Consider the following 57,671-nt stretch of genomic DNA (forward strand, 5'->3'; position numbering starts at 1 on the left):
ACAGACCCAGACCGAGATTGAAGCCGCCGTATTCCGCCGCCTGCTGGAACACCTAGATTCCCGCAAGGATGCCCAGAATATCGACCTGATGAACCTGGCCGGGTTCTGCCGCAACTGCCTGTCCAAATGGTATGTCGCTGCCGCCGAAGAACGTGGCGAGCAGGTCGAGTATGAAGCGGCGCGGGAACGGGTCTATGGCGAACCCTATGCCGACTGGAAAGAGAAACACCAGCAGAAGGCGAGCGCCGAGCAGCTGGCAAAGTTTGCCGAAAGCCAGAAGAAGTAACAGCTTTATACAGCCGAAAAGGGCGCTCCTGTGAGCGCCCTTTCCTAGCTGAATCCTTTCACAACCACCCTCAGTGCTGCGCCCCGGCCCAGGCCTGCTGTACCTGGTTCATATCCAGCTCAAGGATGGTGGCGTAGGTATCTTCCTGCACCGGGTAACTTTTAACTACCCGCGCGCCACGTACGATGCCCGATACAGCCGTCTTAAACTGATCGTTCTGCAGCACCATATCCCGCACCGTAGTAGTGCCAAAAACATACTGACCATGCACCATGCCCGCCAGCTCCTGATAGGCACGCAGCCTGGAGGCACGCATCGCCATCAGGATTTTGTGCTGCTGATTAGCCCCCGGCTGCAGACTGATCGGCGCGTAACCGGTTGCCCGCACCCAGTCAGGCTGAGGTTGTGCGGTTCCGGGCACCACCGTCACGTCCGGCAACGAATCGCCAACCTTAGCAGCCGAATCAGAAATCGTTTCACAACCGCCCAGCAGCAGCGTAGCTGCCAGCACCCAGAAGGCCGCCACACTTCGCGACCGCCATCCATCTAATCTAGCTATTTTCACTGTCCCACAGCCCCCTGAGCATTTTCAATGATCATCCCCTGCTGCAACACCTTCAACGGGTCATAACCCGGCAGCGCCCCTTCAAGCCGTGTGTTGGAGATATGTGACTGAGCGGTCGCCAGCACCTGACGGGTGGTCGTATCCAGCACCCGGGCATTCAGTACGATACCGTCCGGATAGCGGGCATAAGTACCGGTGAGGATAAAATAGATCCGGTAACGGCTGCGTAAGCCGGACAGATTCCCTTTCGACAACGGTGCCTTGGCAGTGGTGGTTAAGCTGACGGCCCGGTAATCCACCAGGTTGTAGCCATTCTGTTCCAGCTGGAACAGGAAACTTTCGCCAAAACGCTCACCGACCGGCCCTTTCACCCTCGGGTCACGCAGATCGACAAAGGGCAACACCGCCATCGGCAAGCGCTGCACCCGATTGGATTTGAGACCGGTATTAAGCTGCAGCACCATGTCAGCAACAGCATCACTGACCGGATCGGTTAACACCAGCCGCTCAGACACAGATTCCGGGGCCACATCCGGCAGCTCTTCTGCCTGCGCAACCTCTGCGGGATTCTCGCCACCTTCCGCAGCCATTGGATCAGCAACCGTTTGTGGCGCCGGGCTTCGCAATACACATCCCGATAACAATAGACAGAGAACAATCAGCCGCTTCTTCATAAAGCCAAGCCACCCCAGATAAAGATCCACACAATTTAACACAAGTTCCGGCCAGTTCTCACAGCAGAAGCAATACAGATCTGACGCCAAATCCCCTTTTAAAGCCAGACACCGGCACTATACAATGACCCACCTGCTTTCTAACTATGTCGGTCATCAGAGCAATATGTTTAGTCGCGCCAGATTTACCCTACTGTTTTTTATTCTGGGCCTGTTCAGCCCGCTGAGTCTGGCGGTTATGATCGAAGCCGAGGGAAGAGCACCACTGAACAACAACGACTATGTCTCTGCACGCGAGAATGCGGTCCGCGACGCGACGCGCCAGGCCTCGATGCAGGCCGCAGTCTACGTATCAGGTAATCAGCAGATCCGCGACGGCATTCTCGAAATCGACAACATGCAGATATCCACCCTGGGCAAGGTCAGCCAGGTGGAAATCATTGACCAGAGGGTTGAGGGACAGTACCTGCTCGTCAGAATCCGCGCCGACGTACAGTTTGATACCGGTTGTGAAAATGGCAGTACCAACAACTACATGAAGTCGGTCGCCATTACCGCCTTCCCGATCACCCAGTCCGCCCAGGCAATGCTCGGCGGCCTGGACAATGCCGTCTCTGCCCTGCCGGCCCAACTGGCTCAGCACCTAAGTAACAGCGGCCGGGTCAATATATTCAAAGCCACCCATCTGAACCTGTACGATTCACTGGACAGCGCCGCCAGCCGCCAGCTGGACGACGGCGCTTTAAGCACCGTCGCCGCCAACACCCGCCAGCTGGCAGTGCAATATATTATCTCCGGCGTCATTCGCGATATGAGCATGATCGATCAGGAAGCCCTGCAGGACCAGAACTACTTCCGTGACCTGTTGCGTCGTATCGACAGTCGCGGCCCCCACTACCGGCGCAACTTTATGCTCGACATCTACCTGCACGATGCCTACAGCGGCACCCTGCTATCCGAAAAACGCTATCAGGCCAGCGGCCTGTGGCAACTGGAACCGGAGCTGAGAGTCGGTTTTGGCAGCAGCGCCTTTGGTCAACAGGAATATGGCCGCAATATCAATCAGCTCCTGGCAACCCTCAGCGAGGAGATGGCACAGGACCTGCGATGCAGACCGTACAGCGCCCTGATCAGCCGCACAGAGGGCAAAGAGGTATGGCTGGATGCCGGTCAGAACAGCGGCCTGAAACGGGGTGACAAGCTTACCGTGTTTCACCGCTCGACCTTTTTTAATGGCGCCCTGCAGCCTAAAACCCACCTCACCAACACCCGCAAAACGCTAGTAATTGATGAGGTACAGGCCCAGACAACCCGCGCCTACCTGATGACCGACAGTCATCAGAGCAATATCCTGCCGGGTGACCTGGCCATCGCCCGCTGATTTTTTACTGTTGATAGATTGTACTGGCCGCTGTGATCCCTATAATCGAAGGCTTTTGCGCCTGACAGTAGAGTTACAGATATATGAATACTGAGTTATTTAATACGTTAGAAAATAAGATCGAGCAGATGCTGGAAGAGATGGAGCTGCTGCGCATGGAAGTCACAGAACTGCGTGAAGAGAAAGCCCAGCTGGACCAGGAAAAGGCCCAGCTGCTGGCAGAGCGTCAAAACTGGGATCAGAAGCTGCAAGGCCTGCTGTCCCGTTTCGATGCTGTAGAAGGCTAAGGCACCTGTTTCAGGCCCTTTGTCAGCTCTGCTGCTGGCCGCGGATATTGATCTCTACACGACGATTCTGCGACCGGCCAGCGGCAGTAGCGTTATCAGCCACCGGGTAGCGCTCACCGTAACCACGGGCATTGATTCGGTTCGAGTTAACCCCTACCTGCCCCAGATAGTCCGCCACCCGTGCCGCACGGTATTCAGACAGATTCTGGTTGTGTTCAAAAGAACCTGAACTGTCGGTAAAGCCATCGACATTGATCAGCGTCTTATCAAATTTCGCCAGCACCTTGCCAACTGAATCAAGTACCGGATAGAAACTGGTCGACACCTGATCAGAATTGACTGCAAAGGTAATATTGCCCGGCATAATCAGGCGGATCGCATCGCCTTCACGCTGCACGCCGACACCAGTACCTTCCAGCTCCTGGCGCAACAGCGCTTCCTGCTGATCCATATAGTAACCAATACCACCACCGACCGCCCCGCCGACCAGCGCTCCGGTCAGAATTCCGCGCTTACGATCCTTCTTGCTGGATACCGCCGCACCCAGCACCGCACCGGCTACAGCGCCGATACCCGCACCACTGGCCGCATTTCCGGTTTTCTGCTCACGGGTATAAGGGTCGATGGTCTGACAGCCGCTGATCACTGCCACAGCCAGACAAAGAGTCGCTAATTTCTGCATATTCAATTCCTTAATAGTGCGGTGGTCGCCCGCTTCACTTAACCCCGCCTTGAACCGGGGCCAGTCGTTCGCCTTTTTGTCACAGTATTTTGCCGCCAGATGATGAACAATGGCTTAAGACCCCGGTAACAGGCGAAGTTACTGAAAATGTCTGTATTTTCCGCTAGTCAGTCCCGGTTGCACACTATAAAATTACAGGTCGGTAATAACTATAGCGCCCCGCCGATTAAACACCTGTTTAATGTCAACCCGGCAACATAGTCAGCCACTTCAGACTAGATCCAGCCCGAGGAGTTTCCCGTTGTCTCAGCTACCTGTCATTGTTGGTTTTGGTGGTATCAATCCAGCAGGCCGTGCATCCTTCCATCATGCATACCGACGCCTGGTGCTGGATAAACTGGATTCACAGACCCGGGAAGAAACTCTGATCGGCCTGGCCACCCTGACCGGGCTGGCAAGCTATGACAATGGCCATTACCTGAATAACGCCGGCGAGCAGCTGTCGGCCAGCGCTTTGTGCGAAGCTATCGCAGACCAGGTGCTGGCAAACACGCTGATTCGCCGTATCGATCAGGAACGCTTTGATGTTGAGGCGGTCATGTTTAACGCCCCGGCAAAGATGGCCCTGAACGATGACGGTATCCGCTTCACGCTGCGTAAGCGACAGATGCCGAACCAGATTCCCGCCAACTGGCAGGTAACCGAGTCGACGCCGGGACAGTTTGATATCTGTGTTGCGGGCGAGATGGATGTCATCTTCCCTGACACCAAGGAAGCACAGGTTAAAGCAGCCGGGCAACTGCCGAGCGGCTTTCAGCCAGGCACGCTGTATCAGTCGCGCAACCACCCTCGTAACCTGCAGATGACCGTTTTTGGTGCCTCTGACGCCCTGCGCTCCAGCGGCATTCCGTTTGAGCAGATCGCCGCACGGGTCGCTCCGGACCAGATCGCCGTCTATGCCAGCAACTCTATCGGCCAGCTGGATGACCTTGGCTTCGGCGGCCTGACCAAGTATGCCGCCCTGGGCAAGCGAACCACCTCCAAACAGATGCCGCTGGGCTATGCCCAGATGCCGGCCGACTTTATCAACGCCTATGTCCTGGGCAGTGTCGGCACCACCGGCGGCGCTCTGGGCGCCTGCGCCACATTCCTCTATAACCTGCGCAGCGGCGTCAACGATATCCGCTCTGGCCGCCGCAAGGTGGTACTGGTCGGCGGCAGCGATGCGCCGGTGACGCCTGAGATAATCGAAGGCTTCCGCGCCATGGGCGCACTGGCTGAAGACAAAGATCTCAAGGCTCTGGACGGCGTTGCCAGCCTGAGCGACGAACACTATCGCCGCGCCTGCCGGCCATTCGGCGAAAACTGTGGATTCACCATGGGCGAGTCGAGCCAGTTCGTGCTGCTGATGAGCGACGACCTGGCACTGGAGATGGGCGCAGAGATCCACGGTGCCGTGCCGGAAGTGTTTGTTAACGCCGATGGCCACAAGAAATCAATCTCAGCACCGGGTATCGGTAACTACATTACCCTGGGCAAAGCGGCCTCACTGATACAGGGCATGCTGGGTGAAGAGTCCCTGCGCCAGCGCAGCTTTGTGCAGGCACATGGCACCAGCACGCCGCAGAATCGCGTCACAGAATCCCACGTCATCAACGAGACAGCCAAGGCCTTCGGTATCGGGAACTGGCCCGTGGCTGCAGTAAAATGCTATCTCGGCCACTCTCAGGGCACCGCCGGCGGCGACCAGCTGACGACCTCCCTGGGCACCTGGGCTTACGGCTACATCCCGGGCATCCTGACAACTCCGGCCTTTGCCTCCGATGTACACCAGAGCAACCTGCTGCTGAGCAACCAGCATCTGGAAGTCGGTCGTGAAGGCATGGATGCAGTCCTGCTGAATTCGAAAGGCTTTGGCGGCAACAACGCTTCTGCGCCGGTACTGGCCCCCCATATCACCCGACAGATGTTGCTGAAACGCCACGGCGCTGAGGCAATGCAGGCCTACGACCGCCGCCGCGAACTGGTTAACGCAGCCGCCCTGCAGTACGACCAGGAAGCGACTAAAGGCCTGGCCCGTCCGATCTACCTCTACGACCACAATGTGCTGGCCGGCGAGGACCTGAAGATCAGCGCCGACCAGATCAGCCTGCCCGGCTACGAAAACCCGGTTGAACTGAAGGTAAAAAACCCCTTCTCCGATATGTGCTAAGCTGAAAGTTAGCTTCAGCCACTCGGATACACACCATGAAACGTCTGCTGCTGCCGGTAGCCTTGCTACTGGCAGCGTGCAACCATCAGGGCGGCAGCTCCGCCAGCGACTATATTGTCGACCTTGATCGCACCCAGATCTGCTGGGGTAGCGGCGAATGCCTCAACCTTGAATTGATCATCCCTTCCTTCAATGAGATCCGCATTGAAGAGGCTTATGGCCTGCCCACCACTAACGCCGACTGGGATGTGGAAGACCTCGCCAGCCTGCTGATATCCCCGCCCAACAACCTCTATCAGAGTGAACAGATCGCTCCTAACCGTTATCAGGTACCCTACAACGAAGCGACCTATGCGGTCTGGCGCTACCTGCGTCAGGAACAGCGGGAGCTGTATGATTCCAACGACCGCGGCAATTCCAACTGGCCGGGCAATTCAAATATTCAGTAGCTGACGGGCATTGGCAGTGGTGACGGCGGCAATCCGCTGTAACGGGACTCCCCGCAACTGCGCCAGAATCCCTGCCACCTGAAAAACCCGGGATGGCCGGTTAATCTGCTGAGGGTATTCTGCCAGGGGCATATCCGGCGCGTCGGTTTCCAGTACAATCGCCTCCAGCGGTAACTGCGCTGCCAGCTGACGCAGTTTTGTCGCCCGCGAGTAACTGACGGCACCTCCAAAGCCGAGCTTAAAGCCAAGATCGATGTACTGCCGGGCCTGCTGCTCGCTGCCGGAAAAGGCATGCACTATGCCTGCTCGCGGCAACTTACGCTGCCTCAGGCGTTGCAGCACCTGGTCATGGGCTTTACGTACATGAAGTAACACCGGCAGATCAAACTGCGCCGCCAGTGCCAGCTGGGCATCAAAAAGCTGTAACTGGCGTTCGCTGTCGAGGGTTTTGATAAAGAAATCGAGCCCGATCTCCCCCACTGCCACAACCCTTTCCTGCGCCAGCAAACGGCTCAGCAGCTCAAGATCCTGATCACGGTGCTGAGCAATAAAACAGGGATGCAGCCCCAGCGCGACCGGCCTGCTGCCACTCTGCAACGCCAGCAGGCGTGGCCAGTCTGCCGCGGTAACACCCGGCATCACAATAGTGGATACACCCAGATCCGCGGCCTCTTCGATGACCTCGTCACGACAGGCATCAAAAGCCGGAAAGTCCAGATGGCAGTGGGTATCAATCAGTGGGAAGGTATCAGCCATAGGGCTAACGATAGAGAGGCGGGAAGCTGGAAGCAAGCGAGAAGCGGCGGATCCGGAACGATCCGCCGCAGTACCGTCAGGGTCGGTCCGCTTTAATGCTCGCGGGTAGCGCGGAAAGCGACATCCGGGAAACGCTCCTGAGCCAGGCTCAGGTTAACCCGAGTCGGCGCCAGGTAGGTCAGCAGACCACTGCCGTCGATTCCCAGGTTGTCGTGGTTCTTACGGCGGAATTCATCCAGCATTTTCTGGTCGTCACACTCGACCCAGCGCGCAGTCTGGCAGTTAACGGCTTCATAGACACAATCCACCTTGTACTCATCCTTCAGGCGGAACATAACCACGTCAAACTGCAGCTGACCCACGGCACCCAGTATCAGGTCATTGTTTTTCAGCGGCTGGAACAACTGTACCGCCCCTTCCTCTGACAACTGCTGCAGACCTTTCTGTAACTGTTTCATCTTCAACGGGTCGATCGGACGCACCCGGCGGAAGATCTCCGGCGCGAAGTGCGGGATACCGGTGAACTTAAGGCTTTCGCCTTCGGTAAAGGTATCGCCGATCTGGATCGAACCGTGGTTGTGCAGGCCGATAATATCGCCCGACCAGGCCTCTTCGACATTCTCACGGTCGCCCGCCAGGAAGGTGACCGCATCGGCAATCTTCACATCCTTATTGATACGGGTGTGCTTCATCTTCATACCTTTACGGTACTGGCCGGAGCAGACCCGCATAAAGGCGATACGGTCACGGTGTTTCGGATCCATATTTGCCTGGATCTTGAAGATAAAGCCGCTGAACTTCTCTTCCGCCGCCTCAACAGTACGGGTCTGAGTGCTGCGGGGGATCGGCTGAGGCGCCCATTCAACAAAGTTGTTCAGCATCTCACGTACGCCGAAGTTACCCAGCGCGGTACCGAAGAAGACCGGCGTCAGTTGCCCCGCCATAAAGGCTTCGCTGTCCCACTCATGGGTAGCACCGCGCACCAGTTCTATCTCTTCGACAAAATCATCGTACTCATCTTCCAGCAGGGCACGGGCTTCATCGCTGTCCAGGCCGACAATACGACGATCTTCCTGGATGGTATGTCCCATTCCTGCCTGGTACAGATGGATCTCATCGGTGTAGAGGTTATAGACACCTTTAAACAGCTGTCCCATGCCGATCGGCCAGTTGATCGGTGCTGCGGCAATCTTCAGTACCTCTTCGATCTCATCCAGCAACTCAATCGGATCACGGATATCGCGGTCCATCTTGTTGACGAAAGAGAAGATCGGCGTATCGCGCAGACGGCAAACATCCATCAGCTTGATGGTGCGGTCCTCGACACCTTTGGCGCCATCCACCACCATCAGGGCGCTGTCCACTGCCGTCAGGGTACGGTAGGTATCTTCGGAGAAGTCCTCATGCCCCGGGGTATCCAGCAGGTTAACCACCCGGTTGTTCCAGTGGAACTGCATCACGGAGGAAGTGATGGAGATACCACGTTCCTGCTCCATCGACATCCAGTCAGAAGTCGCATGACGGTCGCTCTTCTTACCTTTTACGGTACCGGCTGTCTGGATCAGGTTTCCGAACAACAACAGTTTTTCGGTAATAGTGGTTTTACCCGCATCCGGGTGGGAGATGATCGCAAAAGTTCTCCGCTTGGAGACTTCCTGCTGAATTGGGGAATTTGACATCAATAGAGATCTTCTGGGTTGCAGGTCGAAGGCTCAGCCGCATCAGGGAGATACCCCGGCAACAGTGAGACTCGATGTTAATCGAAACTGGCGGCTATTTTCCCTGATCCGGCGGCTATACACAAATCCTGATCAGAATCTCTGCAGTCAGCTGCGCCGCTCAGGGCGCATCATTCTCTGCCACCCTGGCGACCGCCTGCTCAGCCTGCAGCTGCTGCATCAGCTTGCTCTGCCGTGCCACCTGCTGCCTGAAGGCCCCCTTCTTCGATGAAGCGATGGTCTTCACCACCGGTATCTTTGCCGTCATCGGGTTAACCGGGCGGTTATTGATATGGAATTCGTAGTGCAGATGAGGCCCGGTGGAGCGGCCACTGTTGCCCGATAACGCAATCCGCTGACCACGGGAAACCTTTTGTCCCTTGCGCACTAGTGCCTTACTCAGATGCAGGTAGCGGGTACGGTATTTATAACCGTGTTTGATCTCGATATAGAGTCCGGCATAGCGGTGCCGGATCACCCGGCTGACCACGCCATCACCCGCAGAGAGCACCGGGGTACCGATGCGCAGCGGGAAATCGGTGCCATTATGGGGACGGATCTTTTTCGTGATCGGATGGCGGCGACGTGGATTAAAGCTGGAGGAGATACGGTATCTCTTCTTCAGCGGTATGCGCTGGAAGGCCTTTTCCAGACTGCGCCCTTTTTCATCGTAATAGCTTTCATTGAACAGGAAAGCCGACAAGGTGCGGGTTTTGCCCTGATAGCGGAAGCCTTCAACCTTACTGTTACCGGTTGGCTGATCTTTGACATACTGCCGGGACACTACCACCTGAAACTTGTCCCCGGCCCTGGCATCACGCCGGAACTTCACCCGCTCTTTCAGTAGGGTCGTAATACTGTAGGCCTCGGCCAGCGTCGTTCCGGCCTTCTTCGCAGACAGATGAAAACTGCCATGGACCTCGCCGGCAAACACCTCCCGCCGCCACTGTCCTTTAGCGATATGTTCCTTAACCTCGAAGCTTCCGACCTTCTCGCGCGAAAAGACCACTTTGTAGGTCAGCCCTGACTTGAAGGTAAAACGCGTCAGTAACTGCTTGTCGTTGAAGTCAAACTCCAGACGGTGCCCGGGCCTGATCGTATCCAGCGCCAGCACATCCAGATCCGCCTCCAGCAATTTGTACATGGTGGCCTGTGGAATCCGGAAGACCTCAAAGATCTTACTCAGGGTATCCCCTTTGCGCACGATATAGCTTTGCTCGTGTTCCGGCTCAGCATCCTGACCTGCGGCGACCAGTACTTCCGGCGCAGGCAGGGCTTGCGCCGCCTCGGCATCACTCAGGCTCAGCGGCAGTTCAATACTCTTGCGAATGCGTTCCGGCGCGGACGAAGAAGGCGAGACCAAAGCGCCTGACAGAATCAGGGCGGCCAGCAATAGCAGGATTTTATGCAGTCGGGGAAGCTGTACAACAAAGGATCGAAATCCATTTAATACCGAAGTGACTACTTTCAAGAGACGATCCACTCTGACTATTGTAACCGGGCAACGCTGATACCCGTAGAAACTTGTGCACAGTCTTATCTACCGGACTGTAATAATGGCTTCATTATCGGACAAATTTCTGACATTGAAAGCACTGATCGCCGCGCATTGTACCTCAAGCACCCACAGAGATCGCGGCAACGCCATAATAATAGTGCGACAAATTGCCCCAGCAGCAGCCGTGGCTAAATTGCTATAATCCGCCGCTATGGCGAATCATCAGAACAACCTGCTCCAGCTTAGCTACATCAGAACCCTGACCCTGTTCGGCCAGTGCATTGCCGTACTTTTCGTGCTCTATATATTACAGGCTGAGCTGGATATCTGGCTGGCGGGCGCCACACTCACCATGCTGGCGCTGCTCAATGCCGCCACCTATGCCCGCCTGCATTCGCCCTGGCCGGTGACCGAGCCTGAACTCTTCACTCAGCTGGTTGCCGATATCAGTCTGCAAGGCGCCCTGCTTTATCAGATCGGCGGCAGTACCAATCCCTTTATCTTCCTGCTGCTGGTGCCACTGATCATTGCCGCGACCACTCTTTCCCGCCTGTACGTCTGGATCATCTCAGCGTTAGTCGTCGCGACATACAGCTCTCTGCTGTTCTACTACCAGCCGATCATCGTTATCACCAGCCACCAGCACAGCATGCTCAGCCTGTTTGACCTGCACATTACCGGGATGTGGCTGAACTTTCTGTTAACTGTCCTTGTCGTGACCTACTTCGTGATGCGGATGCAGGGCTCGATGCAGCAGCAACGCCAGCAGCTGGCACAGGAGCGGGAAAAGCGCATCCATGACCAGCAGCTGATTTCACTGGCAACCATGGCCGCCGGTACCGCCCATGAACTGGGCACCCCTCTCAGTACCATGCGCGTCCTGCTGAAAGAGATGGAGCTGGACCATCAGGACGATACCCAGTTGCGTGAAGATATTTCAGAACTGCAGCAGCAGGTGGAAAACTGCGCCCGGCGCCTGCAGCAGATGACGCGTTCGGTGCGGGAGGAACAGCAAAACCGCCGCCTGCTGGCCGTTGATCAGTTGCTGCATGAAGTTCTGGAGCAATGGCAACTGATGAGACCGGAAGCACAGTGGCAGCTGGAGATTAACAATAGCAGCGAAATACCGAAGCTGGCGGCGACAACCTCCCTGCGACAGGCCCTGATCAACCTGCTCAATAATGCCGCCGATGCCAGCCCGGTGGATATTCGCATTAAGCTGGACTGGAGCTGCAGCCAGATCATTCTGCAGATTCACGATCAGGGGGCGGGGTTATCCCTCGAGACCCATGATAATCTGGGCAAGCCCTTCGTCACCACCAAGGGCCGGGGGTTGGGCATCGGCCTGTTCCTGACCTCCAGCACACTGGCAAGCTATGACGGCGAAGTCAGGCTGTATAATCATCAGGATGGCGGCACCCTGACTGAAGTCACACTGAACAGGCCTAACGCTGCGCCGCAGACAACCGCGAAAGGAGCAACGCTATAGTGAGCGATTCACTTCCCACACTGCTTATAGTCGATGACGACAGCAGCTTTACCCGGGTACTCAGCCGGGCGATGAAGCGCCGCGGCCTCGATGTCACAGTGGCCCACAGTGCCGAGGAAGCGCAGCAGGTTATCCCGTCCCTGAAGCCCGATATGGTCACGCTGGACCTGAAGATGGAGGGTGCTTCAGGCATCACCCTGATCAGCGATATCAGGGCCTGCAACCCGCAGGCCCGTATCCTGATACTGACCGGCTACGCCAGTATCGCCACCGCCGTCGAAGCGATAAAGCTGGGAGCGACCCAGTACCTGCCCAAGCCCGCTGACGCGGACCAGATCCTGGCCGCCCTGGACAATGAAAATGCCAACCCGGAAGTCGGGATTGAAGAGCAACCGATGTCAGTAAACCGGCTGCAGTGGGAACATATCCAGAAAGTACTGACTGAACATGACGGCAATATTTCGGCCACCGCCCGCGCCCTGGGGATGCACCGTCGCACCCTGCAGCGCAAACTCGCTAAACGGCCAGTACGTCACTGATAGCCGCAAGGCTGTCTCTACTGGTCGTCGATATATTCACGGGCATTAAAGGTACGTATCCAGTCGGGATAGAACACCATAATACCGGTCAGCAAAATACCGTTCAGCAGGCCTTCCGGAAACATGATCAGCGGCAGGTACATCACATACTCGCGGTGAATCCGCGCCCAGTCATAGACCCCTTCCAGCCACAACACCGCCACGGTAGAGCTACCGGCAACCGCAGCGGAGATACCCGCGCCGGCAAAGCCGCAGATAAACAGATAGATAAAGAAGTTCTTCGGCAGCCGCGCCTCTACCTGCTTCAGCAACAGGCTGGTCACCAGCACCGGCAGCAATACGCTGCAGACGCCATTCAGGGCCAGCCCGTCCCAGCTTTCGATACCGATCAGGGCCATTCCCAGCAAGGCCAGTGTTGCCGCCAGAATTGCCAGATCCCAACCGAACACCAGGGTCAGTGCCGTTACTCCCAGAAAGTGGATCGCCAGTCCCGGCGAAATACCGGCACGCATCGTCCACATCAGCATCAGTACGACCGTGGCACCGAAAAACAGGTGCTGCAGTGCCCGGTTGCTGAACAGCACACCCCAGGGCGCGCGCCATGCAGCCATTGCCAGAGCGGCCAGATATATGATCAGGCTCAGCCAGAGGCTCCAGCCACTTAGTAATCCGTCTGTAATGCTCATTAAATATTAGACTTCGTTTATATATGAGATGAATTGTACAACGAATTCGGACCACGGGGGCAGCAATTAGGCTAGTCTGAAACATACGTTCACTAACCTTAAATCTAGCCTGAGCCGCCCCGTGGCAGCTGACAATCTGTGTTCCGGAGATGGCTACAGGAATCACTGGTCTTAAGATGTAAAACTGATATATTGAAATGCACCGACCCAAGGCAGGACGCTAATAATGAGAATACTGATTGTCGACGACGACAAGCTAATTAGAAGCATACTCATTGCGGTAATAGAAGACTCAGGGCATGAAGTAGTGGCAGCCAGCCACGCCAGGGAAGCGCTGGCGATACTGAAAGACAAGCCTATGGATCTGGTGTTAACCGATGTGGAGATGCCGGATATTGATGGCTTTGAACTCACCCGGGAGATCCGCCGTCAGCATAGCAACTGGTTTCCGATTATCTTCCTCAGTGGACGGACAGATGAAGCCCACCTCAGCAAGGGGATCGACGCCGGTGGCGATGACTACCTGACCAAGCCGATCAGCCCGGTCGTGTTATCAGCCAAAATCCACGCCATGGAACGAATCGCTCAGATGAAGAGCGCACTGGACGAAGCCAATATTGAACTGCAGCGGCTAAACCGGATCGACAGCCTGACCCAGGTGACCAATCGTCACGGGCTGGAACAGGAGATGGAGCGGGCCTGGAGAGATCAGCAGCGCAGCCAGCAGGAACTGAGCATGATTATGCTCGATATCGATCACTTCAAACTTTACAACGATAATTACGGTCATCAGAAAGGTGATGAGTGCCTGAAAAGTGTGGCGCGCATACTGAATGGCTGCCTGCAGCGGCCACGGGACCTGTTTGCCCGCTTTGGCGGCGAAGAGTTTGCAGCAATACTGCCTGAAACTCCGCTGGAAGGTGCCCGTCACCTGGCAAGCCGGATGCTGACCCAGTTGGAAGATGCCAACCTGCCGCACGAATTTTCAGATAGCTCATCGCGGGTAAGTGTCAGCATCGGTGTCAGTTCGACAAAATTCAGTGCAACATCGGGCCCCAAGCTGTTGCAGCAGGCCGACGAAGCACTCTATGCGGCAAAGCACGGCGGGCGCAACAGGGTGATCTGCTACGGCGATAAGGAGTAACTAAAGGGACAGGCTCATCAGGACAGCATCCTCGCGCCCCTGTTCACCCTTATAGTAGCCCTTGCGAACGCCCTCCTCGCTGAAACCATAGGTTCGATAGCAATTGCGTGCCGCAAGGTTGCTGTCCCTGACCTCCAGCAAGATCCGCCCGACTCCCAGGGATTTAAGCTGCTCACCGGCCTGGCGCATCAGGCCGGATGCCAGCCCCAGCCCCCGCGCTTCGAAAGCCACCGCTATCTGCAGCAGCTCGGCTTCATCAAGGATATAGCTGTAGAGGGCAAATCCCTGCAGCTGCCTGCTTTCCGGCGCAAAGACACCCAGCGCCAGAGTGCGTTCGCGATTCAGCCACCCCGCCAGCTGTGTCTCGCTCCAGGGTTCTGCAAAGACCGCGCATTCCAGCGCAACCCAGGAATTAAGATCAGCCTCAGCCAGGGGCCGGATCAGTAGCTTATTCATTGCGCAGGAATTTCACGACCGGCTGCAGGTCCAGCCAGATATCCCGTTTCACACCCGGGACATGCATGGCCTCTGTCAGGCTGCGTGTCGCCAGGGCTTTAATCCCCGGACGGTAACTGAACATAGCGCCGCGCAGTTCGTCCAGCTCCTCATCACGCTCCAGCACCATCTGTGCCGCCGCCTCGCCAAATAGCAGCATTACCTTTACATCCGCCACCAGCGCACGTTTCAGTTTATGCCTGATGGCAATCTGTGCCTGCTCATAGCCCTGATCGATGGTCTTGCTGACAAACATCGGCCAGGGCAGCAGGGTGGCGGGCGGGAATGCTGGCAACCCGGATTGCAGCGCGCTGCAGATTGCCTGAGCAAGGTTCTGGTGATGCTCGGTAAAACCGTCTTGCCCCTGGGTCGGCAGGCTGTCGATCAGCAACAAAGGACCGGTCTGCACGAATGCCAGCTTAAAGCGCGGATCCGGCTTATTCGTCGCAGCCGGTGTAACCGGTTCAGTCAGTGGCTGCTGCGGGGATGCCACCGCTGCAGCCGCCGGTTTAGGTTTAGGCTTAGCATCCAGCTCAGCTCCCAGCGTCTGTGCCAGCATCGCCCGGGCAGCCTCCCGCGACTGGGGCGAGGGCTGCATCTTTTTCGGGCGCGGTCGCAGGCGCGGATCGGCATTACCGGGCTGCAGCATGGCATCGCTGCTATCGCCGGCATAGTCATCATAGTCGCCCTCACTAAAGGGGATCTCGGGGGCGGGATAACGAAAATCCCACACCCAGTCTTCCGAGGGCGCAGCTCCGGACAGGGGCTGCTGTGGCAGCCAGCTGGTGATCCCCAGGGCATCCAGATACTGGTGACGCTGCTGTTGCTCCATCATTTAGGCCGCGTGTCCTGCTTACACCTGAGGGTGTGCTTTCTGGATATTGGCATCCAGCATATTCAGGGCATGAATGTAGGCTTTGGCAGAGGCGATAATGATATCGGTATCTGCGCCCAGTCCATTGACGATACGGCCGCCGTTTTCCAGACGCACAGTTACCTCACCCTGAGAGTCGGTCCCCTGGGTGATGGCGTTTACTGAGTAGAGCTGCAGCTCGGCCTCTGAAGAGGCGATCGCTTCAATCGCTTTGAAGGCTGCATCCACCGGACCCGATCCCATCGCTTCCGCCTGAACCTCTTCGCCTTCAACCTGCATCACCACCTTCGCCAGCGGTGTTTCACCGGTCTGGGAGGTTACTGCCAGACTGCTCAGCTTGAATTTTTCACTCGCCGCCGCCGCGCGGGTATCGCTGACCAGTGCCATCAGATCTTCATCGAAGATCTCATGCTTCTTATCGGCCAGCTCCTTGAAGCGGGCAAAGGCACTGTTCAGTTCGGCATCAGTCGCAAAGGTCGTTCCCAGTTCGTCCAGGCGGCTGCGGAATGCAGCACGGCCGGAATGCTTACCCAGTACCATACGGTTAGTATTCCAGCCCACATCCTGGGCCGTCATAATCTCGTAGGTCTCACGGTGCTTAAGCACGCCATCCTGGTGGATACCGGACTCGTGGGCAAAAGCATTCGCGCCCACAATCGCCTTATTCGGCTGCACCGGGAATCCGGTCACGCTGGAGATCAGGCGGGAGGCAGGCACGATCTGAGTGGTATCGATATCAGTCTCAACGCCCAGCATATCCTTACGGGTGCGGATCGCCATCACGATCTCTTCCAGCGAAGCGTTACCGGCACGCTCGCCCAGGCCATTGATAGTACATTCCACCTGACGGGCACCGGCACCGACGGCCGCCAGCGAGTTAGCCACCGCCAGACCCAGGTCGTTATGGCAGTGTACCGAGAAGATCGCCTTATCAGCGTTGGGAATACGCTCGATCAGCTGGCGGATGGTATAGGCAAACTCTTCAGGTACGGCGTAGCCTACCGTATCCGGGATATTAATGGTGCGGGCACCGGCATCTATGACCTGTTCGATAATACGGCACATGAAATCCAGCTCGGAGCGGCTGGCATCTTCCAGCGAGAACTCGACATCATCGATCAGGTTGCGGGCGCGCTTAACTGCATGGACGGCCTGGGCGACAACCTGATCCGGCTGCATCTGCAGCTTGTACTTCATATGGATCGGAGAGGTGGCGATAAAGGTATGGATACGGCCGCTGTTGGCATTAAGCAGCGCTTCACCGGCGCGATCGATATCCGCATCCAGCGCCCGGGAGAGTGAACACACGGTACTGTTCTGTACGGCTTCAGCAATCGCTTTCACCGACTCGAAATCACCCTGACTGGCGATCGCGAAACCGGCTTCAATGACGTCGACGCGCATCTTCTCCAGCTGCTTGGCCACCCGCAGTTTCTCGTCACGGGTCATGGACGCACCCGGGCTCTGCTCGCCGTCGCGCAGCGTGGTATCAAAAATAATTACTTTGTTGTTATCACTCATCGGAGATACTCCAATCCATTCAACGCGATGCCGAAAATCAGGCGTCACCTTGTCTACGATTGCTGGAATTCGGGGTTGTAGTGTCAGGCAGACGGTCAGGCCGGAAAACGGGGTATCCGGACAGTGCTGACAGGCCGGAAAAAGCTTGAAAAGCGTCCTGAAGCCAGTGGCTGCCGCAGGGCTGTCAGGGGCTGATTTTTCCCTGAAATCTCACCTGGCCACTATCGGAAAATTTTGATTTTAATTGCCACCAGACTATACAGTGCCATTGACTATTTGCAAGGTGAAAGGCCTACAATAGGGGACCTGTAATCCCGCCGCCTGCTTGCTTTTCAGCGGATCGGGCCGATGGTTATCATCTGCTTTTTTTCAGCCAGCCAGCACCGGAATCAAACTTATGGCCTCAGAATTTGATCGTCCTGTCGATCGCAAAAACACTTCCAGTCTGAAATGGGAAAAGTACGGCGATCCCGATATTCTGCCGATGTGGGTAGCCGATACCGACTTTCTCTCGCCCCCTGCCATTCAGGAGGCACTGCAGGAGCGGATCAGTCACGGCATATTCGGCTATACCAATACCCCGGATGAACTGACCCGCCTGGTGATCGACAGAATGGAACGGCTCTATCAGTGGCACATCGAGCAGGACTGGCTGGTCTGGCTGCCGGGACTGGTATGTGGCCTGAACCTGGCCTGCCGCGCCACCGGCCAGCCCGGAGACCGGGTGCTGACCCCGTCGCCGGTCTACCCACCCTTTATGTCGGCGCCCCATCTGGCAGGGCAGCAGGTGGTTACCCTGCCGCTCAAAAACAGCAACGGTCACAACAGCCTCGATCTTGAGGCACTTGAAGCGGCAATCACAGCAGACAGCAAGTTGCTGCTGTTCTGTAACCCGCATAACCCCGGCGGCACCGTCTATCGCCGTGAAGAACTTGAACAGCTGGCGGCGCTGGTACTGAAACACGACCTTTATGTCTGCTCTGATGAGATCCACTGCGACCTGATTCTGGAACAGGGCCTGGCCCACCAGCCGCTGGCTGCACTGGGGCCGGAGATCGGTGCCCGCTGCATCACCCTGATGGCACCGAGCAAAACCTTCAACATCGCCGGCCTCGGCTGCTCCTTCGCCATTATTCAGGACCGCCAGTTACGTAAGCAGTTTAATAATCAGCGCAAAGGCATCGTACCCGACGTCAACCTGCTTGGTTATACCGCTGCGATTGGAGCCTACCGAGATGGCGATGAGTGGAACCGGCAACAGATCGATTACCTGCGCCAAAACCGGGATTACCTGATCCGCGAGATCAATCAGATTCCGGGACTGAAACTGGAGAAAGTAGAAGCAACCTATCTGGCCTGGATCGACGTCTCCGGAGCCAAGCTGGAAAATCCGGCCCGCTTCTTTGAGCAGGCCGGGGTCGGGCTTTCGCCGGGACGCGACTTCGGCGATGACCGCTTTATGCGACTGAACTTTGGCTGCCGCTTTGAACTGGTGGAAGAGGCGGTGCGGCGTATCCGCCGCGCTTTGCTGAATCAGCTGCCAGCCTGATCAGGCCCTGTTCAGTGGGAATGCCAGCACATCACGGATGTTGCTGGTTCCCAGCGCCATCATCACCAGCCGGTCGACTCCCAACGCCACCCCGGCACACTCCGGCATACCCGATTCCAGCGCCGCCACCAGCCGCATCTCCAGCGGCCGGCAGGGCAGCCCCAGCTGTTCACGACTGCGCTGGTCTTTCAGCAGGCGCGCTTGCTGCTCTGCGGCGTCGGTTAGCTCATGGTAGCCATTAGCCAGCTCGATGCCATTGACGAACAGCTCGAATCGCGCCGCCACTTCAGTACCGTCCTGACCGGTTTTGACCTTCGCCAGCGCCGCCTGTGATGCCGGATAGTCATGGACAAACACTGCGCCGCGGGATGCCAGCGCCGGTTCAATCACATGGGACATGAGCAGGTTCAGCCAGGTATCCGGATCATCATCGTCCAGTTCGATCTCGATATGCTGACGGGTAACAGCCGCCAGCTGGCGGGCATCGGCCTGATGCGGGTCCAGCCCCAGATAGTGCTGAAACAACTCGCCATAGCTATAGTGACTGATCGCCACATCCCCCAGCACTTCAGACACCAGCGCTTCGACTTCGTCCATCAGTTGCTGATCATCGAATCCCGGCCGGTACCACTCCAACATGGTGAACTCGGGATTATGGCGCTTGCCGTATTCGCCGTTGCGAAAGGCTTTTGCCATCTGATAGATCGGCCCGCTTCCCGCCGCCAGCAAACGCTTCATGGCATATTCCGGCGAAGTCTGCAGGTAAAGGACCTGTGCTTCGGCCTGAAAGTGTGGCCGGTACGCGGTTTCGATGGTGTCGATAAAAGGGTCACTGACAGCGCAGTGCGACATTACCGGGGTATCCACCTCCATCACGCCGCGGCGGGCAAAAAACTGGCGAATCTGTGCCAGTACTTCGGCACGGCGCTTAAGGTTGTCTACACTGGCGGTGGGTTGCCATTGGGTCGGATTCATTGTTCGCTTTTTTCACAACAGACAGAAACAAAAACGGCAGCCCCGGGGCTGCCGTTTCAGAAATACAGATCAGCTTAAGCGCGGGATACGTAATCACCAGTACGGGTATCGATCTTCAGCACTTCACCCTGGTTGATGAACAGCGGTACACGTACCACAGCACCGGTAGACAGGGTTGCAGGCTTGGAACCACCCTGCGCCGTATCACCCTTCAGGCCCGGATCAGTTTCAACCACTTCCAGCTCGACAAAGTTCGGCGGTGTAACTGCGATTGGGTTACCGTTAAACAGGGTCACCATGACTTTATCCTGCTCTTTCAGCCACAGCTTAGCATCGGCGACAGCATTCTCATCCGCAGCCACCTGATCGAAAGACTCCGGCTCCATGAAGTGCCACATCTCGCCATCGAAGTAGAGGTATTCCATATCACGATCCATTACGTCCGCGCCTTCAACGCTTTCGTTGGATTTGAAGGTACGTTCCCAGATACGACCAGTCAGCAGGTTACGCAGCTTTACACGCGTGAATGCCTGTCCTTTACCCGGTTTGACGAACTCGACGTCAACCATGTTACAAGGATCACCATCGATCATTACTTTCAGACCGTTTTTAAACTGGTTCGAAGAATAGTTAGCCATAAAAAATACCTGGAAATTCAATCAGAACAGCGGGCCGAAAAGCTGGAGGACCGGCCTGATAACTGCATCAGATACCGGCCCGGCAGGGTTCTGCCACGCCAAATGCCCGCTATTCTACTCCATTGCCCCTGTCGCTAAAAGTGACGTGACAAATAAGGCATGAGCTTATTCGACCGCATCAGAGCATAGCCTGCTGCAATGCCGCCCGGTAGTCTGAAAAACAGCCCGCATCCAGCCCCGGCTGCTTGCTCTCCTCGACCCAGCGCCGCAGTTTGATCGCCAGTGGGAAGAAGGGTTCGGCACGGAAATCCTCAATCTCATCCTGCTCCAGCAGGCCGCCCTGCAGCTTCAGGGAATAGCGGGAAGCCGCCGACAGGGTAGCAAAGTAATGCTCCTCTACGCTGCACAGGTAGCGCTTGGCCCGGGCATGCAGGCGGATCGGCTCACACACCTGTTTACTGAAATAGGGTGCCAGAAAGCGTGCGCCGATACGGTCTGCATCGACGTTGCCAAACTCGGAGTCACTGTCTTCCAGCAGATGACCTATATCATGCAGCAGGGCTGCCGCTACCATCTCATCACTGGCTTGCGCCTGACGCGCCAGTTCGGCGCACTGCAGCGCATGCTGCAACTGGCTGATCGCCTCACCGTACTGGCCACAGCCTTTATCAGCATAGAGCTGTTCAATCTGGTCGATAATCGTGGTCATGATATTGCCTCAAGTTTTTAGCCTAAGCCGATGCTGCGGTGTCCGGGTTACAGAAACATGAATTGACAGCCCGACAGGCGAAAGGGAGAATCCGCCGCCATGAGCAGATCCGATGTCATACAGCAAACTCTTCCCTGGCAGAAAGTCCTGAGCCAGGCGATCGCCAGCCCGGCAGAACTGCTGCAACAGCTGCAGCTACCGCAATCTCTGCTGGCCGATGCCAATATAAGCAGCGAGCTCTTTGCCCTGCGGGTACCTGAACCCTTTCTGCGTCGCATCCGCCCGGGCGATCCCAATGATCCACTGTTACTGCAGGTGCTGCCGCTACAGGCCGAACAGCAGAAGATCAGCGGCTATGTGACCGATCCGCTGCAGGAAGCGGACGCCAACCACCGTGACGGCCTGATCCATAAATACAATGGCCGGGTACTGCTGATCCTCACCGGTGCCTGCGCCATCAACTGCCGCTACTGCTTCCGTCGCCACTTTCCCTATCAGGACAACCGCCTCGGCCCTGAGCAGTGGCAGTCGGTGCTGGACTATATAGAGGCTGACCAGGGCATCAGTGAAGTGATCTTCTCCGGCGGCGATCCACTGGCGGTGCCGGACAGCCGGTTACGGAAGATGATCGCTGACCTGGAACAGATCCCGCACCTGCGGCGGCTGCGTATCCACACCCGCCTGCCCGTAATGATTCCACAGCGGGTCACCCCGGAATTGCTGGACATATTGCAGAACAGTCGCCTGAAGACGGTGATGGTGTTGCACAGCAACCATGCCAATGAGATCGACGATGAGGTTCGAGAGGCGATCAGGCTGCTGCGCCGGGCGGATGTACAGATGCTTAACCAGGCCGTGCTGCTGCGGGGGATAAACAATTCGGTCGCCGTGCTGAAAACCCTGAGCGAGAGCCTGTTTGATGCCGGGGTACTGCCCTACTACCTGTTTGTGTTTGACCCGGTAGAGGGCGCCGCCCATTTCGATATCAGCGATGCGGATGCGCAACGGCTGATGAGTCAGTTACAGGGCGAGCTACCGGGTTACCTGGTGCCGAAACTGGCACGGGAGATTCCCGGACGCAATGCCAAAACGTTGCTGCCGGTCGATAGCCAGCCGCTCTGAGCGGCTGGCACTGGCCGTCAGTCCTTTTTCGGCGGTACCGCCATCGGGAAAGCCGTAATAGTGCCCTTGGCATCACTCATCTTGGCTACGCCCTCCTGCTCTACCTCGTCAATGCGGATCACTGCCTGCATCGGGATATAGGAACGTTTCACGCCGGCAAACTGCGCTTTCAGCTTCTCCTCACCCGGATCCACCAGCAGCTCGGAACGGTTGCCAAAGACAAACTCCTCCAGCTCGAGAAAGCCCCACATATCACTCTGATAGACGTGCTTCACGTACAGTTCGTAAGCCTGATCCTGATTGACGAACATCACGCGGTAGATGCGATCATCATTAGCCATGAATAGTTATTACCTTGTGCGAAAACTGATAAATACCGGGGACTGATATTGGGATAAAATCCCTGAATACAAGCCTGCTCAAAAATCAGACAATCTATCTGGACACGGCTAGGCACTGTCAGGTGCATTCCGTATAATGCGCGGTTTCCTTGAGCAACCCCTTTAGTAACCACAGGTGAGTAATGGCGAAAAAGCTGTTTATCAAAACCCACGGCTGTCAGATGAACGAGTACGACTCTTCCCGTATGGCAGACCTGCTGGGTGAAAGTCACGAGTTAGAGCTGACCGACTCTGCTGAGGACGCTGATGTCCTGCTGCTTAACACCTGTTCGATCCGTGAGAAGGCTCAGGAAAAGGTATTTCACCAGCTTGGCCGCTGGCGCAAGCTGAAAGAGAAGAACCCTGATCTTAAAATCGGTGTCGGCGGCTGCGTTGCCAGTCAGGAAGGCGATGCCATCCTCGGCCGTGCGCCTTATGTCGATATGATCTTTGGCCCACAGACCCTGCACCGCCTGCCGGAGATGATTGACGAAACCCGGAACGGCTCCGTCGGCATCGTCGATGTATCCTTCCCGGAAATCGAGAAGTTTGATCACCTGCCGGCGCCGAAAGTGGAAGGTGCCGAAGCCTTCGTCTCGGTGATGGAAGGCTGTTCCAAATACTGTACTTTCTGCGTGGTGCCCTACACCCGTGGCGAAGAGGTCAGCCGTCCGCTGGATGACGTCATCACCGAGTGTGTCGAGCTGTCCGAACAGGGGGTACGCGAAGTCAATCTGCTGGGCCAGAACGTTAACGCCTATCGCGGTGCCACCCATGACGGCGATATCGCCGACCTGGCTGAGCTGATCCGCAACGTGGCCGCGATCGACGGTATCGACCGCATCCGCTTCACCACCAGTCACCCGGTAGAGTTTACCGACAGCCTGATCGAAGCCTACGCCGATGTACCGGAACTGGTCAGCTTCCTGCACCTGCCGGTACAGAGTGGTTCCGACCGCGTCCTGATGGCGATGAAGCGTGGCCACACCATACTGGAATACAAGTCCAAGCTGCGCCGCCTGAAGAAAGTACGTCCCGATATCTGCTTCTCTTCCGACTTTATTATCGGCTTCCCGGGCGAAACTGACTTCGACTTCGAGCAGACCATGAACCTGATCGCCGAAGTAGAGATGGACCAGTCCTACAGCTTTATCTACAGCCGTCGCCCGGGCACGCCGGCCTCCGACCTGCCGGATGATGTCACTGAAGAGACCAAGAAGCAGCGCCTGTCGATCCTGCAGGAGCGCATCAACCAGCAGGCGATGCAGATCAGTCGCCGTATGGTGGACAGCACCCAGCGCATCCTGGTCAATGGCTACTCCAAGAAAGATCCGGGCATGCTCTCCGGCCGTACCGAGAACAATCGCGTGGTTAATTTCCGCTGCGATAACCCAGACCTGATCGGCCATTTCGCCGATGTGAAGATCGTACAGGCCTATGCCAACTCCCTGCTCGGGGAACTGATCAGCTCCGAGCTGGATCAAATGCATTAAGCAGTCTTTATGGACGGTAATTTGAATACAGCACAATCGATCAACCTGACCCTGGAACCGGACAACCCTGAATTCCTGTCCAACCTCTGCGGTCAGCTTGATGAACATCTGAAACTTATCGAGCAACGTCTCAATATCGAGATCCGCAACCGCGGTAACAACTTTCAGCTACTGGGCAACCTGAATGTAATTCAGGTTGTCAGCAACATGCTTCAGGACCTCTATGGCGAAGCCAGTAACGGCCAGCTGCTGACCCCGGACCAGGTACATCTTTACCTGCAACAGTCCGGCGTAGAGCAGATGCAGCAGAGCGACGACTGCGACAAAGAGGTGGTGATCCGCACCAAGAAAGCGCTGATCAAACCACGTGGTCCGAACCAGCAGAAATATGTCCGCTCTATCCTGCGCCAGGATATCAACTTCGGCATCGGTCCGGCCGGTACCGGTAAGACCTATCTGGCAGTGGCCTGTGCCGTCGACGCCCTGGAACGGGAAGAGATCGAACGCATCCTGCTGGTCCGCCCGGCGGTTGAAGCCGGCGAACGCCTCGGCTTCCTGCCCGGCGACCTGAGCCAGAAGGTCGACCCTTACCTGCGCCCGCTCTACGACGCCCTCTATGAGATGCTGGGTTTCGAGCGCGTTGGCAAACTGATCGAGCGCAACGTAATCGAGGTTGCACCGCTGGCTTATATGCGTGGCCGTACCCTCAATAATGCCTTTGTTATCCTCGATGAGAGCCAGAACACCACCAAGGAACAGATGAAGATGTTCCTGACCCGCATTGGTTTTGGCTCCACGGCGGTTATCACCGGTGACGTAACCCAGGTCGACCTGCCTAAGGGCACCTACTCCGGCCTGAAACACGCCATGCAGGTGCTGGACGGCGTCGAGGGGATCGGCTTTACCCACTTCACGGCGAAAGACGTGGTACGCCACCCGCTGGTTCAGCATATAGTGCGCGCCTACGACCGCTTTGAGAATCTGGAACAGGCCGGAGACAAACAGCGTTGAGTTATTTTGTCGAACTGCAGCAGGAGATTGAATCACCTGAACTGCCTACCGAAGCCCAGCTGAAAAGCTGGGTTGAGGCCGCTCTCAGCGGTCAGCGTGACAGCGCTGAGCTTTGCATCCGCATCGTCGACGAAGACGAGAGCCAGAGCCTCAACCATCAGTACCGCGGCAAAGATAAATCCACCAACGTACTCTCATTCCCGTTTGAGCTGCCCGAAGGGGTGCCCGAGATGGATCTGCTGGGCGATCTGGTGGTCTGTGCGGCCGTGGTCGAGCGTGAAGCCGGTGAACAGGGTAAACCCCTGCACCACCACTGGGCGCATATGATCGTACATGGATGCTTGCATCTGCTGGGATACGATCATATAAATGACGAAGAAGCCGAAATCATGGAATCGCTCGAGCGGAAAATTCTCGCCGGGCTGGATATCGAAGACCCCTATCAGGAACAGTAACAGAGGACACAATGAGCGAAGATCGATCGGGACAACCGCGAAGTTGGTTGGGCAAACTTGCCCAGGCATTCACAGATGAACCCCGCACCCGGGACGACCTGCTAAGCGAAATCCGCGAAGCAGCCGATGAAAACCTGCTGGACAACGAGGCACTGGGCATCATAGAAGGTGCCATGCTGGTATCAGACAAGCAGGTCCGGGACGTAATGATCCCCCGCTCTCAGATGGTTGTTGTCGAGGCCGACCTGACTCCCCGTGAGTTTCTGCCGGTGATTATCTCCAGCGCCCACTCCCGCTTTCCGGTCATCGGCGAGACACCGGACGAAGTCCTCGGTGTGTTGCTGGCCAAGGATCTGCTGCCGCTGATCCTCGAAGGCAACCTGGAAAATTTCGATATCCGTCAATGTCTGCGCAAGCCAACGGTCATCCCTGAATCCAAGCGCCTGAACGTCCTGTTACAGGAATTCCGCACCAACCGTAATCATATGGCCATCGTTGTCGACGAATATGGTGGCGTTGCCGGGTTGATTACCATTGAGGACGTGCTGGAACAGATCGTTGGTGAGATCGAAGATGAGCACGATATCGAAGAGGATGACGGCAATATTAAACCCTTCGATGACAACAGTTTTATCGTCAAAGCCCTCACCGAGATCGAAGATTTCAACGACTTCTTCGATGCCAGCTTTGCGGATGACGAGTTTGACACCCTCGGCGGCATCGTCACCCAGAAATTTGGTCATCTGCCGCAGAAAGATGAAACCGTCCAGATCGACAGTTTCACCTTCAAGGTCCTGTCGGCCGATAACCGACGTATCCGCCTGTTGCAGGTTACCCGTAAGAGCAACTGATTCAGATAACAGATGCTGGCACTGATAGCAGCCGCACTGGCAGGGATGCTCGTCACCCCTGCCCTGGCCCCCTTTAACTATGTCTGGCTGGCGCCCCTGGCGCCGGCCGTTTTGTTTTTGCTGCTGAGAAATGCCTCGCCCCGCCAGGCATGGTGGCGTAGCTGGGCCTTTGGCAGCGGCCTGTTTGGTGCCGGTACCAGCTGGATCTATGTCAGCATGGTGGAGCACAGCGCCACGCCGCAGGTCCTTGCCATCGGGATGACCGCTCTGTTTGTCATTGCCATGGGACTGTTTGTCGCCCTGCCTGGCTGGATCTGGCGGCGCTGGCTGGCTGGCCGGTTTGCGGCGCTGTCGTTTATCGGCCTCTGGTTTATGACCGAATGGCTGCGCAGCTGGGTCTTTACCGGCTTCCCCTGGCTTTACCTGGGATATGCCACACTGGATACCCCGCTGGCGGCCTGGCTGCCGATCGGCGGCGTCTGGCTGGGCAGCCTGATCATGGCCCTGGCCGGGGTCGCCATCGCCAAACTCCTGGTCGGCCGCAACCTGAGCCAGCGCCTGGCGCCGGCCCTGCTACTGGTTATCACTACCCTCGCCACTTTCTACCTCCCGACACAGTGGACCCGCGCCGAAGGTGAACCGATCCGCGTTGCACTGGTTCAGGCTGACATCGCTCAGGAAATAAAGTGGAAGCGCACCCGGCTGGAAGAGATCCTGCAGCGCTATATGGACCTGTCCGGTGAAGCCGGCAATGCGGAATTGCTGATCTGGCCGGAAACAGCCATACCGACCTTCTATTCCATCGCCCTGCCTCAGCTCGGCCCTTACCTGGATCAGCTGGAAGAGCAACAACGCACCCTGATCAGCGGTATACCCACCGCCCGACTTGATCCGGATGACGGCAACGACTACCTCTATCACAACAGTATCGCGGTACTCAGTGGCGGCCTCGGGGTCTACCACAAACAACGCCTGGTGCCCTTTGGTGAATACGTGCCGATGGAAAGCCAGCTGCGCGGTCTGATCGACTTCTTTAACCTGCCGATGTCCAGCTTCAGCCTGCCGCAGGGTGAGCAGGAACTGCTGAACTTTCATGGCCGCAGGATTGCGGCCAGCGTTTGCTACGAGATCGCCTATCCGGAGCTGATCCGGGAGAGCGCCGTCCGCGCCAACCTGCTGCTAACGGTCTCCAACGACACCTGGTTCGGCAACTCCATCGCGCCGGATCAGCATATGCAGATCGCCCGGGTCCGGGCGCTGGAAAACGGACGCTGGCTGATTCGCGCCACCAATAATGGCATCAGCGGACTGGTCAATCCTCAGGGGGATATTGTCGCCGTAGCAGAGCGCTTTCAGCAGGCGGTGCTGAGCGGCGAAGTGCAGTCGATGCAGGGTGCAACTCCCTACCAGCGCTGGGGCCAGCTGCCCGCTCTGCTGCTGGCCCTGCTGCTGTTACTGGCAGGAGGGGTGCCGCGCCGACAGTCCCGCCTCTATCGCTGACACCGCTGGCTGGCCCTGCCTCTTCAAAACCGGAGAAACAACGGGCAGGGCCGGTTACCAGTAAAGTCCGGCGTATTCATCCAGATAACCGTCGCGAATCACCTCGGTCAGGCGGTCCCCTTCGACAAACTTACCGACACAAACCTCAAAATGCTCACCACTGGCATAATGAACCGTCAGGCTGAAGCCCATACCCGGGCGATGGTTCAGGCCCAGGGTGCGCTTCTCTCCGGGAGCGATCTGCAGTGCACTGATCAGCTCTTCGGTATTGCTGTTGCCGTGCTTAATATCGACCCGCGTCAGCAACTGCCGGGACTCATTGACCAGTTGCACCATCATTAACTGTGCCGGTACCGGCCGGCTCTGCAGCAGCGCTGTAATGCTCAGGCACAGCAGCAGGCTGAGCAGAACCCAGCCGGCACAGGCTTTCTGCGACACCGCCTAGACCTCTGGCGGAGTCCACTCCGCACTGACGCGGCGGAAATAGCGACCGCCACACTGGGCACAGCTGCGCAGGATCTCTGTTTCCATCAGCACCGTGGACGCACCGCACTCCAGGCACTCCAGTGTCCCGGCGGTGGCAACCTCGCCCTCAATATACTGATCTTCGGTATGATCAAGCTGCTCGCGCAGGGTCTCCTGCTCGATCCGGGTGCGGTCGGCCAGATCCGTCAGCAACCCCGCCAGCCGCTGCTCCAGCGCATTGAGGTCAAATTTCAGGAAGGCGGCCACACCCTCACCGGTTTCGTGGGCATAGTGCCCCAGCCGGCGCAGGTCCCGTTTGACATAGGCACTAAGCAGTCCGACCTCATCGCGGGTCATCTCCTCGGCGGTCAGTTCGACCTCAACAGCCTCCTCGATCTTGTCCTGAAGGTAGTCCCATGATTTATATTCCGCCTGCTTCAGATTGTCCCGCAGGCGCTGCATTACGCGATCGAATGCGGCTTTCATATCGGGTTTTTCTGGCTTCTGCGTACTCATATTCCTCTCCTGAGCTGCGGTTCCTCTGTTGACAGTTCCGCTTATATTGTATGCTATGCACCATACTGCAAACTTTCCAATGAACCCTTAACCGGCATCAAAACGCATGCCGGTTTTTAGTTACCGGTTTCTGACAATAAAGACGATGAACGAACAGTATCAGCCCACGGAAATTGAAGCCCAGGCGCAACAACACTGGGAAGCCAATAACAGCTTCAAATGCGAGGAACAGCCAGGTAAGGACAAATTCTACTGCCTGTCCATGTTCCCTTACCCAAGCGGCCGCCTGCATATGGGGCACGTTCGTAACTACACCATCGGCGACGTAATCTCCCGTTACCAGCGTATGCAGGGCAAAAACGTACTGCAGCCAATGGGCTGGGACGCGTTTGGTCTGCCGGCGGAAAACGCTGCGATCAAAAACAACGTAGCACCTGCCAAGTGGACTTACGAGAACATTAACTACATGCGCGACCAGCTGAAGCAGATGGGCTTCGGCTATGACTGGGATCGCGAAGTAGCAACCTGCCACCCTGAGTACTACCGCTGGGAACAGTGGTTCTTCACTCAGCTGATGGACAAGGGCCTGGTCTACAAGAAAGAAGCCGAAGTGAACTGGGACCCGGTCGATCAGACTGTGCTGGCTAACGAACAGGTGATCGACGGCCGCGGCTGGCGCTCCGGTGCAATCGTCGAGCGCAAGAAGATCCCGCAGTGGTTCCTCAAGATCACCGACTACGCCGACCAGCTGCTGGAAGATCTGGATAAACTTGAAGAGTGGCCAGAGCAGGTGCGCACCATGCAGCGCAACTGGATCGGTCGTTCCCAGGGTCTGGAACTGAAATTCCACGTTGAAGGGGACGGTGATCTGGAAGTATTCACTACCCGTCCCGACACCCTGATGGGCGTGACCTATGTCGCCGTTGCCGCCCAGCATCCGCTGGCAGCCAAGGCGGCTGAGAAGAATCCTGAGCTGGCGGCGTTTATCGACGAATGCCGTCACACCAAGGTTGCCGAAGCTGATATGGCGACCATGGAGAAGAAAGGGATGGCGCTGGGCTTTGATGCGATTCATCCGCTGACCGGTGAGAAAGTCCCTGTCTGGACCGCCAACTTCGTACTGATGGATTACGGCTCGGGTGCGGTCATGGCCGTACCGGGCCATGACCAGCGTGACTATGAGTTCGCCACCAAGTACGGTCTGGATATCAAGCAGGTCATTAAACCGGCCGACAGCAGCATTCAGATCGACCTGAACAAAGAGGCGTACACCGAGAAGGGTGTGCTGGTGAACTCCGGCAACTATAACGACCTGGAATTCGAGATGGCGTTCAAAGCGATCGCCGCCGACCTTGAAGCCAAAGGCCAGGGCAAAGTTACCATCAATTACCGTCTGCGTGACTGGGGCGTTTCCCGTCAGCGCTACTGGGGCACACCGATTCCGGTGATCAACTGCAACAGCTGTGGTTCCGTGCCGGTACCTGAAGACCAGCTGCCTGTACGCCTGCCGGAAGATGTGGAATTTGACGGTGTAGGCTCACCGATCAAGAAGATGGCCAGCTTCATTAACACCAGCTGCCCTAAGTGCGGCGGTGCAGCCGAGCGCGAAACCGATACCTTCGACACCTTTATGGAGTCCTCCTGGTACTACGCCCGCTATGCGTCACGCAGCGAAAACGCCATGCTTGAGCCGGAAAAAGCCAACTACTGGCTGCCGGTGGATCAGTATATCGGCGGTATCGAGCACGCTATCCTGCACCTGCTCTACTCGCGCTTCTTCCACAAGCTGATGCGCGATCAGGGTCTGGTCGATTCTGACGAGCCATTCAAGCGCCTGCTTTGCCAGGGTATGGTTCTGGCCGACAGCTATTACTACGAAGATGAAAAAGGCGGCAAGGTCTGGGTATCTCCGGCCGAAGTTAACATCGAAACCGACGAAAAAGGCCGGGTGATCGCTGCCTCTCATGCTGAAACCGGTCAGGTTCTGGCTCATGACGGCATGTCCAAGATGTCGAAGTCGAAGAACAACGGCATCGATCCTCAGGTGATGATCAATAAATACGGTGCCGACACTGTGCGCCTGTTTATGATGTTTGCTGCGCCACCGGAACAGTCCCTGGAGTGGTCCGACTCCGGTGTTGAGGGTGCACACCGCTTTATTAAGCGTCTGTGGAAACAGGTCTTTGACCACCTCGGCAACGGTGGCAACGTAGCGGCCCTCAATACCGATGCGCTGAACGAAGACCAGAAAGCCCTGCGTCGCAAAGTGCACGAGACGATCCAGAAAGTCAGCGACGATATCGAACGCCGCCAGACCTTCAACACCGCGATCGCCGCCGTCATGGAACTGAGCAACGCCATCAGCAAGTTTGTTGATGTCAGCGAGCAGGGCCGTGCGGTAACTCAGGAAGCCCTGGAAGCCGCCGTTCAGCTGCTGGCACCGATCGTTCCGCATGTCAGCCACCAGCTGTGGCAGGAACTGGGACACAGCAGTGAAATGCTGACAGCACCATGGCCGACTGTAGATGAGAGTGCTCTGGTACGTGATTCCATCGAAATGGTGGTTCAGGTCAACGGTAAGGTACGCGCCAAGATCAAAGTCGCCGCTAACGCCGACAAAGATGTGGTACTGCATACTGCGCTGGCTGATGAGAATGTGCAGAAGCATATGGGCGATAAGTCCCTGCGTAAGCAGATCGTGGTACCAGGTAAGCTGGTCAACATCGTCGTCGGTTAAGGGGAGCCTCTAATGACCGCCTGGTTGAAATCCCGGACAGTGGCCGCGTTTACGCTGCTGCTGTCGATATCACTGTTATCGGCCTGTGGCTTTCACCTGCGCGGCATTTACGAGGTGCCGGAAGAGATGCGTCAGCTGAGCCTGAAAACAGGCACCGCTGACCCGGCCCTGGTGCGCAGCCTGGAGCGGGCCCTGCGTCAGAGTGGCATAGCCATTCAGCAGGATTCGGGCTATCAGCTGACCATCCTCAGCGCACAACAGAGCCGAAACTCCCTGACCCTGAACAGCAGTGCCCAAGTCGACGAGTACGAACTCAAGCTGGATGTGGAGTTCGAGGTCTATAACCTGATTCAGGATGTGAAAGACCGCCGTCTGCTGCAGGCCGAACGGATCTACAGCTACGATACCAACGATGCCACTGCCGGTGACGAGCAGGAGATTCAGTTGCGCGAGGATATGCGTCAGTCCGTTGCCCAGCAGATCATCCGCCATTACCTGAGTCTGGCACCACGTCAATGAAGCTGCGTCAGGATCAACTGGCCAGTCGTCTGAACAGCAACGTCGCCCCGGTCTATCTGATCTGTGGCGACGAACCGCTGCTCTCGGAAGAGAGCAGCGACACGCTGCGCCACCATTTTCAGAAACAGGGCTTCACTGAACGTGAAGTACTGCATGTCGAAAGCGGCTTTAAGTGGGAATACCTGCTGGAGTGCGCCAATGCCCTATCGCTGTTTGCCGAACGTAAGATCATCGAACTGCGTCTGGGTAGCCAGAAACTGAACAAGCAGTCCAGCGAGATCCTGCGGGAATACCTGAGTAATCCCGGGCCGGACAATGTCCTGCTGATTATCGCCGGCAAGCTGGATGCGGCCGCCAAAAAAAGCGCCTGGTTTAAAGCGATCGACAAGGAAGGTGTGATTGTCGAAATCTGGCCGGTGGAAGCCGACCAGCTGGCCCAGTGGATTCGCCAGCGCGCCGCCCAGCTGGGCTTACAGATGGATAACTCCGCAGTGCAGCTGCTATGTGACCGCATTGAAGGTAACCTTCTGGCGGCCAAACAGGAGCTGGCAAAACTGCAGCTGCTGTTCGGCAATCAGCCGCTGGACGCTGAGACCGTGATGGACGCAGTCTCAGACAGCTCCCGCTACGATATCTACGGCCTGACGGACGCGGCGCTGCAGGGCAATGCCGGACGCTGCAACAAGATCCTACAGGTGCTGAAACAGGACGGTACCGAACCGCCGATAGTGCTCTGGGCACTGAGCCGTGAAATACGCGCGTTGATCGCCGTACAGCAGGGCCTCAGCCAGGGCATGCAATACGATACGCTCTGCCAGCGCGAGAAGATCTGGGGTAAGCGCAAGAACCTGGTGCGCCGGGCTGCACAGAAACTACCGACAACCGCACTGTCACAGCTGCTCGGCCGCTGCGGGGAAATCGATAAGACTATCAAGGGCGCAGCGATCGGTGATCCCTGGCTGCTACTGAGCGAAGTCATACTCGGCCTCTGCGGCATCAGGCTGGCGCTGGCGACACACTGATTGGCGATTTTTTGATCAAGCGTGTAAAATCTCGCCTTTGTACTGAGCACTGAGGTCTGACACATCGTGTGGCGTTATATCCAGACATCGCTGATTTTCAGCCTTGCACTGATAGCTGGCTGTGGTGAGAAATCGCCTCAGTATATGTTCAGTGGCGATGAGCTGTACGGATACTATTGCCTGGAGTGTCATCAGAGCCGAGGCCCGGGCGCCCGCCTGGAAAACAGAGATCACAGCCAGCCTCCACTGGAAGCACATGAGCTGTTCGTACTGATCAAGTACGGCTATCACCAGCGGCATAAAAACCTGCCCAGCTTTCCTGAGTTGTCGCCCCGGCAAACGGACCGGTTGGCTGAATATGTGCTCCAGCTGCAACAATCCACAGCCCCGAAACAGCTCGCTGACGCTGGCATCACTGAATAACTGTTTTCCACAAGTTGGTAAGTTCACCGAGAGATGGCTTACAGGACATTGCCCCGTTTCAGATAAATTTACCAACTTACTGTTTTAGCTAAATAATTAAAGATTACCCACATCGATTTCCGACGAAATACTGGACTCAATCCCTCTTACTCTTACTGTGCATAATCCATTCAATCCACATAGCAGTCCACAATGGCGGAGATTGGATCAGCAGGCCATCCGATGCCCGGAAATAGATTGAAAAATTGCTATACAGCCAGCGGTCAAAAAACAACCACAATACTGAAAGCCTTTAGTGGCGGGGCCTGCGGGGTAGTTAAAGCAGATTACTACGATATTACAAACAGAGTTTTCCACAGATTATGTGGAAAACTCCGGATTACCTTTACAGGCTAGCTCAGACTGTGAATAACCGCTGTGGATAGCTTGATATTGTCGTGCAGAGGACAACGCAGACAAACTTCATCCAAAAACTCAGCCTGTGCTTCCGCTGACAGATCACAGTCGATGGATGCAGTTACCCTGATCTCCTGAAAACCGGCGCGGTTTGGGGTTGCCTTCCCCAACAGGCCAGCCGGATCGAGGTCACCGCTCACAGTCACCTGCATAGCCCGCAGATCGATCTTCTGCTGACTTGCTGCTATACGGGCAATGCTGGCAATACAGCCACCCAGGGAAAACAGGAAGTACTCCAGTGGCGTCGGCCCTTCATTAGTACCTCCGCCCGCCGTCGGCTGATCGATCGCCACTTGATGGTCACGGATATCGGCATGAATGGCATAGCCCGCGCCCATAGTGGCGGTAACAGAGATCGTTTTATTTGCAGCCATGTATAGCTCCTGTAGAGGACTCAGATAAATAATTAATAATCTCTAATTTATATTTTACTAATATAAACAGCAATTAAAAAGGAACCATTACAGTTCCTTAGTTCATCAGCTCGGGTCCTCTAACGGAGCGGCAGCTAACTCAGTGCCTGATGCTCGCTCACCTCAGCATAACCGATCTGCTCAATCATCTTATCGACCAGGCAGCGCATTGCAGCCGCGCTATCCAGGTCCTCTACCAGGCTGCTCAGCTGAGTCATCGCCATGCCGGCATAGCCACAGGGATTAATTCGCAGAAACGGCTCCATATCCATATCGATATTCACCGCCAGGCCATGAAAGGAACAGCCGCGACGTACCCGCAATCCAAGCGACGCGATCTTGGCATCATTAACATAGACACCCGGGGCGTCCGGTTTGGCATAGGCCTCGACACCATACTCCGCCAGCATAGCAACGACCGCCTGCTCCATCCGCGCCACCATATGGCGCACCCCCAGCTTGCGTCGACGCAGGTTGACCATCAGATAAACCACCGCCTGACCCGGGCCATGGTAGGTAACCTGGCCACCCCGGTCGACCTGAACCAGCGGGATATCGCCGGTTGCCAGCACATGCTCCTCTTTACCCGCCTGCCCCTGGGTGAAGACCGGCTCGTGCTCCAGCAACCAGATCTCGTCGACGGTATTCTCGTCCCGGGCGGCATTAAAGGCCTGCATCTTTTCCAGCGTCGGCAGGTAAGGCTGTACACCCAGCGTCCGCAGGATAACCTGTTCAGCAATAGCCATCAGATCACCATCTGTACGCGACCAGAGGCCATCAGGTCTTTATGCAGGGCACGCAGCTGCTCTTCACCGGTGGCGGTAATGCGAAAGCGCACTGAGCGGAAGTTACCGTTCCGGCTGTCCTGAACAGTCACCGTCTTTAAATCCAGATCCGGTGCATGCACCTGAACGGTTTCAATCACAAAACCTTTAAAATCTTCGGCTGCACGCCCTACCACTTTTATCGGGTAGTCCGGGCAGGGAAACTCAATCTTAGGGGCTTCTTTTTCGCTCATATCTCACTCCCCGGTCATCAGGCGACGCTGATAGCCGGCAAACAGTTCAAACATCTGCCGCCAGAGCGGGCCCTTGGCACCGTCCGCAACAGGCTGGTTGTCAACTTCAATAACCGGTACCACAGCCCGAGTAGAGCTGGATATCCAGACTTCATCAGCAGAGATCAGGGTCTCGTAGTCGATATCGATCTCCTGGTACTGAATGCCGTTTTCATCGGCCAGATCCAGTACCAGCTCACGGGTAATGCCCCCTAGAATCTCTGAACTGCGTTTCGGTGTGTAGAGCACACCGTGCTTAACAATAAACAGGTTACTGGAGGTCCCTTCCGTCAGCAGCTGATCGCGGATCAGCAGCGCTTCATCTGCGCCATGATCACGCGCCTGCTGCAGCACCAGGATGTTGGGCAGCAGCCCGGTCGCCTTGATATCACAGCGCAGCCAGCGCTGATCGGCGACGACGATCGCCCTGATACCCTGCACCTGATCGGCGCCATCCTGGTAAATATCCCGGATCGGGTTACAGCAGGCAAAAACCGTCGGTTCAAGATCGTCACTGTATACCGCGCTGCGTTTACCGGCATTACCGCGACTGACCTGCAGATACACTGAGAGGTTTCCGCCTCCGTTGCGCAGCACCAGTTCATCCATTATCGCAATCCAGTCGGCCTCCGCATCGATGCGAACGGCGCGCAAACTGTGACTCAGGCGCTGCAGATGTTCCTCCAGCCGGAAGCCCACACCCCGATAGTAAGGAATCACTTCATAGATGCTGTCACCGAACAGGAAGCCGCGGTCAAAAACAGAGACCCGTGCGTCCTGTGCAGCAACAAACTGACCATTCAGATAGACAGTATTCATAGCTTTAGCTTAGAGGGTAGCCCCTGTCTGTCCAGACAGGGGCCGGATTAGGTAGACGGCTGCGGTATCAGTGAGTGGTTATTAACCGATCAGGGACATAAAGAATAACAGGATCGAATCCCAGATCTGCTTAAGCAAACCGCCCTCTGACACATCGTTCAGCGCGATCAGCGGCACTTCTGCCACCAGCTCTTCGTTCAGGGTCACTTTGACATTACCAAACTGCTGTCCCTTGCTGACCGGCGCCTTGATCACCCGGTCCAGATCCAGAACCGCTTTCAGCTGGTCCGCCTGACCACGTGGAATGGTGGCGGATAGAGGCTGTGCCAGACCGACGGCCACCTGATCCATAACGCCGCCCCACACCTTAGCGTTGCTCAGGGCTTCGCCGGCATTGTAGAGCTTATGGGTGCGGTAGTAGCGGAACGCATAGGAGAGCAGTTTCTGGCTTTCCTGAGCCCGGGCTTCTTCGCTGTTAGTGCCCATCACCACAGAGATCACACGCATACCGTCGCGCTTGGCTGAGGATACCAGGCAGTAGCCCGCTTCATCGGTGTGACCGGTCTTGATGCCATCGACCGTCTTATCGCGCCACAACAGCTTATTGCGGTTAGGCTGACGGATATTGTTATAGGTGAAGTACTTCTCGGAATACACGCTGTAGTGTTCCGGGAATTCGGTGATAATCGCCAGCGCCAGCTTCGCCAGATCGCGCGCGGAGGAGACGTGTCCCTCAGCCGGCAGGCCGGTCGCGTTGTGGAAAGTGGTATCGTTCATACCCAGCAGGCGTGCGTGCTGGTTCATCAGGTCAGCAAACGCTGACTCACTGCCGGCGATATGCTCGGCTACCGCCACCGATGCATCATTACCCGACTGGATAATAATCCCCTTCATCAGGTCACCCAGTTTGACCTGGGTCCCCTCACGGATAAACATCCGCGAGCCCTGGGTGCGCCAGGCTTTCTCGCTGACCAGCACCAGGTCATTCTTACTGACATTGCCCTTGCTCAGCTCATACTCAAGGATATAGCTGGTCATCATCTTGGTCAGGCTGGCCGGGGCGAACTGAGTGGATTCGTTCTTCGCCGCAATCACCTTGCCGGTATCGGCATCGACCAGGATATACGCCTTGGCGGCAATCGTCGGCGGGGCAGGAATCAGTGCCGCTGCCTGAGATTGCAGGGAGAACAGCGTCACGACAAATAGTAAAATGGATTTCCAAGCTGCTTTAAACATCATCACTCAGTTATATATTCAGTTGTAAACAAAACCGGCGTTTGACTGGCCAAAGGCCAACTCTACTTAACCCCTCAGTGTAAGTCCACTAACCGGGCTTCAGGGAAGCCGGCAGCGCCCAGACGCGACTGCATCCGCCGCACCTGCTGATCACTGGCCAGTGGTCCGAGTTGCACCCGATGTAGTTTCTGACTGCCTCTCAGTACCGGCCGGATCACCACAGAAAGCCCTTCCGCGACGCCCTGCAGTTTTTCCTGTACCTGCTCCGCTGAGCGGCGCGAAGCGTACGCTCCCACCTGCAGGTACTGCCCGCTGACATCCCTGACCGGCACTTCAGCTGCCGCCAGTACCTGACTGGTTTTTTGCCAACTTCGCGGATCGATCGCCTCAACCTTGACCCTGGCAGTACCGGCTCCCAGCATACCCAGCTTGGAAGCCGCGGCGTAGGACAGATCGATAATCCGGCCGGGATGGAAAGGTCCGCGATCATTGACCCGCACCACCACCTGCCGGCCATTGCCCTGATTGGTCACCCGCACATAGGTCGGCAACGGCAGGGTTTTATGCGCCGCAGTCATTTTGTACATATCATAAACCTCGCCATTGGAGGTTTTATGACCGTGAAACTTCTTGCCGTACCAGGAGGCATGTCCCTGCTCCTGATAACCACTGGCGCTGGCCTTCACATAGTAGGTCTTGCCCAGCACATGGTAGGAGGCCGGGTTGCCGCCACGGCTTTTCGGCTCAACCCGGGGTACCGCATCCTTCACATGGGATACATCCACCGGCTGATCCGGGCCATAGTCATTCTCTACGCTGTAGCGCCCGTTACCACCCTTACTTGAGCAGCCGGCAAGCCAGATTAAAGTCAGTACAACAACGATTGCTCTCATGGACGTCTCGAATCGTAGGCAGCCCGTATCTCCCTGCTCAGCTGATGCACAGCCATCGCGTATAACCTGCTGCGGTTATAACGGGTAATTACATAGAAATTATTTAATCCCAGCAGAAACTGCTGTTCTTCGCCGGATTTCAGCCGGATCAGTGTCGCCTTCTGGTCTGGCGCAAATTCCTCGGCAGGCAGTACGCCCTTCTCCGCCCACTGCTGCAGGGTCAGTTCCGGCTTCAGTCCGGCATTAATCAGCGCCTTATCCACCGGCTGCTGCAATAACGCGGCAGACACAACCGCTTCACCGGTTTTCCAGCCATGGCTGGCAAAATAGTTTGCCACGCTGCCAATCGCATCGGTGGTGTTGCCAAGCAGGTCGCGCTGGCCGTCAGCATCAAAATCAACGGCGAAGTTCTTATAGCTGGAAGGGATAAACTGGCCATAGCCCATCGCACCGGCATAGGAGCCTTTCACCGCCAGCATATCCAGCTGCTCATCCCGGGCCAGTATAAAATACTGTTTCAGCTGCTCGCGGAAGAACTCGGCACGGCGCGGATAATCGAATCCCAGGGTCGCCAGGGCATCCAGCACCCGATAATTCCCCATAATACGGCCAAAGTGGGTTTCCACGCCGATGATCGCGACAATCACCTCAGCCGGTACGCCGTAGGTTTTCTCGGCCCGGGCCAGGGTTTCAGCATTCTGCTGCCAGAACAGCGCGCCCCGCTCTATCCGTTTCGGTTGCAGGAAGATCTTACTGTAGCCGCCCCAGTCCAGGCGTTTTTCCGCCGGACGCGACATCGCCCTGAGGATACTTTCCTGACGCTTCGCACGGGCCAGGGTGTCCTTCACCTGGGCAGCCTCGAAGCCCTCGGCCACCAGTTCATCTATAAGCCCCTGGGCCGAAGGATGGGCTGAGTATCCCTTGTCATGACTGTCCATTGCAGCGCAGCTGCTCTGAACCACCACGGCGCTACTCAGCGCCAGTAACGATAAAATCTTTCTGAATATTGGTCTCATGCCGCTTCCATCCCTATAACTAGCGCAACAACATGGCTCTGTGACTACGGACCGACATTAAAATTCCAAACCCGGCCATCAGTGTGACGATTGAGGTACCGCCGTAGCTCACCATCGGTAAAGGCACCCCGACCACCGGCAACAGCCCGCTGACCATCCCCATGTTGACCAACACATAAACAAAAAAGGTCAGTATCACACTGCCGGCCAGCAGACGGCCGAAGCCATCCTGCGCCTGTGCGGCAATCAGCAGGCCTCTGGCGATAATACAGAGATAGAGCAACAACAGTAAGACAACACCGGTCAGTCCCAGCTCTTCGGCGATCACGGCAATAATAAAATCGGTATGGGATTCCGGCAGGAAGTCGAGCTGGGACTGGGTACCGTCCAGCCAGCCTTTACCGGTCACACCGCCGGAACCGATAGCAATCTTCGACTGAATGATGTTCCAGCCGGATCCCAGCGGGTCGCTTTCCGGATCGAGGAAGGTCAGCACACGCTGTTTCTGATAGTCCTTCATCACCGCCCAGAGACCTGGCAGTGCAGCCCCTGCGACCGCCAGGGCACCGAAGATATAGCGCCAGCGGATACCGGAAAACAGCAGGACAAAGATCCCCGAAGCGGCGATCAGCAAGCTGGTGCCCAGGTCCGGCTGTTTCATGATCATGACGGTCGGGATGGCCACCATCAGCAGGGAGATAAGGGTGTGCTTCAGGGATGGCGGTAACGGCCGGCTGGCCAGGTACCAGGCGATGGTCATCGGCAGCACCAGCTTCATAATCTCCGAAGGCTGGAAGCGGAAGCCCGGCAAGGCAATCCAGCGCTGTGCGCCCTTGGCGCCAACACCAAACAGTAATACCGCCAGCAGCAGAGCCAGACCGATTCCGTAGAGCCAGGGAGCCCAGCGCGCCAGGAAACGCGGGCTCAGCTGAGCCAGCACTACCAGTACAAAGAAGCCCGCCCCCATACGGATCGCCTGGCGGCTGACGTAGCCCATATCCTGCCCGGAAGCACTGTACAGAATCACCAGCCCGAAGCCGCACAGCAGTGCCAGCATCAGCAGCAACCAGATATCAAGATGGGTATGGCTCCACCAGCTGCTGCGACGTCGCAGCGAATCGTGGGCCTCCGGCATATGGCGGCGAAACTCTCCGACACTCATTGCAGCGCAATCTCCAGGTCTTCATAAATGGCCCGGTCAGCCGTGGTCGGATCCAGGCCCAGCAGGTAGGCATCCATCACCTGACGCGCGACCGGGGCGGCCGTACTTGAACCGCCGCCGCCATTCTCCACTATCACCGCCAGGGCGATCTTGGGATCGTCGATCGGTGCAAAGGCGACAAACAGCGCATGGTCGCGATGCCGCTCTTCCAGCGCCTCGGCGTCATACTTTTCATCCTGCTTGATCCCCACTACCTGAGCGGTACCGGTCTTACCGGCGATCCGGTACTGTGCTCCCTGGGCCGACTTCCGCGCCGTTCCTCGCGGGCCGTGCATTACGCTGGCCATGCCATCGATAATGTGGTCCCAGTAGGCCGGGTTATTCACCTCGATGTCGGCAGGCAGCGGACGCGCTTCACTGATATCCGGCGGTATCAGTACCGGCTCTCCATTGGCATCGACAGAACGGATTCCCTTCAGCATGGTCGGCCGCACCCATTTACCGCGGTTAGCAATCACTGCGGTTGCCGTCGCCAGCTGCAGCGGCGTGGCCACCAGGAAGCCCTGTCCAATACTCAGGTTGATTGAGTCGCCCGGATACCAGGGGCGTTTACGCGTGGCTTTCTTCCACTGACGAGACGGCAGTATGGCGGGCAGAGCCTCCGGCAGATCGAGACTGGTCACCTGGCCAAAGCCAAAGCGGCCAAGGTAGTCAGACATGGGATCGATCCCCATCTTATGCCCCACACTGTAGAACCAGGTGTCACAGGACTGGGCCAGGGCCAGGTCGAGATTCACTTTGCCATGTCCATAGCGCTTCCAGTCACGGTAGCGTCGTCCGCCCCTTGTCAGGGTATAGAACCCGGGATCATGGACGGTATAGGCAGGAGAGACAGTGCCACTGTCCATCGCCGCCAGGGCGATAATCGGCTTCACCGTGGAGGCCGGCGGATATCGTCCGCGCAGCGCACGGTTAAATAACGGCAGGTCTTCCGATTCACGCAACGCGGCGTAATCGGTATTGGAGATACCGGTTACAAACAGGTTTGGATCGTAACCCGGTGTCGACACCAGTGCCTTAATACCACCGGTTTTAGGATCGATAGCCACCACCGAGGCACGGCGCCCTTCCACCAGTTTCTCCGTAATCCGCTGTAAGCGCATATCCAGATGCAGTTCGAGATCCTGCCCCGGCACCGGCGGCGAGCTTTCCAGCACCTTCATCACCCGGCCACGGGCATTGGTCTCTACCTGCTGAAAGCCGACACTGCCATGCAGCATCTCTTCATAGTATTTTTCGATCCCCAGCTTGCCGATATAGTGGGTATCGGCATAGTTGGTGGCATCCACTTTCTGTAACTCGCGCTGGTTTATCCGCCCCACATAGCCCAGGGCATGCACCAGCGATTTACCGTAGGGGTAGTAGCGAATCAGATCTGCTTCGACCTGCACCCCCGGAAGGCGGTGGTAGTTGACGAAGATACGGGCAATTTCCTCCTGGGTCAGGCGGAACTTGACCGGCACCGTTTCAAAGGGGCGGCGACGCTGGCGCAGGCGTTTGCGGAATCGCTCGACCTGCCGGTCACTGATATCGATAATTTCCCGCAGTTTAAGCAGGGTACCGTCCAGATCCCTCATCTGCTCCTTGAGCACGGTGACACTGTAGCTGGGCCGGTTATCGGCCAGCAGAACGCCGTTGGCGTCATAGATCAGTCCCCGGGTCGGGGCTACCGGCTGCAGCTGCACTCGGTTCTTGTCCGACAAGGAGGCATACTTACTATGCTCCGTCACCTGCAGGTAGTAATAGCGCCCGATCAGTCCCCCCATCAGCATGATCACAAGCACAAATGCGATCACAGCGCGGATACTGAAAGTGCGGCTCTCCTGAGAATGATCCTTTAGACGTTCGGCGGCCATTGCGGGTCCCTATTTATGGTAGGGATGCCCCTGGATCACCGTCCAGGCGCGATAGAGCTGTTCGGCGAGCAAAACCCGCACCAGCGGATGGGGCAGGGTCAGCGCTGACAGCGACCATTTCTGGTCAGCCGCCGCGACACAGCGGGCATCCAGGCCATCAGGCCCGCCCACCAGCAGAGAGATATTGCGGCCATCCATACGCCAGGCTTCCACCTGATCGGCCAGCTGCCCGGTGGACCAGCTTTTGCCGCCCACCTCCAGCGCAATCACCTTATCTCCCTTAGGGATCGCGGCCAGCATCTGGTCCCCTTCCTGCTTCTTGGCCCGGGCGGGATCGCTGCTTTTACCCCGGTGTCCCAGCGGCAGCTCGATCAGCTCCAGCTGGAAATCGGATGGCAATCGCCTGGCATACTCGTTGTAGCCATCGGTCACCCAGCCTGGCATCTTGCCACCAATAGCGATCAGGCGTACCCGCATCAGTTACTTGCCCTGTGCTGTGTCAGCATCGAAGCGCCACAGGCGCTCCAGGTCGTAGAAGCTGCGGGCATCCGGCATCATCACATGGACAACCACAGCGCCCAGATCCACCAGTACCCAGTCGCCAACGTCCTGGCCTTCGCTGCCCAGCGGCTGCATGCCATTGTGCTTGGATTTCTCGATCACTTCGTCAGCGATAGACATCACATGACGCCGGGAAGTACCGCTGGCGATGATCATGACATCGGTCACGCTGGACTTTCCTTCCACGTCGAGTTCTACAACATCCTTCGCTTTCATATCTTCCAGTGCGGTGTGCACCAGAGTAATTATCTGTTCAGTCTGCATTCTGCTCGTTTCAGTTGGATTGATAACCGTATAAACGGTGAAGCCGGATATAGTGCCAGACCGGATCAGGTAGCAGGTAACGTGGCGATTCGCCGCGTGCCACCTGTTTCCTGACCTGAGTGGCAGAGATACCCAGAGGGGTTAGTTCATGTATCAGCACCTGGCCGCAGGGGCGGTCCAGCAGCTGATCCTTTGTTTCTGCCCGGTGCCGGGCGGTAAATTCAGCCATCTCCGCATTGGGCTCAAACTGATACCCCGGACGGGAGACAACAATAATGTGTGCCAGTTCCGGTATCTGTTGCCACTGATGCCAGCGATGCAGGCCCAGATAGGCATCCATCCCCATAATCATACACAGCGGCAGATCGTCTCCCAGCCGCTGACGCAGAGACTGCAGGGTCAGCACGCTGTAGGAGGGCTGTCGTGATGCAATCTCGCAATCATCTGCGGCCAGAGAGGGTTCATCCTGCACTGCGGCCTGCACCATCGCCAACCGCTGTTCAGAAGTGCAACCCGGCTCATCGCGGTGTACCGGCATTTTCGAGGGAATCAGGCAAACCCGATCCACTCCCAGCCACTGCTGGATCTCCAGCGCGGTTCTCAGATGGCCATTATGGACAGGATCAAAAGTCCCGCCCATAAAGGCGAATGCCTGTTGAGTCATCGACATCCTTACTGGCGGATATGACCGTCGCCCAGAACCACGTACTTTTCAGACGTCAGTCCATCGAGGCCGACCGGGCCACGGGCATGGATCTTGTCAGTAGAGATACCGATTTCGGCACCCAGTCCGTACTCAAAGCCATCGGCAAAGCGGGTCGAGGCATTCACCATCACCGAACTGGAATCCACCTCACGCAGGAAAGCGCGGGATTTGCTGTAGTTCTCAGTGATGATGGCATCGGTATGGTGGGAGCCATACTGATTAATATGGCTGATCGCCTCATCCATATCGTCCACGACTTTAACCGACAGTACCGGTGCCAGGTATTCGGTTGACCAGTCCTCTTCGGTCGCCGCCTTAATCGACGGCAGCACAGTCAGCGTGCGCTCACAGCCCCGCAGCTCGACACCGGCGCTGTTATAACCTTCAGCCAGCTGAGGCAACACTTCCGCAGCAACCTGCTGGTTCACCAGCAGCGTCTCCATGGTGTTGCAGGTACCGTAGCGGTGAGTCTTGGCATTGATCGCAACATTCACCGCCTTCGCCAGATCCGCATCGGAATCGATATAGACATGGCAGATACCGTCCAGGTGCTTGATCACGGTGACCTTGGCATCGCGGCTGATACGCTCGATCAGGCCCTTGCCGCCCCGCGGTACAATCACGTCGACATATTCCGGCATGGTGATCAGCTGGCCAACGGCAGCACGGTCGATGGTCTCCACCACCTGCACCGCGTCTTCCGGCAGGCCAGCGGCCCGGAGTCCGGCACGGATGCAGGCGGCGACCGCCTGGTTGGAATTGATCGCCTCGGAGCCGCCGCGCAGGATCGTCGCATTACCCGACTTCAGGCACAGGCTGGCCGCTTCAACAGTTACATTGGGACGCGATTCATAGATGATGCCGATGACCCCGAGGGGCACACGCATTTTACCGATCTGGATACCGCTGGGGCGGTAGTTCATGTCCGTAATGGCACCCACCGGATCGGGCAGCGCAGCAACCTGGCGCAGGCCTTCAATCATGGTATCGATACGCGCATCGGTCAGTTCCAGACGATCCAGCATGGCATCGTCCAGACCGTTTGCACGGCCATTTTCAAGGTCTTTGGCATTGGCAGCACGCAGCGTATCGCGGCTGCTGTCGATGGCGTCAGCCATTGCCAGCAAGGCACGGTTCTTCGCGCCTGAGTCTGCTTTAGCCGTCGAGCGTGACGCGGCGCGGGCCTGCTGTCCCAGCTCGATCATATATTGTTCTACGTTCATGCCTCACCTGATAGTCCAGATAGGTTCAATAGAAACTCCGTCAACCCTGCAGATACGGCGGCTTCCGATCGGCCTGATACCAGCCATCGGAGCTACGCGATTACAGAGGAGGTCAGGCAGCCAGCGCGTGTTTCCCAGCTTCCGGCCGGATATACCAGCCCGGAGGGAAAAAGTCAGGTCTGCACCTTTACCAGAGATTCCGCCTGCATTATACCTGTCTGATGGGCATCGGTCATCGCTACTGGCAGCGGTTAACTCCCTGATTCGGCCACAGGAGGCGAAAACATAGCCCGGATGGATTCACCCCTGTAGCCCAGTGCTGTTATTATTCGGCTATTTTGCGCCCAACTACGAAGTATTGCTGTGTCACTAAAGCCCAACGAAAACCGTCAACGCCGAAACCGCAGTCTGCTGTTTTCAGTCACGGCCGTACTGCTGCTCAGTCTGGTGCTGGCCGGCGGCTACCTCTTTCTGGCCAGCGAACGCCAGGCAGAGAAGTCGACACAACAACTGGGGCAGGCGCTGGCCCGGCAGACTACCCTGCTGATCCGTCCCTCCCTGCTGTCCAATGATCGCATCAGCCTCAACTACCTGCTCAACGAGCTGAGTCAGCTGGACTATGTGGCTGGCCTGCAGCTCAGCGATGGCAAAGGTGCCGTCATCGCCCGCGCCGGTGAGCAGACCGGACTTGAGCTGCGCCGTACCCTGCTGCAGCAGGAGGAATCGATCGGCACCCTGAAGCTCTGGCTCAACACGGCGCCGCAGAAGAAAAGCCTGCAGGAGCTGCTGATCCAGGTTCTGGTGCTGGCCCTGGCAATCAGCAGCGCCGTGCTGATGACAATTTCACTGTCCGGGCGTAACCGCAGCCACCCCAAAGAAGCGGAAGGCCACGAGAGTACTGAAGATACCCCGCAGACATCGGACAGCATCGATTACAGTAAGCAGTTCGAGCAATTGCTGCAGGCAGAGACCCGTGAGCAGGCGCAGCCTCCGATACTGGATCAGACTCAGGCGATAAAACCTGAGGCCAGCACCCCAGCGGCTCCCCGTCCCTATGACAAGCCTGCGCCGGCGAAAGCGCCCGCGCCACCGGTTGCTGCGCCAGCCCAGCCTGAAATAACACCTGCACTGAAGGCCGCAGCGGAGCAGGCTGCAGATAGCACTGCCGAACCGGCTTCCGCCCCCCGATCAGAGCAACAGCCGGAACACCGCCCAGAACACCAGTCTGAGCCCCGGCCGGAGCGCCGCGAGCCGACACTGGAAACCGACACGCTGGTTGACCTGCTGCGTCCCGAAGAGAGCACCGCCACGCCGAACCTGCACAGCCGTCAGGCTCATACCGATGATCCTGACCAGGCAATTATCGCGGAAGAGATTGAACTGGACGAGGAGACGCCCCCGGCCAGCGTGGCGATACTTCGCCCGGTCAACCGGTCACCGGCCAGCCCAGTGAAAGATGTAACCGACAGTTCGCAGGCCGAAGCCCCTGCCACCGGCAGCGCTGCGGGCCAGCCCCTACCGGCCGCCGACGCCGGCCCGGCGCTGAAAAGCAAGAATCCGCTGGTCGCCCGCCGCGAAGAGACCCAGCTGCCGCTGTACTCTTTCGAGCAGGAGCTGGAACTGATCCTGCCGCCGGAGGAAGCCGCCTACCTGTTCTATATCGACACCACCAGCGCACATGCAGAATATGCTGACGATGAGGAAAGGGCCCAGCTGCTGCGTAACTACCAGTACCTCGCCGGTCAGGTGGCATCGATATACGGTGGCGAGGCATTGTTACTGAATGACAGCAATATCCAGCTGAGTTTCGCACAGCCGCTGGAGGGCGATGAGCACGGAATCAACGCCATCTGTGCCGCCGAGCTGTTTATCCTGCTTTACAAAGCCTTTAACCAGAGCCGTATCCGGGCTTTCCAGCCGGTGATGAATCTGCATATGTCTCTGGTACGCGGCAGCGCAGCCAAACTGTCACTGTTGCTGGAGGAAGCCCGGTTCCTGACCCGCACCACCCAGAGCAACGAACTGATCAGTCACACGGCCCTGACCGAAGCGCCGGAACTGAAGCAGGCGATCCTGAAAGATGCCGATATCCGGCGCGAAGATGAAGACAAGGTATTACTGCTGAGAGTAACCAAGCGCTATCAGGAGCTGTTGCAGAAACAGGCCAATCACCTATTGACGAAGATGAAGCTGAACTGAACGCAGCGGCTGTCAGACGGTTATCATCATGCCACGCTTACCACTGCGTTTAATGCGGTACATATTGGCATCTGCCACCTTAAGCAACGCTTCCAGCGAACGGCCCTGTTCAGGGAACAGTGCCCCACCGACAGAGCAACTGATATCCACCTCCTCCGGCAGGCAGGCGAAAGGCTCTCCCACCGCCTGATACAGGCGCATAGCCAGTGCATTGAACTGCTCACTATTATCGATATCCAGCGCCAGCATAGCGAACTCGTCTCCGCCGATACGGGCAACCTGATCGCCCTCACGTAATACCGAACTCAATCTTTCTGCGACAGCCACCAGCACCTTGTCACCTATATCGTGGCCAAAGCGGTCATTGATCAGCTTGAAGTCATCCAGATCTATAAACAAAAGGGCGATATGCTTATCCCGGGCAATGGCGCTCTCCACCGCTGCGTCAAAGTGACGTTCAAATGCCGCCCGGTTGGCGACCCCGGTCAAAGGGCACTGGAACGCCATCTGCTTCAGCGCCTCTTCCTGTCGATGGGAGTCATTCAGCGCCTGTCGCACCCGGTTATTTTCTAGCCGTGCCTGCAGCAGGTGACTGATCAGGCCGTTGTAGCGCCAGGCCGCCCAGAGCACCACCGGCATCAGGATCAGGCCACTGAGTAAGAACAGCAGGCTGTTGCGGATCTGCCGGTCGAGCAGCACCTGATGATGGCGCACAAATCGACTGTTGTGATCCTGCAGCTGCTGCAGCGCGCGCAGTGCGGGCTGATCATCAATTCTGACCAGCTGGTCCAGCAGGTCCAGCCGTGGCAACGGAAGATCGCTACGCTGGATAATCTCCACATGGCGGCTATAGGCAGAGATCACCGCCTGAACCTGATCCAACGCCCGCCTTTCGCGCGATTGCAGCGGCAACTGGCGGTAGCGTTGCATGGCATGCAGAAAGTCATCATGATTTTGCTGCAGCAGAGGCAACAGCTTGTCCTCGCGCCGCAGCAGGTAGTTCTTAAAGTTGTGTATCAGGCCACCGTAGCCAATAGCCCGGTTAAGGTCGGCCAGGATGATGCTGCGGGCATGGGCTTCGCTACCAAACTGGCGCCAGCTGCTGTGGAGATGCTTGAGATGCAACAGCTGCCCCAGAATAAACAGCAGGATCACACAACTGACACTGATGGCATAGACGACGATGCGTCGACTGTAGCGATTCTTTTTAGGATGCTGTTCCATGCAAACCATCGCCCTCAAAATCCATGAGATAAAAGTCGCAAAAAAACACCGCAGCCCGGCAGCATGCAGGGAATGGTTAAACAAGCGTTTAATTAATGAACTGTAATTAAAACACGCCTGTTCCTGACTGAGAATCAACAAGGAGTCTGAAACAGACCCCTTTTTCTTATAGTCCACCTAGCCTTTTAGTTCACTATTCGACAGCGGCTTCACTGATGACTTCAAGCCGGTCTACCCGCTGGTAGCCGCGTGGCAGCTTGTTCCCCCGGCGGCCACGCTCACCACGGTAATGCTCCAGTTCGGCCCCTTTCAGCTTCAGGTGCTGTTTGCCGGCATGCACCATCAGGGTATCCCCCTCCTGCAGTACCTTCAGCGCCAGCACCAGCTCCTCACGGGCCGCGGACCGGGCGGATGGGATATTGATAATCTTATTCCCCTTACCCCGTGCCAGTTGCGGCAGCTCCGCCAGCGGGAACACCAGCATCCGGCCCTCATTGGTGACGGCGGCCAGCAGGCCTCCCTCCACCTGGTCCAGCACCTCGGCAGGCAGGACTTCCGCGCCTTTCGGCAGGGTCAGGGCGGCTTTGCCGTTCTTGGTCTTGCTGCTCAGGTCCGCCACAGTAGTAATAAAGCCGTAGCCGGCGTCAGAGGCCAGCAACACCTTATCGCCCTCACGGGCATTGACGGCACTGTCCACCGTAGCCCCTTTCGGCAGGGTAATCTTACCGGTCACCGGCTCTCCCTGTCCGCGCGCGGATGGCAGAGTATGGGTATCCAGCGTATAGCTGCGTCCGGTGGAGTCGAGCAGTATGGTGGCCTGATTCATCCGTCCCGGACAGGCCAGCTTAAAGCCGTCACCGGACTTGTAGCTCAGGCCGCCGGCATCGATATCATGGCCTTTGGCGGCGCGAATCCAGCCCTGCTTGGAGATCACCACCGTGACCGGATCGGCCGACAGCAGATCTTTCTCGCTGAAGGCCTGGGATTCACTGCGCTCTTCCAGCGGCGAGCGCCGCTCATCGCCGTACTTCTCCGCATCCTCCTGCAGCTCCTGCTTGATCAGCTGACGCATCAGCTTTTCGGAACCCAGGACTTCCTGCAGGGATTTACGTTCCGCTTCCAGCTCATCCTGCTCGCCGCGGATCTTAAACTCTTCCAGCTTGGCCAGGTGACGCAGCTTGAGGTCGAGAATCGCATCGGCCTGGCGTTCGCTGAGGTCAAAGCGCTTCATCAGCTCCTGCTTCGGCTCATCCTCATAACGGATGATGGCGATCACCTCATCGATATTGAGGTAAGCGGTCATCAGACCTTCGAGGATGTGCAGCCGATCTTCAACTTTCTCCAGACGATGCTGCAGACGGCGGCGCACCACGCCGGTACGCCAACCCAGCCACTCGGTCAGGATCTGGCGCAGATCCTTCACTTCCGGCCGGCCATCGACGCCGATCATGTTCATATTGACGCGGTAGCTGCGTTCAAGATCGGTGGTGGCAAACAGGTGCGCCATCAGCTGCTCGGTATCAATACGATTCGAGCGCGGTACGATCACCAGCCGGGTCGGATTTTCATGGTCCGATTCGTCACGCAGGTCGCTGACCATCGGCAGCTTCTTCTGCTGCATCTGGGCGGCGATCTGCTCCAGGATCTTGGCACCGGAGACCTGATACGGCAGTTCGCGGATCACGATCTCGCCCTGCTCCTTATCGTAGATGGCCCGCATCTTCAGCGAACCCCGGCCGGTGCTGTAGAGTTTCAGCAGGTCCTGACGCGGGGTAATAATCTCGGCCCGGGTCGGCATATCCGGCCCCGGCACAAACTCCACCAGCTGTTCCAGCGTGGCATCCGGGTTATCCAGCAGATGGACACAAGCCCCGACCACTTCACGCAGGTTATGCGGTGGGATATCGGTCGCCATACCGACAGCGATACCGGTACCGCCGTTCAGCAGTACATTGGGCACCCGCGCCGGCAGTACCGCCGGCTCATCCAGGGTACCGTCGAAGTTCGGTACCCAGTCTACGGTGCCCAGACCGACTTCACGCAGCATCAGCTCAGAATAGGGTGCCAGGCGGGCCTCGGTATATCGCATCGCGGCGAAGGACTTGGGATCATCCGGCGCGCCCCAGTTCCCCTGGCCATCCACCAGCGGATAGCGGTAGCTGAACGGCTGTGCCATCAGCACCATCGCCTCGTAACAGGCGCTGTCGCCATGGGGATGGAATTTACCCAGTACGTCACCCACGGTACGGGCGGATTTCTTGTACTTGGCGCTGGCCTTCAGCCCCAGCTCGGACATCGCGTAGACGATGCGGCGCTGTACCGGTTTCATGCCATCGCCGATATTCGGCAGGGCACGGTCGAGGATGACGTACATGGAGTAGTCCAGATACGCCTTCTCGGAAAAGTCTCTCAGTGACAGCTTCTCTACGCCGTCATCGAAGGTCGATTGTATGCTCATAACAACCTTGTTGTTTGCCTGTGTCGCTCAGTTACGGCTGTCGACGGGGAATCAGCAGACTCAACCCGCCGCAGCCACAGATGCCATCTCAGAGGCCGATATCGGCCAGGTTACCCTTACCTTCGAGCCAGCTCTTGCGGTCTGCCGAGCGCTTCTTCGCCAGCAGCATATCCATAGTCTCATTGGTATCGTCGCCCGGCTCGATGGTCAGCTGCACCAGACGGCGGGTATCCGGCGCCATAGTGGTTTCGCGCAGCTGCAGCGGGTTCATCTCACCCAGTCCCTTAAAGCGCTGGACACCGATCCTGGCGTTCTTGCGTTCGGCACGGATGCGCTCAATAGTGCCATCGCGCTCGGCATCGTCCAGGGCGTAGAACACCTCTTTCGCCACATCGATCCGGTACAACGGCGGCATCGCCACATAAACATGACCGGCCGCCACCAGATTACGGAAGTGACGCACAAACAATGCACACAGCAGGGTGGCAATATGGGCACCGTCGGAGTCCGCATCGGCGAGGATACAGATCTTGCCGTAACGCAGGCCATCCAGATTATCGGCCCCCGGTTCAACGCCGATCGCCACCGAAATATCGTGTATCTCCTGAGAACCCAGGACCTCTCCGGCCTCTACTTCCCAGGAGTTCAGGATCTTGCCGCGCAGCGGCATGATCGCCTGAAACTCACGATCGCGGGCCTGCTTGGCAGAGCCGCCCGCCGAGTCCCCTTCCACCAGAAACAGTTCCGACTGTGCGGTATCACCGCCGGAACAGTCGGCCAGCTTACCTGGCAGGGCGGGGCCCTGCGTGACCTTCTTACGCACCACCTTTTTGTTGGAGCGGATACGTTTCTGGGCGTTGCTGATCACCATCTCGGCGATCCGCTCGCCCTCCTCCACATGACGGTTCAGCCACAGCGAGAAGGCATCCTTGATGGTGCCGGAGATAAAGGCGGCAATCTGACGCGAGGAGAGACGCTCCTTGGTCTGGCCGGCAAACTGCGGATCGCGCATCTTGGCCGACAGCACATAGCAGCACTTGTCCCAGACATCGTCCGCCGACAGCTTGACGCCACGCGGCAGCAGGTTGCGGAACTCACAGAACTCGCGCATCGCTTCCAACAGGCCGGTACGCAGGCCGTTTACATGGGTACCGCCCTGGGCCGTCGGGATCAGGTTGACGTAGCTTTCGCAGATCATCTCACCGCCATCCGGCAGCCATTGCAACGCCCACTCGACCGCATCCTCCTCGCCCTGTAGCGACCCGGTAAACGGCTCCGCCGGCAGGGTTTCAAATACCTGAGTGGCACCCTTGAGGTAATCGGTCAGGCCATCCTCGTAGTACCACTCCTCTTTTTCCCGCTTGGCGCCGCTGAGGTCGGTAAAGGTCATCTTCAGCCCCGGGCAGAGCACCGCCTTGGCACGCAGGTTATGCTTCAGCCGGGTGACACTGAACTTGGGCGAATCAAAATAGGAGGCATCGGGCAAAAAGCGCACCGTAGTACCGGTATTGCGCTTGCCGCAGCTGTCGATGACCTCCAGATCGGCGATCTTGTCGCCATCGGCAAAAGCGATCCGCCATACCTTTCCATCACGGCGCACCGTCACTTCGAGCATCTTGGAGAGGGCGTTCACCACCGACACACCTACCCCGTGCAGACCGCCGGAGTAGCTGTAGTTGTCGTTGTTAAACTTACCGCCGGCATGCAGCTTGGTGAGGATCAGTTCGACCCCGGAGACACCCTGCTCCGGATGGATATCCACCGGCATCCCACGGCCATCATCGGTGACCGACAGGGAGTTATCCTTGTTGAGGATAATATCGATCTGGCGCGCATGACCGGCCAGTGCCTCATCCACCGAGTTATCGATGACTTCCTGGGCCAGGTGGTTCGGGCGGTCGGTTTCGGTATACATGCCTGGGCGGCGACGGACCGGCTCCAGACCACTAAGTACTTCTATTGAGTCAGCATTATATTGCTTTGTCATCTCGCGGTGGTTCCTGTAGCTATCTGGATGACAGGGGTAAAGGTGTCGCAGCGGGCAGTTCGATCCGGCCCTCGGCAAAGGCCTCGATTGCCGGGATCAGATCCTCAAAGCGATCAAAGCCATGGCTGCCGCCGGGCTGGATAAACTGCGGCGAGGCGGCGAACTTGGCCACCGCCTCGCGGTAATCGAGGGTTTCATCCCCGGTCTGGGTCAGCAGCAGATAGCGCTCCGGATCACGCAGTTCAGCGCAATCCAGCTCGATCAGCTGCTGCAGGTGATCGCGGGTCAGCTCGTAACGTTCGTGGGTATAGAGGTTTTCATTCTCGCCCAGCCACTCCTCAAGCAGGGCGTAGGGCCTGACCGCCGGATTAACCAGCACCGCCCGCACATTATCATAGTGTTCGGCCAGCCAGGTGCTGTAATAGCCGCCCAGTGAACTGCCGATCAATACCACCGGCTGCCGCTGAAACTGCTCCACAAGCTGGCGCAGGGTCTGTATCGCTTCGGCGGGCCAGTTAGACAGCGCCGGGACCTCTACCCGGGCCGCGCTGCGCTGGACAATCTCGCGTTTGAAGATCTGCGCCTTAATGGATGCCGGCGAGCTGTTAAAGCCGTGCACGTAAATATATACGGGTTCCTTCATCCGGACTCTTCCTGCCAGTAATCGGGACAGCGGAGGGTCTCCCCGCTTATATTCGGTTGCGGGGACTCAAAACGGGATGATCTGTCTGAGGTCGCAAATGCCCCTGAGAAAGGTACCGGAGGCTCCTGACCGGTGCAAGCGCAGTACCGATTATGGCTGATCCCGGCCTCAACCGGCTGGCGCTTGCGCCAGTTCCGTTAAGCGCACCAGCCGGCGCTCGACACGGCCATCGGCACTCAACCGGTAACAACAGTAGCCAGGGCCTTCCGGGCCAAGGGTGAACTGCTCACAGCGGGGTTCGAACTGGGCTGCCACCGACGGCGACGAATACAGCGCCACACTCTGGTGCTGCAGCTGGTTATCCTGATGAACATGACCAAAGATCACCGCCCGCAGCTTGCGGCTCTGTTCGGCCTGTTGCCAGAACGGGCCGGCATTGCGCAGCATAATCCGGTCCTGCCAGGCGCTGCCCACTGGCACGGGATGATGGTGCATCGCCAGCAGCAGGTGATCGATGCTGCTGTCCTGCTCGGCCTGTGCCAGCTGCTGTTGCAGCCACGCCAGCTCCCCTGCTGCCATCTCGCCGCCGCCGACACCGTCCGGCTCGGCGGTAGTATCCAGCAGCAGGATCTGCCAGTTGCCGAGGCGAAATTGCTTCTGGCGTAACGAACCTGTCGCCAGCTGCTGCATCAGCGCGGCATCGTCATGGTTGCCCGGCAACCAGTAGGCGGGGCACGTTACAGGACTCAGGTAATCAATCAGGCGGTTATAGGCGGCAACGTTGCCGATATGGGCCAGGTCACCGGTCAGCACCAGGGCATCGGCTTCAGTACCGGCCAGCGATGCCAGAGCCTGCTGCAGTCGTTGCTCGGTATTAACGCCGTGTAACAGGGCCGCGGGATCGGGCTGCAGGTGCAGATCGGTCAGCTGGATCAGGCAATAGTCACGCATCATTCAGCTGACATAGACCGGATCAGGATGATGGCCGCGGTCGAGGCAATGGCCCAGCCATTCGCCGAGGTATTCGTTCAGCTGCAGCTTCTCATCCGGCTGGTGCATCTCCCGATTGGGGTAGGGATAGACGCCGGAAAGCTGCGAGCGCTGCAGGCAGACCACTTCAGCCACCCGGGCATCATGGTAGAGCCGGATCAGCAATGCCGGCGCTTCCAGCCACGGCGACTGGCCATCATGCTGATAGCTGAGGCGCACCGTTGTGGTGTACTTGAAACGCTCCTCCACCGACAGCCGCACGACCGTCTGATGCTGCTGCCAGCGCACGTGGAAATCGCGCTCGCCGCAATCATCAATATCGGGCAATAGCTTCAGCATGCGGGCGTAATTCGCCTCGCATTGCGCTGTCTGCCGGGTCAGGTCGGGTACGTATTTGCGTTTCATCGCTGCTGAACCATAGGTCCTCTGCTGTACTTTTGTGGCGCGGTTAATCGATGGGGCTATTGTAGCTTATTGATCAGCAAGTCAAAAACCCAGGACTGGTTGTCAGCTCTGTAACTTGAGAAATTCAGCTTTGACAGTGTCGAAATTGAGCTGCAGCCACTGCAGGGCAATAATCGAGGCGGCGTTATCGATCCGGCCGCAGCGGACCAACTGAAACGCCTGCTGCACCGGGATGCGATGTACCCGGATATCCTCACCTTCTTCGGCCAGGCCATGATCGCCGCTGATCACCGAGGCATCGACACAGGCACAGAACAGATCAATATACTCGCGACTGCCGCCCGGACTGACGCTGTAGCGGCTGATCGGTATCAGCGCCTGCAATTCAGCACCCGCCTCCTCTGCCGCCTCGCGGTGTGCCACGTCTGCTGCGCTCTCACCGCGTTCGACGATGCCCGCCACCAGCTCCAGTAACCAGGGGCTGTGTGGGTGGTCCAGGGTGCCGATGCGGAACTGCTCAATCATCACCACCTCATCCAGGCGCGGATCATACAGCAGGACGCAGACTGCATCGTCGCGATAGAACAGCTCCCGGGTAATCTCCATATCGCCACCGGCAAAGGTGGTGTAGCGCAGTCGCAGCTGCTGCAGTTTAAAGAAGCCATCATAGACCGTATCCCGGTCGGTAACCTCAACATGGCGCTGATCGTAGAACGGTGTCCAGCCTTCACTCATCGGGATCCCCTCTCTGCACATGAATAATACTCACAGGCAACATATTTCATATTGATATATGCTTATTACAAAACTTAAAGACAGATTGCACCATGCTCTCCCTGCTCAACCGCCTGCCCCTCAGCCAGTGGCTGCAAGCCTATAACCGCGAAACCTTTGTCAGCGACCTGATCGCTGGCGTCGTCGTAGCGATCATGTTGATCCCGCAGGGGATGGCCTATGCCATGCTGGCGGGCATGCCGGCCGAGTATGGCCTCTATTGCGCTATCTTACCGCTGTTGCTCTATGCCCTGCTGGGCAGCAGCCGCTCACTGGCGGTGGGCCCGGTAGCGATCGCCTCTCTGATGGTCGCCTCCAGCCTGGGCCAGCTACAGCTGCAGACCAGCTCTGAGTATATCCGCTATGCCGTCAATCTCTCCCTGCTCTGCGCAGGTTTCCTGCTGCTGCTGAGGCTGCTGCGGCTGGGGGATATCGTTAACTTTATCAGCCATTCGGTGATTACCGGTTTTACCAGCGCTGCCGCCGTGGTGATCGCCATCAGCCAGCTACGCCATATTCTCGGATTGCCACGCCCGCCAGAGGGCGAGTTCCTGCCGGCACTGACCTCCATGTTACAACAGCTCGACCAGCTCAATATCGCGTCACTGCTGGTTGGCTGCGGCGCTATTGCCGTTCTCTGGTGGAGCAAAAAGCCCCTGGCGAAAGTGTTGCAAGAGTGTCGCTGGCCGCAGGCTATCAGCCAGCCATTGAGTAAGGCCGGCCCGATGTTTGCCGTCGTCGCCGGCACCCTGGTGGTCTGGCTCGGGGAGCTCGACCAGTCCCTGGCGGTCAGCACCGTGGGATTGATCCCCGAGGGCCTGCCCTCAATCAGCTTCGGCCTGATCGACCCGTCAACCTGGCAGGTACTGGCACTGCCCGCGTTGCTGATCGCACTGGTGGGATTTCTCGAAAGCGTCTCGGTCGGTACGGCACTGGCCAGTAAGCGGCAGGAGCGGATTAACCCTAACCAGGAGCTACTGGCGCTGGGGGCGGCCAACCTGGGGGCTGCGTTCAGCGGTACCTTCGCCGTTGCCGGCGGCCTCGGGCGCTCGATGGTCAATCACAGCGCCGGTGCCCAGACCACCATCGCCTCGCTGATCTCGGCCCTGCTGGTGGCGGTTACCCTGCTCTGGCTGACACCGCTGTTTTACTATCTGCCGAAAGCGGTGCTGGGGGCCATCGTGATTATGGCGGTGCTGCCGCTGATCGACCTGAGCGGTATCCGCAAATGCTGGCAGTTCAATAAGGCCGACGCCCTGACCCTGGCCCTGACATTTACACTGGTGCTGGTATTAGGGGTGGAGCTTGGCATCCTGCTGGGGATCGGCAGTTCAATCCTGCTGCTGATCTACCGCGCCAGTCAGCCCCATATCGCCATCGTCGGCCGGGTCGGCGAAAGTGAGCATTTTCGCAATATCGCCCGCCATCAGGTCTCGACGCTGAATGACACTCTGGCGCTGCGGGTGGATGAAAGCCTCTATTTTGCCAATACCCGTTATGTCGAGAGCTTTATCCTGCAGCAGTGCGCGGCGGCCCCGCATCTGCGTCATGTGGTATTGATCTGCAGCGCGGTAAACTTTATCGATGCCAGCGCCCTGGAGACGCTGGAAAACCTGATTATCAAACTGCGTAACCAGCAGGTACGGCT

General features: G+C 57.4%; 57 protein-coding genes (2 of these 57 running past the window's edge). 21 read left to right on the plus strand and 36 right to left on the minus strand.

The window, feature by feature from the left end; translation table 11 throughout:
- Positions 1–286: the 3' portion of a DUF1244 domain-containing protein gene (locus Q354_RS0118155; RefSeq protein WP_027858839.1), read on the plus strand. The gene continues 8 nt to the left of window position 1, outside the view; the window shows 286 of its 294 coding nt (coding positions 9–294); its start codon lies off the left edge, out of view; it ends in the stop codon at positions 284–286.
- A gap of 70 nt (positions 287–356) precedes the next feature.
- On the opposite strand, the gene Q354_RS0118160 is transcribed toward Q354_RS0118155, so the two are convergent.
- Both Q354_RS0118160 and Q354_RS0118165 read right to left on the minus strand, forming a co-directional pair.
- A complete protein-coding gene (locus tag Q354_RS0118160; protein WP_027858840.1) occupies positions 357–812 on the minus strand; it encodes an LPP20 family lipoprotein in 456 nt (151 codons plus the stop codon).
- 35 nt (positions 813–847) lie between these two features.
- A complete protein-coding gene (locus Q354_RS0118165; RefSeq protein WP_245601085.1) occupies positions 848–1,441 on the minus strand; it encodes a FlgO family outer membrane protein in 594 nt (197 codons plus the stop codon).
- A gap of 208 nt (positions 1,442–1,649) precedes the next feature.
- Between Q354_RS0118165 and Q354_RS0118170 the strand changes: the two genes are divergently transcribed.
- Together Q354_RS0118170 and Q354_RS0118175 are read left to right on the plus strand one after the other, a co-directional pair.
- The gene (locus Q354_RS0118170; protein WP_027858842.1) at positions 1,650–2,906 is read left to right on the plus strand and encodes a flagellar assembly protein T N-terminal domain-containing protein; all 1,257 of its coding nucleotides are present in this window, start codon (positions 1,650–1,652) and stop codon (positions 2,904–2,906) included.
- Between the two features lie 83 nt (positions 2,907–2,989).
- Complete coding sequence (locus Q354_RS0118175; protein WP_027858843.1) at positions 2,990–3,193, plus strand: cell division protein ZapB; 204 nt, start codon at positions 2,990–2,992, stop codon at positions 3,191–3,193.
- Between the two features lie 22 nt (positions 3,194–3,215).
- Here Q354_RS0118175 and Q354_RS0118180 read toward each other — a convergent pair whose 3' ends face one another.
- Complete coding sequence (locus tag Q354_RS0118180) at positions 3,216–3,875, minus strand: OmpA family protein (protein ID WP_027858844.1); 660 nt, start codon at positions 3,873–3,875, stop codon at positions 3,216–3,218.
- 301 nt (positions 3,876–4,176) lie between these two features.
- Between Q354_RS0118180 and Q354_RS0118185 the strand changes: the two genes are divergently transcribed.
- Positions 4,177–6,087 (plus strand): beta-ketoacyl synthase, encoded by a 1,911-nt coding sequence (locus Q354_RS0118185; protein ID WP_027858845.1) that lies wholly within the window; start codon positions 4,177–4,179, stop codon positions 6,085–6,087.
- A gap of 35 nt (positions 6,088–6,122) precedes the next feature.
- On the plus strand, positions 6,123–6,536 hold the full coding sequence (locus Q354_RS0118190) for a hypothetical protein (protein WP_027858846.1): 414 nt from the start codon (positions 6,123–6,125) through the stop codon (positions 6,534–6,536).
- Here the strand turns inward: Q354_RS0118190 and Q354_RS0118195 are convergent.
- From Q354_RS0118195 to Q354_RS26415, 3 genes are all read right to left on the minus strand, one after another.
- Positions 6,522–7,292: a TatD family hydrolase gene (locus Q354_RS0118195; RefSeq protein WP_036230603.1), complete on the minus strand. Its 771-nt coding sequence runs from the start codon at positions 7,290–7,292 to the stop codon at positions 6,522–6,524. The two genes, Q354_RS0118190 and Q354_RS0118195, sit on opposite strands and share 15 nt — an antisense overlap.
- 92 nt (positions 7,293–7,384) lie before the next feature.
- Entirely contained in the window at positions 7,385–8,971 is a 1,587-nt protein-coding gene (locus Q354_RS0118200) for a peptide chain release factor 3 (protein ID WP_027858848.1), read from the minus strand.
- A gap of 160 nt (positions 8,972–9,131) precedes the next feature.
- On the minus strand, positions 9,132–10,481 hold the full coding sequence (locus Q354_RS26415) for a peptidoglycan DD-metalloendopeptidase family protein (RefSeq protein WP_245601086.1): 1,350 nt from the start codon (positions 10,479–10,481) through the stop codon (positions 9,132–9,134).
- A gap of 238 nt (positions 10,482–10,719) precedes the next feature.
- On the opposite strand from Q354_RS26415, the gene Q354_RS26420 reads away from it, so the two are divergent.
- Entirely contained in the window at positions 10,720–11,997 is a 1,278-nt protein-coding gene (locus Q354_RS26420; RefSeq protein ID WP_036230606.1) for an ATP-binding protein, read from the plus strand.
- Entirely contained in the window at positions 11,997–12,536 is a 540-nt protein-coding gene (locus Q354_RS0118215; RefSeq protein ID WP_027858849.1) for a response regulator transcription factor, read from the plus strand. The genes Q354_RS26420 and Q354_RS0118215 overlap by 1 nt, the downstream gene beginning before the upstream one ends.
- A 17-nt stretch (positions 12,537–12,553) precedes the next feature.
- Here Q354_RS0118215 and Q354_RS0118220 read toward each other — a convergent pair whose 3' ends face one another.
- Positions 12,554–13,222 carry an energy-coupling factor ABC transporter permease gene (locus tag Q354_RS0118220; RefSeq protein WP_027858850.1) on the minus strand — a complete coding sequence of 223 codons (669 nt, stop codon included), beginning with the start codon at positions 13,220–13,222 and terminating at the stop codon, positions 12,554–12,556.
- Positions 13,223–13,448: 226 nt separating this feature from the next.
- Between Q354_RS0118220 and Q354_RS0118225 the strand changes: the two genes are divergently transcribed.
- Positions 13,449–14,366 carry a diguanylate cyclase domain-containing protein gene (locus Q354_RS0118225; protein ID WP_027858851.1) on the plus strand — a complete coding sequence of 306 codons (918 nt, stop codon included), beginning with the start codon at positions 13,449–13,451 and terminating at the stop codon, positions 14,364–14,366.
- On the opposite strand, the gene rimI is transcribed toward Q354_RS0118225, so the two are convergent.
- From rimI to Q354_RS0118240, 3 genes are read right to left on the minus strand one after another with little or no spacing between them, the layout of a single operon-like run.
- A complete protein-coding gene (gene rimI, locus Q354_RS0118230) occupies positions 14,367–14,822 on the minus strand; it encodes a ribosomal protein S18-alanine N-acetyltransferase (RefSeq protein ID WP_027858852.1) in 456 nt (151 codons plus the stop codon).
- Positions 14,815–15,696 carry a uracil-DNA glycosylase family protein gene (locus Q354_RS0118235; protein ID WP_027858853.1) on the minus strand — a complete coding sequence of 294 codons (882 nt, stop codon included), beginning with the start codon at positions 15,694–15,696 and terminating at the stop codon, positions 14,815–14,817. The genes rimI and Q354_RS0118235 overlap by 8 nt, the downstream gene beginning before the upstream one ends.
- 18 nt (positions 15,697–15,714) lie before the next feature.
- Entirely contained in the window at positions 15,715–17,256 is a 1,542-nt protein-coding gene (locus tag Q354_RS0118240) for a 2-isopropylmalate synthase (RefSeq protein ID WP_027858854.1), read from the minus strand.
- Between the two features lie 397 nt (positions 17,257–17,653).
- On the opposite strand from Q354_RS0118240, the gene Q354_RS0118245 reads away from it, so the two are divergent.
- A complete protein-coding gene (locus Q354_RS0118245; RefSeq protein ID WP_027858855.1) occupies positions 17,654–18,805 on the plus strand; it encodes a MalY/PatB family protein in 1,152 nt (383 codons plus the stop codon).
- Here the strand turns inward: Q354_RS0118245 and epmA are convergent, their stop codons facing one another.
- The 3 genes from epmA to Q354_RS0118260 form a co-directional block, all read right to left on the minus strand.
- A complete protein-coding gene (epmA, locus tag Q354_RS0118250; protein WP_027858856.1) occupies positions 18,806–19,780 on the minus strand; it encodes an EF-P lysine aminoacylase EpmA in 975 nt (324 codons plus the stop codon).
- 74 nt (positions 19,781–19,854) lie between these two features.
- Entirely contained in the window at positions 19,855–20,418 is a 564-nt protein-coding gene (efp, locus tag Q354_RS0118255) for an elongation factor P (protein WP_027858857.1), read from the minus strand.
- A gap of 178 nt (positions 20,419–20,596) precedes the next feature.
- Entirely contained in the window at positions 20,597–21,127 is a 531-nt protein-coding gene (locus Q354_RS0118260) for an HD domain-containing protein (RefSeq protein WP_036230612.1), read from the minus strand.
- Between the two features lie 99 nt (positions 21,128–21,226).
- Between Q354_RS0118260 and epmB the strand changes: the two genes are divergently transcribed.
- Complete coding sequence (gene epmB, locus Q354_RS0118265; RefSeq protein ID WP_027858859.1) at positions 21,227–22,249, plus strand: EF-P beta-lysylation protein EpmB; 1,023 nt, start codon at positions 21,227–21,229, stop codon at positions 22,247–22,249.
- Positions 22,250–22,266: 17 nt separating this feature from the next.
- Here the strand turns inward: epmB and Q354_RS0118270 are convergent, their stop codons facing one another.
- Entirely contained in the window at positions 22,267–22,590 is a 324-nt protein-coding gene (locus tag Q354_RS0118270; protein ID WP_027858860.1) for a DUF1820 family protein, read from the minus strand.
- 182 nt (positions 22,591–22,772) lie between these two features.
- Between Q354_RS0118270 and miaB the strand changes: the two genes are divergently transcribed.
- The 5 genes from miaB to lnt are packed head-to-tail and all read left to right on the plus strand — an operon-like array spanning position 22,773 to position 27,939.
- Positions 22,773–24,122 (plus strand): tRNA (N6-isopentenyl adenosine(37)-C2)-methylthiotransferase MiaB, encoded by a 1,350-nt coding sequence (gene miaB, locus Q354_RS0118275; RefSeq protein WP_027858861.1) that lies wholly within the window; start codon positions 22,773–22,775, stop codon positions 24,120–24,122.
- 9 nt (positions 24,123–24,131) lie between these two features.
- Positions 24,132–25,133, plus strand: a complete 1,002-nt coding sequence (locus Q354_RS0118280; RefSeq protein WP_156948419.1) for a PhoH family protein — start codon at positions 24,132–24,134, stop codon at positions 25,131–25,133.
- Positions 25,130–25,588 (plus strand): rRNA maturation RNase YbeY, encoded by a 459-nt coding sequence (gene ybeY / locus Q354_RS0118285; protein WP_027858863.1) that lies wholly within the window; start codon positions 25,130–25,132, stop codon positions 25,586–25,588. Before Q354_RS0118280 ends, ybeY begins: the two co-directional genes overlap by 4 nt.
- A gap of 11 nt (positions 25,589–25,599) precedes the next feature.
- Complete coding sequence (locus tag Q354_RS0118290) at positions 25,600–26,439, plus strand: HlyC/CorC family transporter (protein WP_027858864.1); 840 nt, start codon at positions 25,600–25,602, stop codon at positions 26,437–26,439.
- A 12-nt stretch (positions 26,440–26,451) separates the two neighbouring features.
- Positions 26,452–27,939 (plus strand): apolipoprotein N-acyltransferase, encoded by a 1,488-nt coding sequence (gene lnt, locus Q354_RS26425; RefSeq protein ID WP_036230616.1) that lies wholly within the window; start codon positions 26,452–26,454, stop codon positions 27,937–27,939.
- Positions 27,940–27,993: 54 nt separating this feature from the next.
- On the opposite strand, the gene Q354_RS27585 is transcribed toward lnt, so the two are convergent.
- Together Q354_RS27585 and Q354_RS26435 are read right to left on the minus strand one after the other, a co-directional pair.
- Positions 27,994–28,377, minus strand: coding sequence for a hypothetical protein (locus tag Q354_RS27585; protein WP_051560310.1), 384 nt, complete (start codon positions 28,375–28,377; stop codon positions 27,994–27,996).
- A gap of 3 nt (positions 28,378–28,380) precedes the next feature.
- Entirely contained in the window at positions 28,381–28,920 is a 540-nt protein-coding gene (locus tag Q354_RS26435) for a zinc ribbon-containing protein (protein WP_036230619.1), read from the minus strand.
- Positions 28,921–29,065: 145 nt separating this feature from the next.
- Here Q354_RS26435 and leuS point away from each other — a divergent pair, with 145 nt between their 5' ends.
- From leuS to Q354_RS0118325, 4 genes are all read left to right on the plus strand, one after another.
- A complete protein-coding gene (gene leuS / locus Q354_RS0118310; protein ID WP_027858865.1) occupies positions 29,066–31,657 on the plus strand; it encodes a leucine--tRNA ligase in 2,592 nt (863 codons plus the stop codon).
- 12 nt (positions 31,658–31,669) lie between these two features.
- Positions 31,670–32,176, plus strand: a complete 507-nt coding sequence (locus Q354_RS0118315; RefSeq protein WP_027858866.1) for an LPS-assembly lipoprotein LptE — start codon at positions 31,670–31,672, stop codon at positions 32,174–32,176.
- A complete protein-coding gene (holA, locus tag Q354_RS0118320; protein ID WP_027858867.1) occupies positions 32,173–33,198 on the plus strand; it encodes a DNA polymerase III subunit delta in 1,026 nt (341 codons plus the stop codon). The genes Q354_RS0118315 and holA overlap by 4 nt, the downstream gene beginning before the upstream one ends.
- A gap of 66 nt (positions 33,199–33,264) precedes the next feature.
- Entirely contained in the window at positions 33,265–33,621 is a 357-nt protein-coding gene (locus tag Q354_RS0118325) for a c-type cytochrome (RefSeq protein ID WP_027858868.1), read from the plus strand.
- A gap of 392 nt (positions 33,622–34,013) precedes the next feature.
- On the opposite strand, the gene Q354_RS0118330 is transcribed toward Q354_RS0118325, so the two are convergent.
- From Q354_RS0118330 to Q354_RS0118390, 13 genes are all read right to left on the minus strand, one after another.
- Entirely contained in the window at positions 34,014–34,451 is a 438-nt protein-coding gene (locus tag Q354_RS0118330; RefSeq protein ID WP_027858869.1) for an OsmC family protein, read from the minus strand.
- A gap of 134 nt (positions 34,452–34,585) precedes the next feature.
- Positions 34,586–35,236 (minus strand): lipoyl(octanoyl) transferase LipB, encoded by a 651-nt coding sequence (gene lipB / locus Q354_RS0118335; RefSeq protein WP_027858870.1) that lies wholly within the window; start codon positions 35,234–35,236, stop codon positions 34,586–34,588.
- Positions 35,236–35,508: a YbeD family protein gene (locus tag Q354_RS28355; protein ID WP_027858871.1), complete on the minus strand. Its 273-nt coding sequence runs from the start codon at positions 35,506–35,508 to the stop codon at positions 35,236–35,238. Before Q354_RS28355 ends, lipB begins: the two co-directional genes overlap by 1 nt.
- A gap of 3 nt (positions 35,509–35,511) precedes the next feature.
- Positions 35,512–36,366, minus strand: a complete 855-nt coding sequence (locus Q354_RS0118345; protein ID WP_027858872.1) for a D-amino acid aminotransferase — start codon at positions 36,364–36,366, stop codon at positions 35,512–35,514.
- Between the two features lie 81 nt (positions 36,367–36,447).
- On the minus strand, positions 36,448–37,602 hold the full coding sequence (locus Q354_RS0118350; protein ID WP_407637285.1) for a D-alanyl-D-alanine carboxypeptidase family protein: 1,155 nt from the start codon (positions 37,600–37,602) through the stop codon (positions 36,448–36,450).
- Between the two features lie 74 nt (positions 37,603–37,676).
- Complete coding sequence (locus Q354_RS0118355) at positions 37,677–38,495, minus strand: septal ring lytic transglycosylase RlpA family protein (protein ID WP_027858874.1); 819 nt, start codon at positions 38,493–38,495, stop codon at positions 37,677–37,679.
- Positions 38,492–39,511, minus strand: coding sequence for a lytic murein transglycosylase B (gene mltB, locus Q354_RS0118360; RefSeq protein WP_036230627.1), 1,020 nt, complete (start codon positions 39,509–39,511; stop codon positions 38,492–38,494). Before mltB ends, Q354_RS0118355 begins: the two co-directional genes overlap by 4 nt.
- A gap of 19 nt (positions 39,512–39,530) precedes the next feature.
- Positions 39,531–40,673, minus strand: a complete 1,143-nt coding sequence (gene rodA / locus Q354_RS0118365) for a rod shape-determining protein RodA (RefSeq protein ID WP_027858876.1) — start codon at positions 40,671–40,673, stop codon at positions 39,531–39,533.
- Complete coding sequence (mrdA, locus tag Q354_RS0118370; protein WP_027858877.1) at positions 40,670–42,589, minus strand: penicillin-binding protein 2; 1,920 nt, start codon at positions 42,587–42,589, stop codon at positions 40,670–40,672. The genes rodA and mrdA overlap by 4 nt, the downstream gene beginning before the upstream one ends.
- A 9-nt stretch (positions 42,590–42,598) precedes the next feature.
- Complete coding sequence (gene rlmH, locus Q354_RS0118375; protein ID WP_027858878.1) at positions 42,599–43,066, minus strand: 23S rRNA (pseudouridine(1915)-N(3))-methyltransferase RlmH; 468 nt, start codon at positions 43,064–43,066, stop codon at positions 42,599–42,601.
- Between the two features lie 3 nt (positions 43,067–43,069).
- Positions 43,070–43,414 carry a ribosome silencing factor gene (gene rsfS, locus Q354_RS0118380; protein WP_027858879.1) on the minus strand — a complete coding sequence of 115 codons (345 nt, stop codon included), beginning with the start codon at positions 43,412–43,414 and terminating at the stop codon, positions 43,070–43,072.
- Positions 43,415–43,424: 10 nt separating this feature from the next.
- A complete protein-coding gene (nadD, locus tag Q354_RS0118385) occupies positions 43,425–44,078 on the minus strand; it encodes a nicotinate-nucleotide adenylyltransferase (RefSeq protein WP_027858880.1) in 654 nt (217 codons plus the stop codon).
- Positions 44,079–44,086: 8 nt separating this feature from the next.
- Positions 44,087–45,343, minus strand: coding sequence for a glutamate-5-semialdehyde dehydrogenase (locus Q354_RS0118390; RefSeq protein WP_027858881.1), 1,257 nt, complete (start codon positions 45,341–45,343; stop codon positions 44,087–44,089).
- A 363-nt stretch (positions 45,344–45,706) separates the two neighbouring features.
- Here Q354_RS0118390 and Q354_RS27590 point away from each other — a divergent pair, with 363 nt between their 5' ends.
- Positions 45,707–47,542, plus strand: coding sequence for a hypothetical protein (locus Q354_RS27590; RefSeq protein ID WP_051560312.1), 1,836 nt, complete (start codon positions 45,707–45,709; stop codon positions 47,540–47,542).
- 12 nt (positions 47,543–47,554) lie between these two features.
- Here the strand turns inward: Q354_RS27590 and Q354_RS27595 are convergent, their stop codons facing one another.
- From Q354_RS27595 to Q354_RS0118430, 7 genes are all read right to left on the minus strand, one after another.
- Entirely contained in the window at positions 47,555–48,766 is a 1,212-nt protein-coding gene (locus tag Q354_RS27595; protein WP_051560313.1) for a GGDEF domain-containing protein, read from the minus strand.
- 193 nt (positions 48,767–48,959) lie between these two features.
- The gene (parC, locus tag Q354_RS0118405) at positions 48,960–51,224 is read right to left on the minus strand and encodes a DNA topoisomerase IV subunit A (RefSeq protein ID WP_027858882.1); all 2,265 of its coding nucleotides are present in this window, start codon (positions 51,222–51,224) and stop codon (positions 48,960–48,962) included.
- Positions 51,225–51,312: 88 nt separating this feature from the next.
- Complete coding sequence (gene parE, locus Q354_RS0118410) at positions 51,313–53,211, minus strand: DNA topoisomerase IV subunit B (protein ID WP_027858883.1); 1,899 nt, start codon at positions 53,209–53,211, stop codon at positions 51,313–51,315.
- 19 nt (positions 53,212–53,230) lie between these two features.
- Positions 53,231–53,854 carry a YqiA/YcfP family alpha/beta fold hydrolase gene (locus Q354_RS0118415; RefSeq protein ID WP_027858884.1) on the minus strand — a complete coding sequence of 208 codons (624 nt, stop codon included), beginning with the start codon at positions 53,852–53,854 and terminating at the stop codon, positions 53,231–53,233.
- A gap of 168 nt (positions 53,855–54,022) precedes the next feature.
- Positions 54,023–54,808 carry a metallophosphoesterase gene (locus tag Q354_RS0118420; protein ID WP_027858885.1) on the minus strand — a complete coding sequence of 262 codons (786 nt, stop codon included), beginning with the start codon at positions 54,806–54,808 and terminating at the stop codon, positions 54,023–54,025.
- On the minus strand, positions 54,809–55,249 hold the full coding sequence (locus tag Q354_RS0118425; RefSeq protein WP_027858886.1) for a DUF1249 domain-containing protein: 441 nt from the start codon (positions 55,247–55,249) through the stop codon (positions 54,809–54,811). It abuts the gene before it with no gap.
- 102 nt (positions 55,250–55,351) lie between these two features.
- The gene (locus tag Q354_RS0118430) at positions 55,352–55,984 is read right to left on the minus strand and encodes an NUDIX domain-containing protein (protein ID WP_027858887.1); all 633 of its coding nucleotides are present in this window, start codon (positions 55,982–55,984) and stop codon (positions 55,352–55,354) included.
- Between the two features lie 92 nt (positions 55,985–56,076).
- Between Q354_RS0118430 and Q354_RS0118435 the strand changes: the two genes are divergently transcribed.
- Positions 56,077–57,671, plus strand: the 5' portion of a protein-coding gene (locus tag Q354_RS0118435; RefSeq protein ID WP_027858888.1) for a SulP family inorganic anion transporter. It continues 148 nt past the right edge of the window; only the first 1,595 of its 1,743 coding nucleotides appear in the window; its start codon is at positions 56,077–56,079; its stop codon lies beyond the right edge, outside the window.

Origin of the sequence: Marinobacterium jannaschii DSM 6295 (assembly GCF_000620085.1) — a bacterium.
Taxonomy (GTDB): domain Bacteria; phylum Pseudomonadota; class Gammaproteobacteria; order Pseudomonadales; family Balneatricaceae; genus Pontibacterium; species Pontibacterium jannaschii.

Coding starts and splice junctions, on each gene's coding strand:
- Q354_RS0118165 (WP_245601085.1), bottom strand. CDS start 1,441: ATGGCTGCGGAAGGTGGCGAGAATCCCGCAGAGGTTGCGCAGGCAGAA.
- Q354_RS0118170 (WP_027858842.1), top strand. CDS start 1,650: ATGACCCACCTGCTTTCTAACTATGTCGGTCATCAGAGCAATATGTTT.
- Q354_RS0118175 (WP_027858843.1), top strand. CDS start 2,990: ATGAATACTGAGTTATTTAATACGTTAGAAAATAAGATCGAGCAGATG.
- Q354_RS0118180 (WP_027858844.1), bottom strand. CDS start 3,875: ATGCAGAAATTAGCGACTCTTTGTCTGGCTGTGGCAGTGATCAGCGGC.
- Q354_RS0118190 (WP_027858846.1), top strand. CDS start 6,123: ATGAAACGTCTGCTGCTGCCGGTAGCCTTGCTACTGGCAGCGTGCAAC.
- Q354_RS0118195 (WP_036230603.1), bottom strand. CDS start 7,292: ATGGCTGATACCTTCCCACTGATTGATACCCACTGCCATCTGGACTTT.
- Q354_RS0118200 (WP_027858848.1), bottom strand. CDS start 8,971: ATGTCAAATTCCCCAATTCAGCAGGAAGTCTCCAAGCGGAGAACTTTT.
- Q354_RS26420 (WP_036230606.1), top strand. CDS start 10,720: ATGGCGAATCATCAGAACAACCTGCTCCAGCTTAGCTACATCAGAACC.
- Q354_RS0118220 (WP_027858850.1), bottom strand. CDS start 13,222: ATGAGCATTACAGACGGATTACTAAGTGGCTGGAGCCTCTGGCTGAGC.
- Q354_RS0118225 (WP_027858851.1), top strand. CDS start 13,449: ATGAGAATACTGATTGTCGACGACGACAAGCTAATTAGAAGCATACTC.
- rimI (WP_027858852.1), bottom strand. CDS start 14,822: ATGAATAAGCTACTGATCCGGCCCCTGGCTGAGGCTGATCTTAATTCC.
- Q354_RS0118235 (WP_027858853.1), bottom strand. CDS start 15,696: ATGATGGAGCAACAGCAGCGTCACCAGTATCTGGATGCCCTGGGGATC.
- Q354_RS0118240 (WP_027858854.1), bottom strand. CDS start 17,256: ATGAGTGATAACAACAAAGTAATTATTTTTGATACCACGCTGCGCGAC.
- Q354_RS0118245 (WP_027858855.1), top strand. CDS start 17,654: ATGGCCTCAGAATTTGATCGTCCTGTCGATCGCAAAAACACTTCCAGT.
- epmA (WP_027858856.1), bottom strand. CDS start 19,780: ATGAATCCGACCCAATGGCAACCCACCGCCAGTGTAGACAACCTTAAG.
- efp (WP_027858857.1), bottom strand. CDS start 20,418: ATGGCTAACTATTCTTCGAACCAGTTTAAAAACGGTCTGAAAGTAATG.
- Q354_RS0118260 (WP_036230612.1), bottom strand. CDS start 21,127: ATGACCACGATTATCGACCAGATTGAACAGCTCTATGCTGATAAAGGC.
- epmB (WP_027858859.1), top strand. CDS start 21,227: ATGAGCAGATCCGATGTCATACAGCAAACTCTTCCCTGGCAGAAAGTC.
- Q354_RS0118270 (WP_027858860.1), bottom strand. CDS start 22,590: ATGGCTAATGATGATCGCATCTACCGCGTGATGTTCGTCAATCAGGAT.
- miaB (WP_027858861.1), top strand. CDS start 22,773: ATGGCGAAAAAGCTGTTTATCAAAACCCACGGCTGTCAGATGAACGAG.
- Q354_RS0118280 (WP_156948419.1), top strand. CDS start 24,132: ATGGACGGTAATTTGAATACAGCACAATCGATCAACCTGACCCTGGAA.
- Q354_RS0118290 (WP_027858864.1), top strand. CDS start 25,600: ATGAGCGAAGATCGATCGGGACAACCGCGAAGTTGGTTGGGCAAACTT.
- lnt (WP_036230616.1), top strand. CDS start 26,452: ATGCTGGCACTGATAGCAGCCGCACTGGCAGGGATGCTCGTCACCCCT.
- Q354_RS26435 (WP_036230619.1), bottom strand. CDS start 28,920: ATGAGTACGCAGAAGCCAGAAAAACCCGATATGAAAGCCGCATTCGAT.
- leuS (WP_027858865.1), top strand. CDS start 29,066: ATGAACGAACAGTATCAGCCCACGGAAATTGAAGCCCAGGCGCAACAA.
- Q354_RS0118315 (WP_027858866.1), top strand. CDS start 31,670: ATGACCGCCTGGTTGAAATCCCGGACAGTGGCCGCGTTTACGCTGCTG.
- holA (WP_027858867.1), top strand. CDS start 32,173: ATGAAGCTGCGTCAGGATCAACTGGCCAGTCGTCTGAACAGCAACGTC.
- Q354_RS0118330 (WP_027858869.1), bottom strand. CDS start 34,451: ATGGCTGCAAATAAAACGATCTCTGTTACCGCCACTATGGGCGCGGGC.
- lipB (WP_027858870.1), bottom strand. CDS start 35,236: ATGGCTATTGCTGAACAGGTTATCCTGCGGACGCTGGGTGTACAGCCT.
- Q354_RS28355 (WP_027858871.1), bottom strand. CDS start 35,508: ATGAGCGAAAAAGAAGCCCCTAAGATTGAGTTTCCCTGCCCGGACTAC.
- Q354_RS0118345 (WP_027858872.1), bottom strand. CDS start 36,366: ATGAATACTGTCTATCTGAATGGTCAGTTTGTTGCTGCACAGGACGCA.
- Q354_RS0118350 (WP_407637285.1), bottom strand. CDS start 37,602: ATGTTTAAAGCAGCTTGGAAATCCATTTTACTATTTGTCGTGACGCTG.
- Q354_RS0118355 (WP_027858874.1), bottom strand. CDS start 38,495: ATGAGAGCAATCGTTGTTGTACTGACTTTAATCTGGCTTGCCGGCTGC.
- mltB (WP_036230627.1), bottom strand. CDS start 39,511: ATGAGACCAATATTCAGAAAGATTTTATCGTTACTGGCGCTGAGTAGC.
- rodA (WP_027858876.1), bottom strand. CDS start 40,673: ATGAGTGTCGGAGAGTTTCGCCGCCATATGCCGGAGGCCCACGATTCG.
- mrdA (WP_027858877.1), bottom strand. CDS start 42,589: ATGGCCGCCGAACGTCTAAAGGATCATTCTCAGGAGAGCCGCACTTTC.
- rlmH (WP_027858878.1), bottom strand. CDS start 43,066: ATGCGGGTACGCCTGATCGCTATTGGTGGCAAGATGCCAGGCTGGGTG.
- rsfS (WP_027858879.1), bottom strand. CDS start 43,414: ATGCAGACTGAACAGATAATTACTCTGGTGCACACCGCACTGGAAGAT.
- nadD (WP_027858880.1), bottom strand. CDS start 44,078: ATGACTCAACAGGCATTCGCCTTTATGGGCGGGACTTTTGATCCTGTC.
- Q354_RS0118390 (WP_027858881.1), bottom strand. CDS start 45,343: ATGAACGTAGAACAATATATGATCGAGCTGGGACAGCAGGCCCGCGCC.
- Q354_RS27595 (WP_051560313.1), bottom strand. CDS start 48,766: ATGGAACAGCATCCTAAAAAGAATCGCTACAGTCGACGCATCGTCGTC.
- parC (WP_027858882.1), bottom strand. CDS start 51,224: ATGAGCATACAATCGACCTTCGATGACGGCGTAGAGAAGCTGTCACTG.
- parE (WP_027858883.1), bottom strand. CDS start 53,211: ATGACAAAGCAATATAATGCTGACTCAATAGAAGTACTTAGTGGTCTG.
- Q354_RS0118415 (WP_027858884.1), bottom strand. CDS start 53,854: ATGAAGGAACCCGTATATATTTACGTGCACGGCTTTAACAGCTCGCCG.
- Q354_RS0118420 (WP_027858885.1), bottom strand. CDS start 54,808: ATGATGCGTGACTATTGCCTGATCCAGCTGACCGATCTGCACCTGCAG.
- Q354_RS0118425 (WP_027858886.1), bottom strand. CDS start 55,249: ATGAAACGCAAATACGTACCCGACCTGACCCGGCAGACAGCGCAATGC.
- Q354_RS0118430 (WP_027858887.1), bottom strand. CDS start 55,984: ATGAGTGAAGGCTGGACACCGTTCTACGATCAGCGCCATGTTGAGGTT.